We start from the raw sequence: 57,671 nt of genomic DNA on the forward strand, positions 1-57,671 counted from the left end.
TGATGCCGTTTTTCGAGCCGCTGGCATAGCGATTTTAACGGTGGATCCGTGTCCACAGAATACGGGGCCGCTTTGTCGGGAGAATGAAAAATCAGGTGTTCATCGATATCACAAACCACACACCAGCGACCGCTGCCATAACGACGCAATAATGCATTGACCCAATGCATTCCAAAATTGGCCGATTTGTAACTATCTGAGGTATGAAAAATACTCACATCGTTATCGTTCGAGACAAGCTCGACGCTATCATCGGTGGAATGATTATCAATGAAAATAAAGTGGTTAACGCCTAGCTGACGATAGTGACGCAAAAACTGAGGAAGCAATGCCGCTTCGTTATATAAAGTGGCAAACAGCACAATATCGTCGTTAACAATACCATTCAGATTATCCTGGGTAATCGTCAATTGTTTTTGGAAACGAGACGCCGCCCATAAGGCCTTAACGTGTTCTATCAGCACGAACGGGGCATACAGCCAACTCAATAATCGAGAAATAAAGCGACTCATGGTGTCAGCACCATTAGGGAGACTGATTGATTTTTCCATCCAGCAGAGAATCATTTGCTGGATGGCTTTCTGATTGGCTTTCTGGAGGGGTGAGGCCTGCTAATGCTCGATAAAATGGTGCTTGCTGTTGATGCAGAGAAACCGCCGCACATAGTCGCGAAATATCCTGATTGGTAAACTGCGCCACCGTGGTGTTTTTCCAGCCGTATTTCTGTTGTTCCAGAGCCAGTAAATTGAGATCAGTGGCCTGACACATCGACATATCAAAAACTTCAAGCATTTGTATCTGACGAGCACTGCTCAATAGTTTTAGAAACTCATCTTCACCGCTAAACCGATAGAAAAAAACGACGCCTTGCGGATGCAAAAGGCATAATTGCTGAATGAATTCCAATCGATCATAATCCCGTAAACAGGTGTCGCTGGGTCGATACCCAGCTAAGGGTTTACGCTGACCGTAGCCAATAATATCTTCAGCAAAAAGATTGCCATAAACACCGCTATCGGGAAGGTGCGCAGCCAAACATTCAGCAAGCGTATCAAGCTCGCCCTCACCGCCCGGATGCCAAATAACAATTGAGCATGGAACTGGCAGTTGATTTAAATCGTCACTAAACAGGCTGCTGCGTTTATACCAACGCAAATTATCGGGTAATTTCCCTTGGTCGATGATTTTTACCTCCATGGGAAGCTGAGCTTCATTTAAGTATACACTTCTAAGTAAGGATACAAACTTACGATCCTGGGACTGGATTTTGCGGGTAAAACATTTATTGTCGGGCAATGTTTGAAGCTGATGAATATCCCGTAGTGAGAATATTTTAGGAATGCCTTTACAATTAAATTGGTAATTCATCAAAGGGGCTTTTAACTGAGTTTTGTCATCAATGAGATACGCGACTAACGTTTGAAAAAAAAACTCGTCAGGGATCCATGTGTATTTTAGAAACGCGACTAACTGAGGTTGTTGCGCACAAAGTTTGAGTACTCTATTTACCATTGACCAACTCAGAGTCCACCATTGAGATCCCATATGCACTGGGAAATCGAGGGGAAAGTTTCGTTTCACTCCGAGCAGTGATAGCAATTTTATCGACCACGAGAAAAGTTTTGGGTGGCTACGCCAATTGCACCAATGAGGTAATTGCCACCGCTCTTGCTGGATCCCTTCAGTGATCCAACGATGATGTTCAACATTGACCGCTTCAATGTATTCACACCCCGGCGATTGCGCCAAGTATTTTGCAAGATGGGTACTTGATTTGACCGGAAAACAACTACCACTTAGCAAGGTAATGTATTCCACTTTCTCGCCACTGTCAGTTAACGCCTGCAGGCAATTTAATGTCGCCATTACGATCGACGATTCTCCCCATTCAACCGCGACTTGAGGCGCTAATATGACATTGGGAAAATGACGTTTTATCAATTCTATATCGTGTCGGTGCTCCGTTGCCAAATCATAATGCAGGGCAATAATATCGTTATTATCAGTCAGGCATTGCAACAGAGGTTGAATATGTTCGAACGATTCATGGGCAAGAATGGCATAGGCAAGACGCATTAGTTCAGCTCCTCATTGACTAACAGTCCAAGTTGCTGAAGTTGTTTCCACCCTTGGTATTTCACCGACATGCTTGGTTCAAAGTGCATGGAGTTTTGCAAAAAATCCTGGTACTTCTGATACTCTATCGAATCTCCGTAGTGCTCTTTGCGCTCGATTTCTTCGACAATTTTTTCTTCAAAATCGGCGATAAATTTAAAATGTAGTAAGGCGCCAGTTAAGCCCTGCTGATAACCTTTGTTTAATTTGCGCGGAATCGCCATATGCATAGAGGAAACATAAGCATAATACCACCGCCACTTAATTAGCGGCGTTTTGTTTAATGCCGGTGCCTGTGCAGGGTTATCTTTGAATAGGGTTCTCAGGCGTACGCCTCCCTGAGCCCATAACGAGGAGTAGATTTTGTTTTCATGATAGAAATAACCACTCCGATCAAAATATGGATGACTGTCCAGAGGATCGGTACCTGGCTTGTATATGCATTCTCGCAAAGTGCCTTTGCCGTACATATCGATCATATTGGTATAAAAGCTAGGCCGATGAGTTTGCTCAAGGTACTGACATAGTTGCCGTAAATTTAAATCGTCTTGTTTGGGAAATACCAAAAACTCATCGGGATCACAGGTCATGCACCAATGATTCGAGCCATAGCGTCGCAAAAGGTAATTGAGCCAGTGCATGCCGAAATTAGAGGCTTTATAGGATTCTGATGTGTAAAACACCGACACGTCGCGATGTTCTTTAATCCAATAACTAAAGCCATCGTCCGAGCCATTATCCACCAGAATAAAGTGATTGATGCCCATTTTTCGGTAATATTCGAGAAAATATTCCATTCGATGAGCTTCATTACGTAATGTCGCAAACAGCAGTAAATCGTTGTCCTTGATACCGCCGGTGTTATCTTGCGATAACGTTAACTGACGCCCGAAAAGCGTTGCTTTAACGCCATAAAAGGCGAGCTGACTGCCATGTTTTAACATCCGCCAGGGACGAAGTACCTGATTTAGCATAGGATGCATAAGCCCTCCCATTACCCGAGTGCAGATTTATTGAAGCCGTGTAAATAGTCCTTTACCTGATCAAAATTAATGACCTTATCCTCAATACTGCCTTTATTTTGTTTCCTTAACGTTGTCTGCTGTTTTTGCATCGATTGATTTGAGCCTACAAAACGCGCGATTTCTTCCACTTGTGCGTCATCGAGTACATCATTGTAATCAATCACTCTGTAGTCCTGATGGGTATCGTCGAGTCGCTGTTTGATGGCGCCGAAATATTTTTGTGTTTTATTCACATACTGTTCAAATTCATTGATATCGAAATGCACTTGGGTGATTTTGGGCGCTTTTTCATCTCGTTTCACCCATTGCCCTGACTCTCGGGCCAGTTCAAGTGAAATAAACGAATCCACCAGGTTGCGTTGCAACAATACTTTTCTGACTCTGGGGTTATTTAACAGTACTCGGCGCACATCTTTGTTATGGCTATCAAATAAACGAAAGCCTGGCACCTTGCCTTCTTTGTGTGCTTGCTCTTGTACCTGTTGGATTAATAAAAATGGGTCCTGTTGTCTTTTTTTCCGAGAATCCGGGTCGTTTCTGCCATAACCGGCATAGGAAAATTTGTTGATATGAGGCCGGTCAACCCCAACAAAGGATGGGTTATAAAGTTCGCCCAGACAGATTAGATCGTCAAAATAATTGAGCTTCTCCTGCAGTAAATTTGAACCAGAGCGCATCGCCCCAAATATCACGAACAGATCGATATCCTTGCATTGCACAATTTTTTTCGGCCTGAATAAATTTGAAAACATTATTGTTCCACCATGGTTTGAGCGGTAAGCTGAGTGAGCTGTTGGCGAATATAATGACCGTTAGGGTTAAGCTGCAGCGCCAAGGTCAGCAGTTGTATTTTCTGTGCTCTGCAATCCATCGGCAAACCAAGCGCAATATTCCTTAACTGTGCACTTTGGTTGCGCTTCCACTGACTTTCTTCATCACTATCCATAAAACTAAAATCGGCGAACAGATCTGAGTAAATTTCGTTAATCTCTCCTAACGTCAACATACGTCCGTTGCCAACATCAGGGTATTGTGAAAAGTCATCATTGAAAATATGTTCCGAACTGGTCAGTTTATAATCTTGATTTAACCGGGCATTGGCCGCTTTAAATTGCTGATAAAATTCCAAAGCCTGTTCGCGACTGGGCAAAAGTTTATCTTCGCTACTGTGACGTCGATCAAAATCTCGCACCGCACGTATCAGACGATGCCGGGCAATACTGCCATCGGCAAACACCGGTTGACTTTGATGCAAGAATAATTGGCTGATGCGCCCTAAGGACTCGTTCGCTTTCTCTGGAAATTGATAGTATTCCGGTTGCAAGCCCAGCACATGGCAAAAGTCCTTAACGACATCACATTCCACCAGATGTTGAGGCTCAAAGACTCGAAGAATAATATTGTCCTTGGCAAAAACTTTCGCCCACATCGAAACCTTTTGTTCAAAGTCTAAATAGCGTCTGGCAACATCGGAAAGCTGGCTCGGTAATGCGGTCGGTTCGTGGCCATAAGCCACTGAACAATCAAACCACTTGGTGCCCTCTTGTTTTTGTGAAATTGCCAGACTATCCTGACGGCGCAGGTAAAAAATCACTTTCACTTTATGGGCATGTTGATAAAGCACATCGCGCAGCTCCATCAATCGGTTGATGTCATCAACCCAGGAAAAATTTTCTCGGGAAATAATGGCTATGGGCTGGCGAACCCTTGATAGTGCGTGGAATGCCTGAGGAAACAAACCATAATCAACAAGATCTGGCGTGGGCTTCAAAATGCCTTTTAAGCCTGGCATCGCAATGCCATCTTCGCGCAGAGCTTCCTGATTGATTCGTAGAAATCTCTGAATAGAAGTCGATCCCGTCTTATGGGATCCCGCATGAATATATAAGGTATTAATCATCGAGCAGCTATACCAAACCTTGTCACTAGGCCGTAATACCCGATCGGCGCACCATAATAATGAGCTTAGCAAAAATCCTGTTATTCGCTTACTGCAAAACCTTACTCCAGCTCCCTGATTGTAGCGATTAAGATTTTTCCTATACCAAACAACATGATAAGAACAACAGCAGCTAAAGATAAATTGTAAAATTTATCCGGATAGCTATTATCTTCCGGTAGTGTGGGGCTTTCCACAACCACCATATATTGCAATTGACGATATGCTTCAATCCTTGAACGTTCCAGTGAAACCAAAGAAGACGTATATGCCTGCATTGCCAAGTCCACTTTGATTTGGAAGGCAGAATATCGTGCCAATACTTCCCCAAAGGAAATATCCTGCTGTCCCTTTTGTGAAATTAACCGCTGTTTCTCGCTCACCAATTGCTTTTCCAACGCGTTGATCTCTCGTTGCAACGAGCGAATTTTCGGCGATGAATCTTGCATATACTCACGCAACGCCAACAATTGTGTTTTTTTATCGGATAACACTTCTTCGAGTTTAAACGCAATCTGTTGAACAGCCTGAGCCTCTTGCTGAGGGTCAAACAACCGATATTTCTGCTGAAATCTGAGTAAATCGGTTTTTGCTTTACGCAACCTGTCCTCTATTAACCGATGTTCGGCTTCAATGAAGGTCAACCGTTTGCGGGCCAGAGATTGGCCAATGCTGTTTATATAGTCTTCCGATTTGGCTATTATTTGTTGATTTAATTGTTGAGCATAAGCGCCACTGTACGCCTGACTTTTTATACTGACGACTGAGGATGCCTCATCTACGTCAACGACAATATGACGCTGAAAATAGGAGAGAAACTGATCATTGCTGGCAGTGCCACTTAAGCGGGAAATCATGTCCCGCTGATTCGATGTGTAATGTTCAAACAGCGATAACTCACTTTGCAGATGATTGAGCATATCCCGGGACAAAATAAAGGCACTGATCAGCTGAGTGTCTCCTGCGGAATTGGCTGCTCGATTACCGAGTAACGGTGAGGACGCATCCCCAGCTAGCTGAGTATTCGGCTTACGAATGATTACCTGAGCATGACTTTCATACCTTGGGCTCGCCCATAATAAAAAATAAATTGCAATAGCAATCCAAGGTAAAATTACAAAGGCAGCGAAAGGTTGACGAAGCCAATGCCATATTTTTTGATGCCCGGAAATCTTAGGTGCTTCGGTCGTTACCCGCTTTTCCTGTTCCGATGTTTGAATCGGATCTTCAGTAGAGGATAAAATTAGGATAGGAGAGCCCTCTTCCATCAGGCGTTGTCGATACTCCTGTAACTTATTCTTGATCACCGGGCCTGCTGGACGAATATTATGGGCACGCTGCATTAACCGATAGGCGAGCTCTAAATCGCTATCTTCCAGATTTAATGCTTCCTCGCGCAGATAGTCAGCGTCTTGCCACTGTTCCTGGGTCCAGTCGTTTTCCAAGGCGTTAAATCTTTGCTCGAGTTTATCAATATCCGTCTGGCTCATTGTCTAATTAGCCTCATAAATATCAATGGCTTGCTCAAGGTCGTTATAAAAGCTTAGCTGACCTTTCTCAATTAAAATTGCACTATCACAAAATAATCGAACATCATCGAGCTCATGGCTCACCATGATGACATTAGAGGTTTTACTTTTTCGTAATAACGCTTGCTGGGTTTTTCTTCGAAACTTTGGATCCCCAACTGATATGGCTTCGTCTATCAGGTAAATATCAAAATCGATAGCGATACAACAGGCAAACGCTAATCGCGAACGCATACCTGAAGAATACGTACGAACCGGTAAATCGTACTTTTGTTTTAACTCGGCAAATTGCTTGACCATTTCTTCATAGCGCTCGAGATCATCTACGCCATTGACGCGACCAATAAATCGAGTATTTTCCCGGCCGGTCATTTTCGGGTGCACTCCCGTTGCCAATGCAACTGGCCAGGAAATATTATATGAAGTTCGGATCCGTCCTTCGTTCGGGTATTCGCTGCCAGCCAAAAGCCGAAACAATGTCGATTTACCGGCACCATTTTTTCCGAGGAGCGCAATGTTATGCCCTCCTGGGATGGTAAAATTGAGGTTATTAAACACATACTGGCGACCCAGTTTCGACGGATAGTATTTACTGACGCTATGTAATTCAATCATCGACTAATCACCTGCCGCCAACTCAACTGATAAAATATTAATGCGCAAAACATTAGAATAAGTGTTGATAGGTTTACATAGGTTAATGACACACCTTGTGCCTGATATCCGGTGTACGCGGCTTGGCGGGACAACTCGATACTGTGCAGTAACGGGTTCCAGTTTAAAAATGGCCAGTATTGTTCGGAGATATCCTGGAGACTAAAGAATACTCCGGAAATAAAAAACATCGGCCGAGTGATTAAATTACGAATTTTATCCACTTCAACAATAAATTCTTTGGCTAATGCCATAATCAGCCCAAGACTTGTGGCGATCATCCACACATTAAAGAGCATCATTAACACGGTTAAAGGATCGTCGAGGCGCATTTCTATGCCCATAAAATATACCGCAATCCATAAAACAAAAATAACCGCGGCTTTTACCAGAATTTCAAACAGCGCATTTGCCATTACCGCACTTAAAGGCTGAACCTGACGAAATGAAAAGAGCGCTTTATTGCGATGTATCGAATTGGCTGTTGATGATAGTGTCGACAAAAATAGTTGAATCATGAGCATGCCATACATCATAAACATAAATGTAGGCATGGTATGGGTAAGACCGCCATCCATGCGACCGCGTATAAAAGATAGGATAAAAATAAAAGATACCGGTTGAATCACCGCCCAGCTGATACCGACTTTATCGTCAAATTTACTGCGGATCTCACGAATAAAAATGGCAAAGACGACATCCTGCCAAATCCGATATGCCTGTCTGGATTTAACCTGAGCCATGCTGACCACCTTGCGCTGAGCTTTCGCCTAATTTGCGCTGCTCTTGACCATGTATTGACCCCTGATTCACATCGTCAGTAAAAAACACTCTATCACCATCGTTGAGCGTCAGCCCTTTAAACTCTTCAATGGAATAGGTTTGCTCCACTTTTCCGTTTGCATTTTCAGTGATGAGTTTCACTTGAAAGATATATTTCGGGACCGTTAGCAAAGACAAAAGCTCCTGCCCCAAGTAGGGCTGTTGAATCAATTCATAACTCAACGGAATTTTACTGGGCATTATCGCCGTAACACGCACTTTTGACTGAGGCACGAAGATCACATCAAAATCCTGTAACTGCAAATCCGGTAAATTGCCGCTTTGTAAAAATGGGTACAAATCGATATTTGCTACGGTTTTTCCTGCTCGTCGCACTTGTATGCGTCGATAGCTGCCCTGGCGAATATCTATGCCCTGTGCTTTGCTCAGGTAATACAAAATCCCATCGCCACTGGAACCTAGATATTGTCCCGGAGAATTTACCGCACCACTGACCAACAACGGAATTGGCGCAACTTGATGTAAATTGGCATACAGTTCGACCCCCTGATGATAGACCTTGACCAATTTTCGCTGTAGATAATCACTTAAATCCACCACGGAAACCCCAGCCACGTTAACAGGCCCTAACTGTTCTAAGAATATCTGTCCACGGGAATCCACTTTATGCTGTTGCTGATATTCAAAGGCGCCCCAGATCCAGATACTGATCACATCCCCATTGCGCAATAAATATTGGGGCTGAATGGCGTTATTCGATTCGATTTCTCCACGTTGATGGAACAGCGAGTAACCGAACGGTAAAATCATCCCCTTATCCAGATTGCTTAGACTTTCCATTGGTGGTCTAAAACTATTACGACGATAGTTTTCATTAAGGTCTAGTTCCGCAACTAAAGGGGTCGTTGATTGTGCCTGCACGTTGACAGGTAGCGCACAGAAAATTGACAAAAGGATGACAAGAATGGAAGTTTTGACGTGTATATGCCGCCAGGCTAAGGTTGAATACAACCCGTCCGGCCAGATTGTTTGAATCCGCCGTAAATCATGATGAGTACAGTGATAGGTGTAACTACAGCTGTCGTCTGCTTCCATTAACCAACTAGAAATTTTCGTTTTATTATTGAGTTAACTTATTATTTTAGTTCATATAATAAAGAGCATGAGATTGTGACGATTATATTTCTTCGTGATACTGCGGTTCGTTCTGTTTTGAATCCCGTAAAAATTGTTTCAATACGGTAGTATCCGTTAATGCCCAGTGATATACGCCAAATACGGCAATAAATAGGGCAAACATGACACTTTGCGGCACCCCGAAAAACTCACCAACAATACCAACCGCTGACATAGCCACCGCAGCAAGGGTTATCATCAATAACGCTTTCCTTGGACTGTTGCCAAGACGCATAAGAATATGATGAATATGATCACGGTCAGGCTTAAGAGGAGATAAACCTTGACGAAAACGACGAATGACGATGGATAACATATCCATTAACGGTATCGCTGTCAGCCAAAGGGCTGTGGCAGGACTGAAAGCCTGTTCCTCACCCTGCGTGCCGCAAGCGAGCAACCAGACCACACTTAGGCCAATAAACATACTTCCGGAGTCACCCATAAAGATTTTTGACTGCATGTGCTTGCCAACTTTCAAGTTGAACAGTAAATATGGCAGCAGAGCCGTTGCCATAATCAGAGCAACGCTCAGGTAGTTGTTTTGATCAGATAATAAAAACAAAATTGCAATCGCGGTAAACGTATTAATACTCAAGGCACCTATCAGGCCATCAATACCATCGATCATATTAAACGCATTAATGGCAACGATTATCACAAAATAGGTGAAGGGGATGCCCAACCAACCAATATCAATATTGCCCAGATTAAATAGGTCGCCAAGCTCACTAAAATAGGCACCTACCCCATAAATCATCAGGCTGGCGATAATCATTTGGCCAACTAACCGGACTCGAACACTTAAATCGTACTTATCATCAAGAGCACCAATAAAGACGGTCATGGCAGCGGCGATCAGGTACAGCCGCAGCTCTTGAGTATTCGGTAGCCAGATGATGGCAGCAAACAACACCGCCACAAATACGGAAAGGCCACCAATAAGAGGAATGTTACCCTGATGAAGTTTGCGGGCACTGGGACGATCCACGAGCCCAATGTCCTGCGCTAGCGGATTGAGTACTTTAATTGCGGCAAATGCAAATACAAATGACGTTAAGACCTGAAAACTCAAGGTCAACCACTCAGGCATAGTAATCGCTCAATATTGCTCGAAACCTAACACCGAATGTTCCAACTTATCAGTTCAGGTTGCGATTATGGGCAAAGATCTGACAGAGTCTAGTTTTCAGCCAAGCTCCGTCTCACCCTAAATTCTGAACAAATTTTTTGCATAGTTGGTTTTAGTATATTCGACAATTTTGGATTTAGAAAAGAATTGCGCCGCTTTTTTATTGGGCCACTCTAAACAATGAAACTCAACGAGGATGAAAACGCTCACACTCAGTCCAGTAAAAAACACGGATTGTGACGCGGCTCTTTCGAACCCTTAGTGCAAATCGATGAAATTAAATTTTGTCCGTCGCGACAATTAATTCCCGTAATTTTCTTCCTCTACGTCAAACAGGCTCTATACTATTGGCTAAAATTACGGTGAATAAATGTGCAACTAAGTCCGCATAAATCGGAACACCTTGCATTTATTCAGACCGATAGGTATAAACAAATGGCAAAAAAAATAAACTCATACCAATTCCATTAAGTTTTTGCACAGCTCAGAGTTAGGACAGAGGTTCATTTGCAACATAGTTTTCATTGATATAGTCATTCTATATTACTGAATTCTAGGGCCGCAAATGGGCTTCTGATAAACTCCCAAAGGGCGAGTTTAAAAGGCTTTTATACTGCGTTACTGATTTTGACAATGGAGCGACCATTCTCGGCAATCAACGCCTTGCCTAAAAGCCTTTAAATTCTCACTGAGTGAGAAAACACAAAGTGGAATTGGTATTAAAAGCAATTTAAGGAAGTTTAAATGTCTAACGTAAAAACGGATACCTTATTAGGTCATCCGAAAGGCTTGTTCCTGCTGTTCGGTACAGAGATGTGGGAACGAATGAGCTACTACGGCATGCGTGGTATCTTTGTATTATACCTAGTAGCATTTGCCAGTAATTTCGGCTGGGATATGGCTTACTTTGGTATCGACCCCACCGCCGAAGGTGCAGAAAAACTCTTCAATACTGCCATTCAATCAAAAGCACTTGGGATTCTTGGAATCTATGCATTTTTTGTTTACGTAACACCAGTCATTGGTGGCTGGATGGCCGACAATGTATGGGGACAGCGTAAGTCAATTATTGTTGGTGGCTTAAGCATGATGCTTGGCCAATTTGCATTGGGTACACCGCACGCGCTCATTCCAGGTATGGAAACTACCTTCCTTTGGATTGGTTTAGTATTTCTAATCATCGGTAATGGTTTTTTCAAACCAAACATATCGACTATGGTTGGCGATCTGTATGAAGAAGGTGACAAACGTCGTGATGCTGCCTTCACTATCTTCTACATGGGTATTAATTTAGGTTCAATCCTAGGTTACCTCGTTGTCGGTACCATCGGTGAGAAGATTAACTACCAATACGGTTTCCTTACTGCTGGTGTAGGTATGTTGCTTGGTGTTTTATTGCAACTTGCACTTTCTAACAAGTATTTAGGAAACGTTGGTGTTGAGCCGTCAGCCAAACAAAGCAAAGGTTCAGCTGCCGCATCTAAAGAGCCACTAACCCCAGAAGAGCGAGATCGTGTAAAAGTCATTCTAATTATGAGTTTCTTTACCATCATTTTCTGGCTAGGTTTTGAACAAGCTGCCGGTTCGATGAACCTGTTCGCCAAATATAAAACGGATTTAGTGTTCTTTGGTTGGGAAATGCCAGCATCATGGTTACAAACCGTGAACCCTATATTTGTGATAATCCTTGCTCCGATTTTTGCCGCTACCTGGCTTAAAATGGGTGCCGCTGAGCCAAATTCGCCGAAAAAGTTTGGCCTGGGTATGTTCTTCCTGGGACTTGGCTTTATCTCTATGGTTATGGCTGCTTTACAAATAGGTGATTCTGATACCGCTAAGGCACATGTAATATGGCTGGTGTTAGCATATTTATTCCATACTATGGGTGAATTGTGTTTATCTCCTATTGGCTTATCTATGGTGACTAAACTTGCACCACTAAAATACACATCCTTGTTAATGGGTATGTGGTTTTTCTTCTCAGGTGTCGGTAACTACCTTGCTGCCTGGGTTGGTCAAATGGTTGGTGAAACAGGACCGCTGCAAGCATTCTCTGGCGTTGCAATTATGGCGTTTATTGCCGGTATCATGTTATGGCTTCTTAGCGATAAACTTGTTGACTGGATGCATGGTGCAGAAGACAAAGAACCAAAAACAATGACCGAAAAACTCGAAGAAGAGCTAAAAGTTACCGACGATAAAGATTAATTATCTTTTCCAGGTAAACGCTCGATAAAAAAAGGCAGCTTCGGCTGCCTTTTTTGTATTCTGAGTTTGCCAATCATACGATATGTTGCGCACCCGCTGTTATGTTGAGTATGTATAGGAAGATGGTTCTGGTCGCATTACGCGTTGATTATTGGTCATAATTTAGACCTTTGCGATCCAACAATCACCTTTGCAACCAAGCCAGAGGCCAAAATAGAGCGAGAAATACAGTCGAATAAGAAACACCGGCGGAACGCGATAACCAGTCTATTGCGACCGGTTGAACGCAGAGAGAATTATCGCCTGTAAATTTCTCACTTTCTCTTTAGTAGCTAGCCTCATCCCACACTTGACACCGGAGTCTCTGTCACTGGTTTTGATTCTATCTATTTCAACTTATTCGTATCTAAATGAGTACACGAGTCCCAGTAGGATGAAGGGGTGTCTAGGTGTCTAGGCTCCGAGGCCGAGACGACGTGAGGAGAAGCTAAAGTTGTCTGGGCTTTAGAGAGTTACAGAAAATCCGAAACACAAAGAAAAATGGCGTAAAGCACGCGAACGATAAAACGCCAAAGGCGATTAAAACTAAGAAGATTTATGAGCTAAACGCCAAAACCTACGTGCGAAAACTTAAAAAATTACGTGCATTATTGCCAGGGTCATAAACGCCGCAACAACATCATCGAGCATTATCCCAAAGCCACCTCTTACTCTGACGTCGATCCATTTGATAGGCCAAGGTTTAACAATATCGAAAAAACGAAACAGTAAAAAACCCGTCAGCACCGATTCCCAGCTCACTGAAATTCCCACCATACAAATGAAAAAACCGACAATTTCGTCCCAAACAATGGCGCCGTGGTCGTGAACACCGGCATCTGCTGCGGCTTTGTCGCATATGTAGATGCCTACGATCGTCATCACTACCGTTAATACGATAAACAACGAAATTGGTAAATAAGATGCCAATAAAAACAATGGCACCGCCGCTAAGGTACCAAATGTTCCCGGTGCTTTAGGGATCAGTCCAGACCCAAAACCCACAGCAAGAAAGTGGATTGGGTCTGACAGCTTAAATAACTTATGGGCGGGGATATCTTTTTTCATATTCAACTAAAGTGCTCGAATCCAGATTCGGCGAAAGACAATCGCGTTTCCCCTCGGGATATAATGATTTCCTGGGATTTGTTCATTTGTCCGATACAGGAACTTTTGATATTGGCTTGCTTGAGTTCTGTCTCAAGTGCAACCTTGTTTGTATCCGGAACGGTAAATATTAGCTGATAGTCATCGCCGGCAGTAAGCGCAAGACGCGCCGCCCCTTCTTCACCAAGCTTGTTTAACAATACTGGTGCTATCGGAAGATCATTGACATCGAGGCTAATGCCCAGAGTCGATGCCTGACAAAGATGGGTTAGATCCGCCAGTAAACCATCAGAAATATCAATCGCAGCTGACGCGTATTCGCGTACAACTTGTCCTGCTAACACCTGTGGTTTAGGGTAGTTAAGCGCATCCATGGCGTGCTGCATTTCTCGTGGTGACAATGACACTTGCTCGCGAAGTGCCTGCAGTGCCAGTCCCGCTTCACCAATTTCTCCGGTGACATAAACCCAATCGCCATTGCCAGCACCATTTCGACAAAGTGCTTTTCCTTGTGGAACGGTTCCTTGCGCGGTGATGGTGATACTCAATGGGCCACTCGTGGTATCACCACCGATTAATTGCACATTAAAATACTCAGTTAACTCAAAAATACCCGCGGTAAATTCCGCAAGCCATTCTCGATCAACCGTTGGCAATGTAACAGCGACACTAATCCAAGCAGGCTCTGCGCCCATTGCCGCAAGATCGCTTAAGTTGACGGCAACGGCCTTATGACCGATTGCCCGGGCTGGCGTGTCTGTTGGGAAGTGAACACCACAGACCAGGGTGTCGGTGGTGATTGCAATATATTTACTATCGCTTGCTCGGATCAGCGCACAATCGTCGCCAATCCCCATCGCTACGTCTTTACGATTCACAGGTTGAGCCGTAAAGAACTCCTTGATGACTTCAAACTCTTTCATAAATTAAGAGTCGCCTTATGCTCTCAGGGTTTTAACCGCTTTATCTAAAACACCATTGACGAACTTGTGGCTATCATCAGCTGCGAAAGACTTCGCCAGTTCAATGGCTTCGTTGATCACAACCTTGTATGGAACATCATTTTGGCTCAGCTCATAGACAGCGACCCGCAAGATTGCTTTTTCAACGTGGTCAATATCTTCCAGAGGACGATCAACATGAGGGCGGATCGCCTCATCAAGCTCCGATACATTGGTTGCGACGCCGCGCAGCAATGCGGAAAAATAATCAATATCAAGACGACGTTTAGCGTTATCAGCAAGAAAGTTTGCTTCAATTTCACTGATATCGTTATTGGTCAACTGCCAGGAATATACCGCTTGTACGGCAATTTCTCTGGCTTTACGACGAGGGGATGGTTTCACTTAAGGTACCGCCTATAATTGTTCAAGAACATTGACCATCTCGATCGCGCTTAAAGCTGCTTCAGCACCTTTATTACCCGCTTTGGTGCCGGCACGCTCAATGGCTTGTTCAATGGTGTCAGTGGTGATTACACCGAAAGCAACAGGTGTGTCGAATTCCATCGCGACCTGGGCAAGTCCTTTGTTACATTCACCGGCTACGAAATCAAAGTGAGGCGTACCACCGCGAATTACCGCGCCAATGGCAATAATTGCGTCAAAATCACTTTTTTTAGCTAAACGTTTTGCGGCAACTGGCAACTCATAAGCGCCTGGTACACGAACCACGGTAATGTCTTCATCGTTTACCTGACCCTGGCGTTTCAATGCATCGACTGCACCTTCAAGTAAGCTTTCAACGATAAAACTGTTAAAGCGTGAAACTACGATAGCGAACTTTTTACCCTGTGCCGCAAAAGATCCTTCAATAACGTTCATTCTTATCAACCTGTCTATAAAAAATTGTCGGCAATTTTAGCAAAAGCTTTATCAATAAGGTATCGATTTGTTTACCTAACTAAAAATATAAATGATGAAAACGGTGATTTTATTGGCAGATTTAGTAAACAATCGGTTTATTTGCTAGAATAGCCTTCTTTTTCAACCCTGAAACTTCCCAAAGTCTAGTTCAAACCCTATGAAATTCTATTTTTCCAGTAATCAAATCGAGGCTTTACAAGCATTTAACCTGCACCAACGCCAGCAAATTATCGACATTGCCGGCAGTAAAATTAAGCCGACTCAGAAATTCGTGTTAAACCTGATTAAACTGGCGATTTTGATCCCACCTTTTATGATGTTGGCCAAAGTCGATTCATGGCTGTTTATCTTGCCACTGGTGTTTATCATGGTGGGCTATTTTGTTGTACTCAGACCGTTTTCGCTTTATTTTGCAAATCAATACATTGACAAAGCAATCCGCGATTTTAAACGCCAGCAGGAAGATTAGCGTATAACCCACGGTGCTCTCAGGCATTGCTTTAGTTGGCAATCTTGCACTCGAGAGCACTTAGAGGATTAAAACTCTTCTAACAAATCATCGAGATCTGCATCAAGTTCCGCCTCTTCATCTTCATCGATAATAATGGGTGGATTTCCGTCATATAAACGGAAGGTGATATTCTGGAAGTATACCTGCTTCACAAACACGTAAGGATCAACAGAATCTTCCAGTAAAGCCTCCTGCTCTTCCAGTTGCGCACGAGTTTCCAAGCCGATGATCATATACCTTGCAACATTCGGCCAAAAGTCAATTATCGCCATCGGCCAATACAAGCCATCGACGAAATCGCCAGTTTCATCACGAACAGAGCTAGGTCCTAAAAGCGGCAGCATCAGGTAAGGGCCATCCGGAACACCATAGTAGCCAAGGACTTCACCAAACTCTTCTTCCTGCCGATTCAAACCAGCATAAGATGCAACGTCGAAAAAACCGAGTAACCCGACCGTAGAGTTGAGTACAAATCGACCAGACGTTTGCGCGGCGCGATTTACTTTCAATTGCAACAAACTATTGACCGCACTAAACGGCTCATTGATATTCAATACGATGTTGTAAACCCCTTTTCTCAGAGGGCTTGGTACGTAGGTAACATAGGTTTGTGAGGCGGGTTTTAATACATATTTATCCGCATAGTCCCAGTTAAAGGTCCAGATTGCGCGGTTTACCGGCTCCAACGGATCCGAGTATTCATTGTCACCAGAGTTCGTTGTTGAACAAGCACTTAAGCCCAATGTGACAAATGCCAGAGCTATTTTTATTAAAGAAGAGAAGGAAAATTTCATCCTAGTACCTGAAAATCATACAAAAACTTAATGAATCGCGAATTATAACCTGCTTGCTTGCTTGCTAGATAGTCAAATTGGCAAAAAATTAACGAGTTAAGGGAGACAATATGAGATCAGCGTTCAAATTCAATCCCATGTTCACGCATTTTTGCAAGCTTATAGCGCAATGTTCGTGCGCTAACCCCGAGTCGAAGTGCGACGTCTTTACGAGACCCATTACACGCGTCCAGGGCATCAAGAATTATCTGAAACTCCTGTTGCTTGAGACCTGATTCAAGATCTGCCGATTGAGTCGTGACGTTCACATTGATCGGCGCCATACTTTCTTGCATATCGCTGACACAAATCTCTTCAATCATCAAATCGTCAGCATTGATGACATTATCCTGGTTGAGTATCAATGCCCTTTGCACGATATTATCCAGTTCCCTAACGTTACCTGGCCAATCATAGCTGAGCAACTTATGTCTTGCCGAATCGGAAATTTCCACCGGATGATGTGGGCTAAACTTGCGCAACAAATATTCCGTCAGGGGAAGAATATCATCTCGACGTTCACTTAACGGTGGCCAGGTTAAAGGAAAGACGTTTAGCCGATAATACAAATCCTCGCGGAAAATGCCTTCATTTACCGCCTGTTTAAGATCTCGGTTCGAAGTGGCGATAACCCTGACATCAAGACTAATGGTTTTACGCCCTCCAAGTCGTTCGACTTGCCTTTCCTGGATCACCCGAAGAATTTTGGCCTGTAATGCCAAATCCATTTCGGTGATTTCGTCGAGTAAAATTGTTCCTTTTTGAGCTTGCTCAAATTTACCCGGACAAGCATTAATCGCGCCAGTAAAAGCGCCCTTTTCATACCCAAATAATGTGGCTTCCAACATATTTTCAGGAATTGCAGCACAATTTATCGCAATAAAAGGATGCTCTGCTCTGGGCGATTGATTGTGGATGTATTGAGATAGCACTTCTTTACCCGAACCGCTGGGCCCTAGCACCATGACGGAGGCATCAGATAAAGCGACTTTTCTTGCCAGTGACAATAAATGGACACTTTTAGTATCCTTGGCAACGGGTTGATCGGTTAATTGAATAGAATCGGGAATGTACTGATTGATCATATTCACCAGAACTTCCGGTGCAAACGGTTTGGCCATGTAATTGCTGGCACCATCTTTCATCGCCTGTACCGCGTCGTCAATGGTGGCATAGGCTGTCATGATCAAAACCGGGAGTTCGGGGTAATGATGTTTTATATTCCGTAATAAATCTAAACCAGACATGCCTCCCATTTGCACATCAGTCACAACGATATCCACCGCATGTTGCTTCAGCATTAACAGGGCAGACTCGCCACTGTCGGCTTCCACACAGTGGTAATCTGATAACATTAAGGTGTCGACAACCGCCTCTCTCAGGCCCGGATCATCTTCAACCACCAATACCAGACTTTGCTTCATGTCAGTCCCTTAATTATTTTTCTATTTCCTGATGTTCTGTTTTAAATTGTGGGAGTTTTAAACAAAACTCTGCGCCACCAGGCGCTTCAGAACTTAATTCAACATCACCATGGTGCGCTTTGGCAACAGATTTTACTACAGCCAGGCCCAAGCCGGTACCTTGCATTTTCGAGGTATAGAAAGGCTCGAAAATTTTGTCATGATCCTGAGCGGGTATGCCATTGCCATTATCTTTCACCCGAACCAATATCCAGTCCCCTTCTGCATCGATATGAATATCGATATGAGGCTGGTCATCAATCACTTCCAGCGCATTCTGTATCAGGTTTTGAATCGCACCTTCCAATGCGCTCTTATTGGCAAGCAGCTTTAATGGTTCACCATGATAGGGAGCGTAATGTATTTTGCAGGTTGCAGATGCTTCATCGAGCTGCGCTTCAACACCAGCAATGGCGTCATCGATAATGGTTTGTACTTCAACCACTTCAACAACCTGTTTACCGCCACTTTTTGCATATAACAGCATATCGTTAACCTGCTGTTCCAGTTCCTGTAATCTGGCGTGCAATTTTTCCTGAAATAACTGCTGCTTCGCTGGCGTCATATTCTTCGCTTTTAAATTCGCGCAGTAGAGCATAGCAGAGGATAGAGGAGTTCGAATTTGGTGGGCCAATGTCGATACCATGCGTCCCAAAGACGACAGTCGCTGCATTTGACTAATCTTTTCCTGTAAAATCCGGGTTTCGGTAAGGTCGGTAATTTGAATGAGCTGTCCTGTCTGAGAATCAAACGAGGAAATATCCAGCTTTACCCGGCGTCCGTTTTTGAGAGAAACTTCATGACCATCATCGGCACGGGGATGAAATACCGTTTTAATTACATCGATCCAATTTTTTGACATCAATTCACAATCGAGTAATTTACGGGCAGCTTTATTGGCTTTTACCACTTTGCCATCACCGTCAATAATGACCACGCCAGCCGGCATAATATCGAAAAGTTGGTTTAACTGATTCGATTCAAGCATCAGCGCAGATAAATCGAATGATTCACTCTCCGTTCCGACACGAGACTGGGTGCTAATTGACGTTTCTGGGCTGTTGGCTTGCGACAATTCCTGCTTCGCCCCGGGCATAAGGTACCTCTGCTATTTTTATATTTATTATTATCTTGCAAATCAAGAATAAAAGTTCACGTCAGCAGATGCAAATGCCAATCGATTCACTTACTACCAAAAGACCATCATAGGTTAAATAGACAGACAGCAAAAGTAATATCTTATGATAATAGAAGTGCGATAAAGATGTTCGGCTGTAGAAGGATGGTGATCAGCGTTTTGGGGATTGCCATGAACCGCTGCTGGGTATTTGGCTAGCAACGATGGTCACAAACAATCCGTGAACGCTTACAGTGAATCATCCTTTAGCAATAGGTTCACGGAATAGTCAACCTGACTGTTATTCTCGAGAATTAACTGTAACTTATCATTGTTCGGGTCAGTGACAACGCGAATGATTTTATGAAAGGTGCGAACGGTTATGGACTTTAATTCGCGTTCAATAATGGCGGAGACAATAAAACGGTATGCTCCCGGATCCACGGGTTTTCCAAACCTGTCATCGCCTTGCCAACGAAAAAAGGTTTTCCCTTTCGACAAATCACCTAAAGGAATAATTTTAACGATATCTTGGCGGTCATTTTGGACATATACCATTACGTGACGACCGTTTGCAGGTAACTCAATTTGGCCTTGCACTTCACAAGCGAAATCTAGCTCTACCAGATTTTGCTGTGTGAGTAAGTAACGGCCTACTAATGCGCTCGCTTGTAATGCCGAGTTTGAAGACGAAAAACCAGTAAGCACATTTTCACTTCCTTGCATGTGCGAACGATTAAGACTGTTGAGTCGACCACCGGTATCGGCAAGCATTTGCGCAACGCCTGACTTAATATCTAGCGGATCGTCTTCCGCCTCCAGTTTCGGACTTGGTAAAATACGCGCGAGCAAATCACCGATCCGTATAACACCGGTAATTGAAGTAATAAATGACGGTTCAATTCTAGCCATCTAGGGGCATCCTGCCTTGTTTATTCTTTTGAAATTCATTTATGTCGAAATTCATCTATGTTGATATTTATCGCTGACTCGCATCTGCTCTTTTTGCACTTTAAATTTTTACAATGAAACCAATGCGCAGCATTACAATAAAAACATACAATTAACGTGCCAAAAGTAACACTTAGAGAAGAAATAACAGCACACCAGCTTACAAAACAACCAATTCGCTCAAATAACTATCACATTCGTTTTTAAAAGCGAGTTAACGGGCAAAAAACATGGCAATAAAACCAATTGAGCCAGCGTATTCTCCATTGAATCCGACCTGAATTGGTCAAGTGGCAATCAATTGCCGCTACCGTCAAAAGCACGAGATACCTGGATACGGCAATGATTTGCCGCTGACTTTGATGCGAACGTATGTAGAGGATGGCAGATTACATCGTCACTAAATATTCGAAAATTGAATCAGTTTTTGCCTGTCTGGGTTGCAAAAACAATGGCCTGAATTTAGCCGGTGATCACCTTTAACAATATTTTTATCGTTAACAAATGGAAAATTAATCAATAACTTGCTTTAATGGGGAGCGTAAATTCTGGCAATTGTTTTTATTGTTTTCAACTTTCATGTCCCCTTAGTTTAATGGATAAAACAAGGACCTCCTAAGTCTTAGATACAGGTTCGATTCCTGTAGGGGACGCCATCCTGACGCCCAACAAGATTTTACAAACACCAAAAACCCAACTAAGCCCAATAAAATCAACACATCCATATTCCAAACAAAGTCAAACTCGCTTTTTATCGGACAAGTTTTATAGTACATTCATAGGTACACCAAAACAAATCACAAAACTCAGTGTACCTAAATGGCTAAAATTACTGTCCCTCTGACCGACTCAGAGATAAAGAATGCTAAATCCAAGGAAAAAGAATATTGCCTATTCGATGGTGAAGGCCTTTTACTTAGAATTAAACCAACAGGCAGTAAGCTTTGGGTTTTCAACTATTACCGCCCATACACCCGTAAGCGCGCAAACATCAGTTTTGGCAAATACCCTGCCCTTTCATTAGCTGAAGCTAGAAAAAAACGACAAACAGCCAAAGAACTTCTCGCCCAAGATATTGACCCTAAAGAGCATAGGGATAGTGAAAAGGCCTCCAAAAAGGATGCGCTACTGACTACTTTAAGTGCTGTTTCTAAAGAATGGTTCGAAGTTAAAAAAAAGAAAGTATCACCTATTACTGCCACTAGAATCTGGAATTCAATCGAAACTCATATTCTCACAGATTTAGGTGAATACCCTGTTACCAAAATAACCGCACCGAAAACAATAGAAACCATCAAACCTGTTCAAGCGAAATCTAGTGCTGAATTAGCAAGGCGTCTATGTCAACGCCTGAACGAAGTAATGAACTACGCCGTAAACGTGGGATACCTACACGCCAATCCCTTAACAGGAATAAAAGCCGCTTTTGACAGTCCAGTGGTGAAGCACCATCCAACCTTGAAACCCGAAGAACTTCCTGAGCTAATGAAGGCTATCAACTACGCCAGCATAAAAATAGTTACTCGATGCTTAATTGAATGGCAATTACACACCATGAGCCGCCCCAGTGAAGCTGCTGGCGCAAGATGGGAAGAAGTCGATTTCAAAAATAAACTTTGGGTGATTCCAGCCGAGAGAATGAAAATGAAGAAAGAGCATATTGTTCCGTTAACCGATGAAACCTTATTTTTGCTTGAAAGGTTGAAGCCAATCAGTGGCCATAGGGAGCATATCTTTCCTTCTCATGGCAACCCCAGAAAGCCCACAAACTCAGAAACTGCGAATATGGCTTTGAAGCGTATGGGATTTAAAGGAAGGTTAGTGTCTCATGGTCTCAGATCTCTCGCCAGCACCACACTAAATGAACAAGGGTTTGACTCTGACCTAATAGAATCGGCTTTAGCTCACCAAGACAAGAATCAGGTTCGCAAAGCCTACAATCGAGCCGATTACATCGAAAGAAGGCGAGTAATGATGGAATGGTGGTCTAGCCAAATCAATATCTATTGCTCACAAAGGCATGATAATCATGGATAAAAGAAAACTCGACGTAGAAAAGACAGGCAACGCCACAATAACGCGAAATAGGTTTGGAAGCGGATATAAGAACAAATCTATCTTTTTGAATGAACAAAAACAGATGGAAGTTGCTTCAAGTGAAGCTAGGCAAGCTTCAAAGGAGATATCTGATAGTTATAATCCGGACTTATGGCTTAACCAATTCGAATCTAAAATTTTTGAGTTTTGTAATAATAAAAAGATTCCTACAGAGTGGATACAATCTCCCGGAGACAAAGTTACTCTATCTGTCAAATTACAAAACGAGTACCAACAAATACTGGGAGCTAGGCAGGCTGGAATATGTTTATTTGAAATCCATTGTTGTAGAGATTCTAGGCGACAGGGTAAGCACGAAAATGCTACCGCTCAAGCTCTTAGGCTAGCACAGAGTTATTCACATTTTTTGATTTCAATGCTTGAGCCAACGTTGAACAAAGGTGCGCACACATCCAAAAACTTCAAAAAACCACTTAAGCTTTCAGAGCAAGAATTATCAAATTGTTTTCAGTATTTCGAGAAAACCCAAAAAAATCCCGTCACGAAAATCAAATATACAGATAAAGAACGTTGGAAAAAAACATCCAGCTATTGTTTGAGCGCTTTCGGGATAACAATTGCTCCCGCTACTCTAAGAAAAAAATACGCCAAGAAAGTAAAAAAATAAACTTTGGCATGTACGGTCGTTAATGCCAAGACAACTAAGGACAATAACACTCATTGCTAACCAAACAGGAGAAAAAGCAATGAGTAAAACCTTTACAAAAATCATTAGACGAAACGAGGTCATAGAGCTTACCGGTCTATCTAAATCAACAATTTACAACAGAATCAAAGCAGGTCTGATACCAAAACCTATCTCGCTCGGTTTTCGTGCCGTTGGCTTTATCGAACATGAAATCCAAGAAATATTAATAGCTATGGCAAATGGTTTAAGCAATGAAGAAATCCGCTCGCTTGTACGTGAACAAGAATTTAGCCGAACGAAGCTTGGAGGTAGTCACAATGCTTAAGACTATGATTTTCGCTGACAAGTGTACTGAATTAGGCCTACCGCCCCCCAAATCCTTCGAAAAGCAGACAGAGTATGTTGAGAGGATTCTAGTTGATGGTTATAAGTTTAATACGCGAAAAGCTCGCTATATTGGCATAGGAAACCTTCACTCGGTGATATCTCACTTAAATAAAAAAGGCCTCAAGTTTATTGTCGAACATAGAAAAGTTAGATGCCCATTTTCTGGTGAAACTCCGAATTATTTGGTTGACGTTTGCTTTATGCCATTCAAGCACAGGATCGAATACTGGAAAAAGAAAGCCGCTAAGAAATAAACTTAACGGCTAACCTATGACAACTAGGGGTGAAGTTTGGCGACCCGCCCCTAGTCCTTTCATTATAACTTTTAAAGTGTAGTTGTAAACACAACAAACGTTAGTGAGCGCAAACCCCGCAAGCCAATAAAATAAAACCGTTAGCAAAAGTTAACTTTTAATGGACTCTATTTATAGGTTTATGACCCTTTCATTAAAGCGTTTAACATCAATGAGCCTATGTCACAGCTTTTATAGATAGTTAGCAGTTATTCACTCCCAACTAGGTATTTAATAATATCCTTCTCTTTTATGGCATACATAACCAAAGACAAAGCAATAACAATCAACGGAAAGACCTGGTGGGTTAACTCTCAAAAGTCAGGCCTGTATAAACCTATGCTGGTGTCGATGGTCACGCAGCTTGAAGTGATGCTAGCGCACCATAGCAAAGTTCATGTATTGAGATTTGATCTCCGGTTATACGAATACACCGATGACAATAAAATAATTGAAGTCTTTATGCGAAGATTGAAAAAGTGGCTGAAAAGAAAATATGATTTGAAACGCATTGGTTATGCTTGGGCTAGAGAGTTGGAAACGGCAAAAAATCAGCACTATCATTTCGCTCTATTCCTAGATGGCCATAAAATCAATTACCCCCATGAGCTAACTAAGAAAGTACTGGCTATAGCAAGCCAAATAGACACATCAGCATTCATTCCTGATAACTGCTATTACAATATCAAAAGAGACGATTATGAGACTATTCAGAGCGCAATATGGCGTTTATCTTATTTGGCTAAAGGCCGAGGAAAAGGCTACAAAGCTCCTCAGACTAAAAATTACGGAGCAAGTAAACTCAAGCCGTCTCCTCGAGACTTGCTTAGACAGGTTGTCGCAGTGGAGCAACCACGCTAGGCCAGACATTTCGCAATTCCTCTATAGAGTATATCTCCGAATCCCTTTTCGCATATTTATAATCGCTAACCCATCGATAACAATAAGCTACAATAACAAGAAAAAGAAAACCTAGAATAGCACTTAAAATATATAAAGCCCCGCCAATTATATCAGCCTCCCATCCTCGTTGATTTTGTGCCCATTCACTCAATAGGTACACAACACTCCAACTTCCTAATGAAGCTAACAGAGAGAGACAAAGCTTATTCCGTCTGGAAAAAGCCAGCTTTTTAAAAATTTTCAGCTCAGTTTTACACATTAAACAATCATCAACACTCTTTTAATCACAACACTCTCGCGGCATTCAGGCGGAGCGGTTAGATTAACTAATAAGAGCAGTGATTATACTATTTTCATATTAAAACCAGAATAACTCATTTTGTATTGGTCAATTTAACTTGACCAATACAAGCACTGTTTATCTTACACTAAAGGAGTTAATTAACTCGATGATAGTATTTTTGTTGTTTCCCACAGCCCAAACCCGAAGGTGAGGAATGAAAATAAAACCAAGGATACGGAAAACACTCTAAAAACTCCTCCTTGGAAGTATTTATCTGTTTGAAATGAAACTTGAGCCAGATATGACATTCCTCCACCAAATCCAGAGCAAAAAATTCCTATTCCGAATACGAGCAACATCGATGAAATGGCTGACGCCGCAGGTGTTTCCCATATTGAGCTAATAAAGCTTAAAATTGCTATACAAGCCGCTCCATTCATGACAAGAGAAGTCTTCATTGCGGCCATAGCCGTATCCATAACTGCTCTAAACATCTCTAAATTTATTTCATTTACAGCACTAGCATTAGCAATATTTATTTCATTTACAGCACTAGCATTAGCAATATTTATTTCATGAGCTTGCCGCGATTCTTCTAAGTTTCTCTGTTGAGATTCAGCATGTTCCTCTTCTTCGTACGATAACTCTAACCTAAAAGCCTCAAGGTAATCGTCTAAAGCATTAGCGCTAATTGCGTCGTTTTTTTCTGTTTTGATCGGACGGATAATTTTTCTAATTTCGTCAATTAATTCAATCGCTGTCATTTATTGTTCTTATCTTGGTATGATATCTAGGGACTGATAAGCTTAGGCTTTATTAGGCTGTTTTAACCATCGTGAATGATCCAACAATATCTCTCACTTCACTAAGTTTGTAGTTTTCACTAGCTCTTATATAGTTACACAGCCTAACACAAATTTGTTCTTCAAAATCAGTCATCTTCGCTTTCTTTATTATCGAACTTAAAGACGACTTAATACCTTCAATGGTAGAGTTGAACAGTACTCTGTCGGACAAGTGTCTGTATGATAAATCGTAATTAGGGTTACCTTTTTCGGTAATTCTCACTATTTCTCTTTCTTCATCGTCATCAAAGCCACCATATTTCCGTTCAAATTCTGCGTTTCGATCAGCCACCTCATCCGAAAACCTACAGCTTTCAATATCTCGCTGTAACTCCTTACATATCGACCACATAGAATAGACTAAAGCATCTTTAAAACGTTTTTCTTTTTTAAGAAATATTCTTTGCTGGTTGGCGATAGTTGCTTTTGAAATAGCGTCAGTGTGCTTAAACTCTAAGTCATTCATGTACACCCATGCTTCATCGTTTAGCCCTGCCAACTGTTGATACATAGGAAGTCGTAAGTAACACTTCAACGTTAAGTCTTCGGATCCTTTGGTTTCCGGAGCAAAAGCATTATTCAACGTTTCAACCGCTTCTACATACCGTTTCTCTTTCTTTAATTTCGTTGCTTCTTTTAAAAGCGTTTGAGCCGATTTTCTTCTCTTTTTTTTAGTTTGTACTTTTGGTTCAGCATTTTCTATTGTGTTACTGCGTCGCGTCCTAAACAAAGAAATAAACTTAGTAATCATCCCTGCCTCTTTAATCATTTCAATATATAGATGAATAAATTTCATATTAACTTACTGGAAACATTAGCTAATTCCAACCAATCTTAAAATTAAAAATTAACAAGGAATGTTAATCATGGACAAGGACTACAACCAGCTTTTAGCGAAACAGCTTACCAATGAGTTTTCAATGTCAGATTTAAGAGCATTAGAAGAGTTCGAAAGCCTATTATTCAATACACATCTACTTGATGAACATTGGTTACACCACTCGCTTTTATCAATACCCAACAGACGGCTCTTAAACTCGTTTAAGTAGATTAAACTATGAAACGTAGCCCTATGCCCAAGAAAATGAGATAATGGCTTACCTTGGCGTAACGGGTTGATTATGAAACGAATTGAACAAGCAATACATAACAGAAAAGTAATTTATAAAATTTCTGAAACTATGTCTGGCCGCTGGCGTCCTCAATCGTACCAATTCATGATTGAATTTCTGAACTCCAAAGGATATTACTCAAGTACTGGCAACAAATGGACTAGAAAGAGTTTGTTCAGGATGCTTCAAAGAAATGGATTTAGTGGTTTACATGGGCTTTGCCGAGCCACATCAGCAAACCACTAATTATTGTTATTCCGAAAGAGCTACTCGACCTACAGTTATAAAGTCTTGTTGTTCTGAAACAACAACATAACTGCCATCATTTAAGCTAAATGAAGTGAAATATATTGGCTCTAGGGTAGATGGCTGCGGCAAAGTTTTACCATCACACAGGTCGATTCTATCTATTTTAGATCTTGTTATCGAAAAAGGTATAACGGCCTTTTGCTTGTAGCCCAAATCTTCAACTCCTGAAAAATCCTCTAAACGATATGATTCAGCACCTAAACATTCCCCATTGTTCTCCCAATTACGGGTATAAATACCGACATCCAAATAGCTAGGGCTTCTTGGGCTAACAACTATATACCGTGAAGTATCAATATCATTTCTTATCTCGGTGAGAAAATCTCCACCTGAAACGTCAAATAAAGACCCTTCAACTAATCCTGTTAATTCGGATAATTCTTTCTCAATCGTTAACTTTTGATAAGTAACACCTTCGACTTCTATTGACTGGTTCAGTTCGAATGTCACTATAGTGTTTTCTAGCTCGATAACCAGGTCTAGCAACGAGTAGTTTTCTCCAACACAGTTAAAATTTAAAGTCTGTCTAGTCGTTTGCTCAGAGAAGTGCTCTAAAGTTTCTCCCGTTTTACACATCAATTCACTTGGTGAGGGTTCTTGCTTAGCAACATCCCAGATATATGATTCAGTCTCAGACAAAAGCAAATAGCGATTCTGAGACGGATTTTCTGTTACCAGTTGGTAATAACCATAAATTGGCACAGTTTCCGGTTCAGGTGTAGTAATAACTGGAGGCTCAGCAACTGGATCTTCCCCTTTAGTCTCACCGCCCGAACCACATGCGGAAAGAGCTAGTAAGCAACTAGAAGTAAGAGCTAGATTCTTCCATGATTTATTCATTTTTATTCCTTGGACATTAACAACTGATAGCGAGTTCACATATTAAGGTAGCGAGATACTTAATACAATCTGAGAGTTGTTAGTGAAGAGTCGTCGAAAGGGTATTTTCCGAAGCCATAAAAAAGGGTATTATTTCCCACTATAAAAAAGGGTGTTTCCGGACACTATAAAAAGAGTGTTTGGCGACCAATACGCGAGCGTTGTAAAAACACTTAGATACACATTTGGATACACACAACAACCAAACCCCACCAACAAAACCAATCAAATCAACACATTAAGTGAGAATGTAGATTCCTGTAGGGGACGCCATTACCAACCTCTTAGAATCGACGTTAGTTATATAGTCATTGGCTCTTCGAAAGAAATATAGCTAGCGATTTCAACAGAGTCTGCCCTGAGTATTCTTTAGCGAGCAAATGTACTTGCTGAATCGCAACAAATGCGTAGAGCATCGAATGTTTCTCGCTCAATATTCGTAGACAACAAGTAGGTAACTGTCAGTTCAGGTCTGAGCTAATTAAGATAAATTTGTACAATTTATGAATATTAGACAGATAGAATGACGATTGATCGCTCTAAATCGTCATTTCGTTTCGATAACCTTCTAATTATTCCTCATCTTCACCATTGATCATCTGAGATAATCTGGCGAGCTTTGCCAACGCTTGACCATGAATGGTTTTCTTAAGATAACCACCATTGCGACGACGAAGACCCGCTTCTGCACTCAAGAGAATTTCCAATGCCTGATCGATATTATCAACCGCATAGATATGAAACTTACCTTGTTCAACGGCAGCAATCACATCTTCATTGAGCATCAAATTGATGGTATTGGTTTTCGGAATGATCACGCCCTGTTGACCGGTTAAACCTTTATCATGGCATAGGCGATAGAAACCCTCGATTTTTTCATTCACCCCACCGATTGACTGCACTTCACCATGTTGGTTGATCGAACCGGTAACCGCAATATCCTGACGAATCGGCAATTTTGTGATTGCAGAAATTAACGCACACAATTCCGCCATTGAGGCGCTATCACCATCAATATGACCATAAGATTGCTCGATGGCGATATTGGCAGAGATTGATAAAGGAAAGTTTTGTCCATATTTATGGCCCAGATACCCAATCAGTAATAACACCCCTTTCGAATGGATCGATTTACCTAATTCAGCTTCGCGCTCAATATCGGTGACACCCTGGGAACCGGCATATACAGTGGCGGAAATTCTTGCGGGCGTTCCAAACACCGAATCACCAATTTCCAGCACGGTCAGACCATTCACCTTGCCCACTGCGTCACCTTCAGTCGAAATCAACACCTGTTCTTCTTTGATTTCCTGCAACCAGTTTTCGCTTAACTGCCCAGTTCTGCGCGCTTTTGCCTGTAGTGCCCGATGAACATCCTGCTCTTCGATTTCACCGGTTTTTCCATGTTTTTGATACAGGAAGTAGGCTTCGTCAAGCAAGTCATTAATTTGCACTATGTTGGCGGAAAGTTTTAATTGATGTTCGGCACGACGCAATGAATAGCGAACCAGGTAGGCGATAGCTTCATCGCAAATCGAAGGGTACTGCATTTTTTCGGCGTGTTGACGAATCAAGGTGCCATAAGCTTTTAGATTCGCATCATTATTGACGACGTGGCGGTCAAAGTCGGCAAGGACTCGAAACAGTTCGGTAAATTCCTGATCATATTCTTGTAGGGTGTAATACAATTCAGCATTTCCCAATAAGATAACTTTGACTTTCAATGGAATTTTTTCTGGCGCAAGCGTAATGCTGCTGCCCTGGGATAGTTCGGCATAAGGATGCTCAATGGTCAACTCCCCGGTTTTTAATGCCAGCTTTAAATGCGACCAGATCAGCGGCTGGGCTAGCAACTTTTCGACATCCAATAATAAATATCCACCATTGGCGCGATGCAGGGCCCCAGCCCGAAGCAGGCGATAATTGGTATACACGCCGCCCTGTACTGCGGTGTAATCAATATTGCCAAATAGGTTCTGAAACGTGGGATTTTGCTCATAAACTACCGGCGCACCTTCGTCCGGATCTCTCGCCACTAACAGGTTTGGCATAAAGCGCTCAACCATGAGTTTGCGACTGGCTTTATCATCACGACCTTCGCTACCCTCTTCAACCAGAATGTCGAGCACCGCTTCGGTTAAGTGACCCTTGACATCCTTCAGGAATTTCAAGATCCCAAGGTTACTGGCAAATTCGCGCTCCAGTTCTTTCAGCAACGGGCGGATGCTTTGCTCGGCGGTGTCGTGTTTAAGCTTACGCATTTGCCCATTGGATTCACGCTTCCATAAAGGCAATTCAAGCAAGGTTTCACTCAGTAGGGTTTCAAGTTCGGCCAATAATTTATAAAAAGCGGTTCTGTCGGCTTCCGTTAAATTCGCAAACTCTTTATCATTTAGAGGCTTACCATCGACAAGGGCGGCAAAAGTAATTTCGCCTTTTTCCTCATATACCGCGACATTTTTACTCAACGCAAAGGTTTCCACTTCTTCAATCGCATTGTCATATTTTTCATTAAATGCGCGATCGATTGCCGCTTTTTGCCGTTGATAACCGGGGTTGTCGAATATTTCAGGAAAAAGGCTGAGTAAATCGTTGATAAGATCCGACATCTTATCGACAAGTAGCTTCCCTTCTCCTGGATTTAAATAGAGTTTTTTCGGCGCTTGTACGTCATCAAAATTATTAACGTAGCACCATTCTTCTGACGGTCCCTGCTCTGACGCATACCGGTGCAGCATTTGCTGTATCAGAGTTTTTCGACCGGTTCCATGTTCACCCTTGGCATACACATTAAAGCCTGTTGACGGCATAGATAAACCAAATTCAAGGGCTTCTTTGGCTCGCTCATGGCCAATAAATGACTGGGTGAGTTGCTGGTCTACCTGACTTTGAGAGAATAAAGAAGAAGAAAATTGCGCACAAAGTGCTTTGGCGGGAACTTTTAGGGCATCGATATTTATGGTCATAAAATGCTGGGTACCTGAAACAGACAGAAATTGAATACATTCAAATCCAGTGTAAACCCAGCACGGCGTCGAACACAATGACTTTCCAAGTAAATTTGTCGTTGCTTTTCATCGGTCCAGTTAAATCCTGCACTAAGCAGACCCATTAAGGAGATAATGGTAATCGTTCAAACTCTTCGCCATTGCATTGTACACAAGGGATAATCTTCGAAGGGTGGACAATATCAACCTTATGCTCACATTGAATACATCGCAATTGCCCAAACCCAATCAACTCACCGCTATGATAGATTCCCTTGTGTTCAAAGTCTTCTTCGAGTTCACTCCACTCGACCTGGGATTTATCGGTTAGTTGCGCAAGTTGGAACCAGATACCTTCTCGGATATTTTTCAAATACAGGGATTGTTCCGCCTGTTGTTTGTATTCCTGATAAAATTGCTGCAAGTCATTCTTAAACCCCTGCAACGATAACTGGTACTCATTGACCGATAAGTCTTCCGCCGCTTGCAAATACTCCTCGCCTTTTTCAACCAGTGTTTTGAAGCTTTTTTCTTCGTCTTCTCGCAACTCGGTCAACCATTTCGACATTCTTTTGTAAAAACTCTGATATTTAGGATGCTTTTCACTCATTAAACACTCCCTTATTTCCTCGTTTGTTCAGTTTCTAAGGTGCAAATTGCGTGAAATTGGCACCCATGATTATAAAAGTATAGTTAACACTAATGGATGCTTGTTGAACCTTAGTCTAATGAGGTATTCTATGAGGCAAATTTTTATTATTGCATAGTAGTCTGAACTGAAGCGAAATCCGACATCAGAATAATCCTGATGCATCATCTAAACTAAGCTTCAGAGTCGAAATTTACTGTCACACAGATGTTTGAGAATCATTGATGGAATCCACATACAATCCCCAAGCCATTGAGCAAGATATTCAGAAGTATTGGACTGAAAACAACACCTTTGGCGCCAAAGAAAAGCCCGGTCAGGAAAAGTTTTATTGTTTGTCCATGTTCCCCTACCCAAGTGGTCGTTTGCACATGGGACACGTTCGAAATTATACCCTGGGTGATGTCATCAGTCGTTACCAGCGTTTGCAGGGCAAAAATGTCATGCAACCTATGGGGTGGGATGCATTTGGTTTGCCCGCAGAAAATGCCGCGATTAAAAACAAAACCGCGCCGGCAAAGTGGACCTATGAAAATATTGATTACATGCGTGACCAGCTCAGATCATTAGGCTTTGGTTACGATTGGGATCGCGAATTTGCGACCTGCACCAAAGAATACTATCGCTGGGAACAATGGTTTTTTACTAAGCTTCACGAAAAAGGCTTGGTGTATAAGAAAAATGCCACCGTTAACTGGGATCCGATTGATCAGACCGTCTTGGCCAACGAACAGGTAATTGATGGCAGAGGCTGGCGTTCAGGCGCCTTAGTGGAACGCAAAGAAATTCCACAGTGGTTCATCAAAATTACCGATTACGCCGAAGAATTACTGAATGACTTAGACCAGTTAGAAGACTGGCCAGAGCAAGTAAAAACGATGCAACGCAACTGGATTGGTCGCTCTGAAGGTGTCGAAATGACCTTCCAGGTCGCCGACAGCGATGCAAGTTTTGATATCTATACAACACGCCCAGATACCTTAATGGGTGTTACCTACGTTGCGCTTGCAGCGCAGCATCCGCTAGCGTTAGAAGCCGCCAAGACCAACCCTGAGTTACAGGCATTCATTAGTGAATGTAAAAATAACAAGGTTGCCGAAGCGGATATGGCGACGATGGAGAAATCCGGTGTCGATACTGGCTTAAAAGCAATTCACCCGTTAACCGGGGAATTGGTCAGCGTTTGGGCAGCAAATTTCGTATTGATGGATTATGGTTCAGGCGCAGTTATGTCGGTTCCGGGTCATGACCAACGGGACTGGGAATTTGCGAAAAAATATAACCTGCCAATCAAACAGGTCATTGCCAGTGATGACGTCAATATCGAAGACGCAGCAATCACTGAAAAAGGCGCACTCATTAATTCTGGTCAATTTGACACTATGGATTTTGAGCAAGCATTTAAAGCCATTGCCGATACCTTGACCGATGAAGGTAAAGGCAAAGTCACGGTGAATTATCGTCTGCGTGACTGGGGTGTTTCCCGTCAACGTTATTGGGGCACACCCATTCCAATGTTAAATCTGGAAAATGGTGAGTCGGTCCCAGTACCTGCGGATCAACTACCGGTTGAGCTTCCGGAAGATGTGGTGATGGACGGTGTAACTTCACCAATTAAAGCCGATCCTGAGTGGGCGAAGACCACATATCAAGGTCAGCCTGCATTCCGTGAAACCGATACGTTCGACACCTTTATGGAATCCTCCTGGTATTACGCGCGTTATGCCGATCCGAAAAACGAAAATGCCATGCTGGATCCAGCGAAAGCTAATTATTGGTTACCCGTCGATCAATATATCGGTGGTATCGAGCATGCGATCTTGCACTTGTTATATTCCCGATTCTTCCACAAATTATTGCGGGATGTTGGTTTGGTTGAGTCTGATGAACCGTTTAAAAGCTTATTGTGTCAAGGCATGGTACTGGCCGATACATTCTATCGTGAAGAAGACAACGGTGCGAAACACTGGTATTCACCGAGCGATGTCGATGTTGAACGCAATGAAAAAGGGCAAGTCATTAAAGCGCTTTGCAAGACCGATGGTCAGGAAGTGTTATCGGCGGGCATGAGCAAAATGTCCAAATCGAAAAACAATGGTATTGACCCGCAATCGGTTATCGACCTTTATGGTGCAGATACGGTACGTTTGTTTATCATGTTTACCGCACCGCCAGAGCAAACTCTGGAATGGTCTGATGCTGGCGTTGAAGGAGCACATCGTTTCTTGAAACGCGTTTGGAAATTGGTATTTGATTTCCAGCAGGCAAGCGAGCAACATACTGCAAGCGCAGAATTATCATTTACCACTACGCATAAGAACCTACGTCGTGACTTACATAAAGCCATTGCCAAGGTAACAGATGATATTGGGCGTCGTAACACGTTTAATACCGCCATCGCTGCCATTATGGAACTGATGAATACGTTAGCGAAAGCGAAACTGGATACCGCAGAAGACATTGCAGTGATGGAAGAAGCCGTCAAAGCGATCGTCGTGATGTTAACGCCAATTACGCCACATTTAGGTCACCATTTATGGCAATTGGTTGGCGATGGAAACGCCGTTGAAGATGCAAAGTGGCCACAAGTGGATAGCGCAGCACTGGTGGAAGATGAGAAGCTGGTTATCGTTCAAGTGAATGGTAAGTTACGCTGTAAAATTACGGTTGCTGCCGATACTTCGCAAGAAGATGTTGAAAAACTTGCATTTACACAAGAGAATGTAGTTAAGTTCACAGACGGTAAAACGGTACGTAAAATAATTTATATACCGGGCAAACTGTTAAACATCGTTGCTAATTAATGAATAAAAAGAATACGCTTCGCCGCTTCATACTATCGATTATGTTGATCACCACAACGCTACTTAGCGCTTGTGGTTTTCAGTTACGTGGTAATTATCTTCTGCCGCAGGAGTTGCAGACGTTATATCTGAGCTCTAGCGATACCCATGGCGAATTGACTCGCCTGGTAAAGCAAAATCTTCTGGTAAACAACATTGAAGTGCTAAAACAGCAGCGCAATGATATCCCGGAGTTGCGTATTCTCAATGACAGTCTGGATCGCCGCACGCTTTCATTATTTGAGAACGGCCAGGTTGCCGAATATGAATTAACCTATACGGTTCGCTATCAAATCCGTATGCAGGGCAAAGAACGACAAGATTTCAACTTTGAAATCTATCGAAACTATCAAGATAACCCGGATCAAGCCTTGGCGAAAAGCCGAGAGCTCACCTTGCTACGCAAGGAAATGCGCATCGAAGCGGCCGATCGGATCCTACGTAACATGGCGTCTATTACTCTATAAATGCGTATCTATCACAGCCAACTCACCCAACAATTAAGTAAACCTCTGGTGCACTTTTTTCTGGTGTTTGGCGATGAACCATGGCAGAAAAATGATGCCTTAGAGCAGATAAAGTCGAGCGCCGCCAGACAAGGCTTTAGTGAAGTCATTCGTTTTAGTGTGGAAGAGAATTTCGATTGGCACCATGTGATGGAGGAGTATCAATCTCTGTCGCTGTTCGCCAGCCAACGCATCATTGAAGTCGATGTTGGCAACGGTAAGCTCGATGAAAAAGCCAGCAAAGTTTTGCTCGATATTTCCCAAATCGATCATCCGGACGTACTGCTTATTCTCCATGGCAACAAACTCGATGCCGCAACGCCTCGTAAAAAATGGTTCAAAGCGCTGGACAGTAAAGGCTGTTATATTCCCGTCTATGAACTGGAAGGTAGAGGTCTGAACATTTGGTTAAATCAGCAATGCAAAGCCTTGGGCGTGCGCCTTGATGGTCAAGGTATGACGATGATCAGCGACTGTTATGCGGGCAACCTGCCGAGTTTACACCAAGAGTTACAAAAACTCGCCATCCTTTACCCCAGTGGCGCAATTACCCTGGCAGAGCTGGAATTATTGCTGATTGATCAAGCCAAATTCACGCCTTTTCAACTCACCGATACGTTACTCGCGGGCGACTTAAAGCACGCGATGCATATCCTGACGCAGATGAAGCATGAAGGGATCGCTGCCGGTCAACTTATCTGGGTGTTACACAAAGAACTTTCGCAACTTGAAGGCATGTATATCCGTCTTGAGCAAGGCCAGGCCATCAGTGAGGTATTTAAGCATTATAAAGTCTGGGATAAAAAGAAACCTCTCTACCAAAAAGCATTAAATGCGACTTCCCTGTATCAAATACAATTAGCGAAAGGTCGTCTGGCAAAAGTCGATTTGCTCACCAAAACCGATTCCCAGCTTGATGCCTATTTGTTGCTAGCCGATATCTGCATGGCAATGTACCATGGTGAAACTATGGACAAATTCCCCTTGGAAGTCGGGCAGAGCGCCAGTGAGTTATCATGAATCATCCGCCCGCATTAGGCATTTTCGGCGGCACCTTTGATCCTGTTCATTGGGGGCACCTGCGTCCGGTCAGAGAAGCTGGCGAAAAATTAGCGCTGACACAAATATATTTGCTTCCCAATCGCGAGCCGGTGCATAAACCCGATGCAAGCGCGAATACCAAACAACGCATACAAATGCTGCAACTGGTGTGTCAACACGACCCATTGTTCACAATCGATATGCGGGAAGTGAATCGTCAGCAAAAATCCTATTCGTTATTGACCCTGCAAGAGCTTGCGACCACGTATCCTGGGCAGCGAATCTATTTTTTTATCGGTATGGACTCTTTGAATAGTCTTAGCGAATGGTATTGTTATGAACAGTTATTCGACTATTGCCACTTTGTTGTTACCCGCCGCCCTGGATTCGAATTCGATCCAGTAACCACCCAGCCATTTTTGAGCCGCATAATCGAAAACCCTCAATGTGCTCCCCAACAAGAAGCGGGGAATATTCTTATTTTTGATACAAATCAATTAGATATTTCTTCTACTGATATTCGCCAACGGGTAAAAAGCGGTGCAGAAATTAAATCCTTGTTACCTGCGGCCGTTGCTGAGTATATTCACCAACAAAAACTTTACCAATAGCCTGTATCTTAGTTGCGGTTCACGTTAGAATTGAAGCAACGTTTTAAACAGGAATATACTTTTGCAAACTGAACAACTCCTTCCTTTCGTTATTGAACAACTTGAAGACATTAAAGCCCGAGATATCGTAACCTTAGATGTCCGTGGCAAAGCCAGCTTTACGGATTACATGGTCATCTGTTCGGGTAACTCCTCACGTCACGTTAAGTCCATCGCCGAACATGTCGGTTTGGAAGTCAAAAAGAAAGACATTAATATTCTCGGCATTGAGGGCACAGACGTTGGTGAGTGGGCACTGCTTGATTTAAGCGATGTGGTCGTGCATGTGATGACCGACGATATCCGCGATTTGTATCAGCTAGAAAAACTTTGGGCTGGCGAGTAACTCAGTATGCGGATCACCCTGATTGCCGTTGGCAATAAAATGCCAACCTGGATCGCCCAGGGTTTTAGCGAGTACGCCCGTCGATTTCCTCGAGATCTTAGTTTTGAGCTGGTGGAAATCACCCCAGGTAAGCGTGGTAAGAATGCCGACATCGCCCGAATTTTGGAAAAAGAAGGCGAACAAACCATGGCCGCAGTGCCCAAAGGTAGTCGCATCGTAACCTTGGAAGTAGAAGGCAGGCCTTGGACCACTCCAGTTTTAGCTCAACAACTTGAACGTTGGCAAATGGATGGCAGAGATGTGGCATTGCTGGTTGGCGGCCCTGAAGGCCTGGCGCCTCAATGCATTCAGGCCTCAGAACAAAAATGGTCATTGTCGCCGCTTACCCTGCCCCATCCAATGGTGCGCATTATGATTGCCGAAAGCCTGTATCGAGCCTGGAGCATTAACAATAATCATCCATATCACCGGGAGTAAGATGTGGTTAGAAAACGCGTAACGATTCGAAATCACACGGCGGAAGCAAATCTGTTTGCGCGTCGTGCCCTGATCACTTTTTTTGGGGTTATCGCGTTATTGCTGGTTTTACTCAGCAATGTCTACCAGTTGGAAATCAATTCCTACGAACAATACCAGACTCAGTCAAACGGAAATCGCATTAAATTATTGCCCGTCGCGCCAAATCGGGGCCTAATCTACGATAGAAATGGCGTACTTTTAGCTGAAAATGTACCGGTTTATTCCCTCTCTGTCATTCCCGAGCAAGTTGATGATATCGAGTACACGTTAGCGCAGCTCACAAAATTGATTGATATTAGCGACGAGCAACTGGAAAAATTTCGCAATAGTATTCGTTCGAATCGTCGTTTCAAGCCGGTTGAGCTCATCTCTCGCCTCGATGAAGAAGAGGTAGCTAAGCTATCCGTTAATCAGCATTTATTCCCCGGCGTTATCGTCGACGCCCGCCTCAAGCGCTATTATCCTTTTGGCGATCTGACAACCCATAGCCTCGGTTATGTTGCCCGCATCAATCGCAATGACTTAACCAATCTGGAGATGCAGGGAAAAGGCGAAAACTACAAAGCAACACGGGATATCGGTAAGTTAGGCCTTGAAAAATTTTATGAAGAGCAATTGCATGGCACCATAGGCCACCAAGAAGTCGAAGTGAATAACCAAGGTCGCATACTAAGGACGTTAAACTACACGCCACCTGAGCCTGGCAATGACCTGCACTTAACACTCGATATCGAATTGCAAATGATCGCTAAACGAGCGTTAGATGGTAAACGCGGTGCGGTCGTGGCTCTCGATCCCCGCGATGGCGGTGTTCTGGCGTTGTATTCAAACCCCAGTTACGATGGCAATTTATTCGTCCACGGTATTTCCAGCAAAGATTATAAATCCCTGCAAAATCGCAACCGTCCGCTAATCAACCGCGCGACCAAAGGCACTTACCCACCGGCTTCCACCATAAAGCCATTTTTGGGGTTAGCGGGTCTTGATGAAAACCTGATCCACCCTGGCTCAAAAATTTGGGATCCTGGGTTTTATCAATTGAAAAACGGTACCCGGAAATATCGTGATCACCTACGTTGGGGTCACGGATGGGTCAACCTTAATGAAGCCATTATGCGTTCGTGTAATACCTTCTTCTATGATCTGGCCTATAAACTCGGGGTTGATCGTATATCCGATACCATGGCGAAATTTGGATTTGGAGATAGCAGTGGCTTAGATATCCACGAAGAAAGTCCTGCGATTTTACCAAGCCGCGGCTGGAAACGGGCTCGTTATAATCAGCCCTGGTATCACGGCGATACGGTAAATATTGGTATCGGACAAGGTTTCTGGACCGTCACACCATTGCAATTGGCGCAGGCGACTGCAATTTTGGTGAATAAGGGACAAGTTAAAGAGCCACATTTCCTGGCCGCGACTGAATTATCGTCTCCGACCATTACAGCGGCGGCGAAAACCTTACTTGAAGACGAACCCGAGATGGAAGGCAGCACCGAACAGGCGCAATTATTAATTCCATTTGAAGTCAATGAAAAACCACCAATTGAGCTTAATAACCCTGAAAATTGGGACATCATACTCAAATCCATGCACAACACCGTGCAAAAACCGATTGGTACTGGTTACAATGCGTTTTTAAATACCGATTATGATGCGGCAGGTAAATCCGGTACCGGAGAAATCGTCGGCCTTAGTGAAGACGTGAAATACGATGCCAGCAAGATTGCCGAGGACAGGCGCGACAATGCTATGTTTATTGCATTTGCCCCCTATAAAAGCCCGGAAATCGTGGTGGCCGTCGCCATTGAAAATGTCGCCACCGGCGGTGGTGGTTCGAATGCCGGTCCGGTAGCAAGACAGATTATGGATCAGTACTTTTCGAATCGTAAACTGCTGTCCGAAAACAAACAATAACATCTTAAAACAATAAGAGAAAACGACCAGTATTATGCATGCGGTAACCGACGAACCAAAAAAGAAGACGTTATTCGAGCGTATCCATATCGACTTTCCACTATTGGCACTATTACTGGTGCTAATGGCCGTAGGTTTGGCCGTTATCTATAGCGCCGGCGGTCAGGACCTGGGTCTGGTTACCCGTCAGGTCACCCGACTAGGCATTGCGCTGGTGGCGATGTTTGTCATTGCCCAGGTTCCTCCGGTTGTTTTTCAACGATGGGCGGTGGTCGTTTTTGTGTTTGGGTTGGCCATGTTGGTCGCCGTTTTGCTCGTCGGTCATGTCGGCAAAGGAGCGCAGCGCTGGCTTGATTTGGGATTTATTAAATTTCAACCTTCGGAAATTATGAAGCTGGTGGTTCCGATGACGGTTGCCTGGTTTATCAGTCAATATAACCTGCCGGTAAAAATCCGTCATATTCTTATCGCATTTGCTCTGGTGATCGTCCCGACGCTGCTTATCGCCAAGCAACCCGATTTAGGCACGTCCTTACTCATTGCCAGTTCCGGCATTTTCGTCATATTCCTCGCCGGTGCCAGTTGGCGGCTTATCGGCATTTGCCTCGCCGGTGTGCTCGCATTTTTGCCCATTCTCTGGTTTTACCTGATGCGGGACTATCAAAAGCAACGCGTACTGACCTTTCTTGATCCAGAACAAGATCCGCTTGGCGCCGGGTACCACATTATTCAGTCTAAAATTGCTATTGGTTCTGGTGGCCTTACCGGTAAAGGCTGGTTGCAGGGCACCCAATCTCAACTGGAATTTTTGCCGGAGCGCCATACCGATTTTATTTTTGCGGTGTTTAGCGAAGAGTTTGGATTAATCGGTGTCATCGCGTTACTTGCACTTTACTTACTGATTGTAATGCGAGGCTTGTGGATTTCAGTGATGGCTCAGGATGCGTTTACCAAGTTATTAGCCGGAAGTATTACCCTAACCTTTTTTGTTTATGTCTTCGTAAATATCGGCATGGTTTCGGGGATCTTGCCTGTGGTTGGCGTACCGTTGCCGTTAATTAGCTACGGGGGTACATCCATGGTTACTCTGATGATGGCATTTGGCGTTCTTATGGGGATAAGTACTCATCGAAGGCTAATCTCTTAATACGATTGGGCTTGCCAACATCGCGGATAAAAATTACAGTAAATTAACGTGCTAGCTAACCTGCCAAAGCCTTAGCCATTGGCAATTCGGGCGCTATGTGCAAGTAAACGTTGATAATTTAATGGTGCAATGGCATCGATATAACAATAAAGATAAACACTATGAAGCATTCTCATTCTTTTTTTCTGTTAGCCCTGCTCAGTGTATTGGTGGCTTGTTCGTCACCACCAAAAACCACCGGCGGCGATGAATATCAACGCACTCGATACAGCCAGAAGCACGACTCGATCCCAACCCGAGTACCGGCACAAAACGAATTGCAAGAGCCTGAGCCTAAGGTTGTCGCAAAAAGTCGAGGCGGTAACAAAGACTACAAAGTGTTTGGTAAGTCCTATCAGGTTTTACCAAGCGCAGACAATTATGTAAAAACAGGCATGGCCAGCTGGTACGGAAAAAAGTTTCATGGTCATAAAACCTCCAATGGCGAAATCTACAATATGTACGATTTCAGTGCGGCACACAAAACCTTACCGCTGCCAACCTATGCCAAGGTAACAAACCTGGCCAACAATAAATCGGTGATTGTGCGTATCAATGACCGTGGCCCGTTTCACCATAACCGCGTTATTGATTTATCCTACAGTGCGGCGTTTAAGCTCGATATGCTAAAACAAGGAACCGCCCGGGTAAAAGTTGAAGCGATCACCGCCAGCAATATTGCCCAATATCAAGGCAAAAGCAGTGCCGTTACAGCCAAGGCTGCCAGTCGCCCGGCTCCTCTGACACCGGTCAGCAACAAAACTGCGTCTGCAGTGGTTAATCAATACATCCATGTTCTCGTTACCCGAGAAAAAGCCCTCGCTCTGAACACCGCCAAGGGGCTGAAATTTTTATTGCAGGTGCCCGTCAATTTGACCGAGAAAAATGCACTTTATCGAGTCCAAATCGGACCTATCAGTAAAAGTTCAGATGTTGCTAGCCTGTTAACGAATCTACACCAACAAGGTTACCCTGAGGCCTATCCGACTTCGGCCCTTAAATAGCGTGACGATGGGGGGGATTTGATTTCGCCCCAGAGTTTGCATAAACATTGTTTCATTACCGTCATAATTGTTGATAAAACAGCCCCAGAGCCTCTATACCTTTGCCCTGAAACTGATATACTGTAGGGCAAATTTCGCGCTAACAATACCCGTTACGAATGAGATTTGGCCAATCAGTGAGTACTAACAAAGTAATCACCATTGCATAATGGCGGTGCCTTGGTATAACCGCTTCCACTAGCAACTCTGAATTGGGCAAATATTGAATCGTAATCGGTATCACTCGCCGACAGCATATGTACTGTTGGCAATAATTAAAAAAATTACAGGAAAACAATGACTAAGTCTGCTCAAAAATTGATATCTATTATCAGTGGCATTGTCCTGGCAACGTCTTCAATGACATCGACCGCAGCCACTATTATTCCCGATGCACCAAAAATTAATGCCGAAGGTTACATCTTACTGGATTACGACACAGGGAAAATCATCAGCGAAGGAAATGCAGACGTACAACTGGAACCTGCCAGTTTAACGAAAATGATGACCAGTTATATTATCGGTAAGGAAATTGAAGCCGGTAATATTAACAAAACGGATCTTGTGCCTATCAGTGAAAATGCCTGGGCAAAAAACTTCCCGGATTCATCAAAAATGTTTATTGAAGTGGGCACAGAAGTCCCAGTCGATTTGCTGAATCAAGGCATTATTGTCGCTTCAGGTAATGACGCTTGTGTCGCGATGGCAGAATATATTGCCGGTAGCGAAAGTGCATTTGCCGATTTAATGAATGCTCATGCTCAGCAATTAAACATGTTAGGAAGTAACTTCCAAAACAGTCATGGTTTAAGTGGTAGTGAACATTACAGTACGCCAAGAGATATGGCGTCACTTGCTGCAGCGTTGATTCGTGACGTGCCAGAAGAGTATGCTTTGTACAAGCAAAAATCTTTTACCTATAACAACATTAAGCAATATAACCGCAACTCACTGTTGTGGGATAAAAGCATGAATGTTGATGGCCTCAAGACCGGACATCACTCGAAGGCTGGCTATAACCTTGTCACATCTGCAACCAAAGGCAATATGCGTTTGATTTCTGTCGTGATGGGTGCGAAAAGCGAGCAAGCACGTAAAATTGAAAGTAAAAAATTGCTTAACTATGGTTTCCGTTTTTTCGAAACCTATACCGCATTTGAAGCCGGCGAAACCTTTGCAACCAACCGCGTATGGATGGGTGACCAAGAAGAAGTAGACTTAGGTATTATTACCGATGCCAACATCACCATTCCCCGTGGCCAACGCAAAAACCTGGAAGCAAACTTCGTACTTGATCGCCAATTAGAAGCCCCATTAAGTAAAGGTGAAGTGGTTGGTACTGTTACCTTAGAGCTAGACGGCGAAACCGTGGCTGAATATCCTTTGGTAACGTTGCAGGAAATTAATGAAGGTGGCATTTTCAGTCAGGCGATTGATTATATTAAGCTACAATTTCAATAATGATACCAACCCCACTAAGTTTGTGCACAACTCAGAGTTAGAGCCGAGGTTCATTTGTAACATAGGTTTTATTGATATAGTCATTCTATATTAATGAAATATAGGGCCGAAAATGGGCCTCTCACTAACTCCCTATGGGTGAGTTTTAAAGGCGTTTGGACTACGTTACTGATTTTGGCTCATTTTAAGAGCGGAATAACCATTCTCTGCAATCAAAGCCTTGTCTAAAAGCCTTTAAATTCTCACTGAGTGAGCAATAATTTAATGGGATTGGTATAAATGACAGATACCGTATATCTAAATGGTGATTATGTCGCCAAAGAACAAGCAAAAATCTCGGTCCTAGATCGGGGTTTTTTGTTTGCGGACGGCGTTTATGAAGTCATCCCCGTTTATCGCAGTAAGCCGTTTCGCGCAGACCAACACTTAGCGCGATTGTTTGACTCCCTCGCGCAAATTAATTTGCTTTCCCCGTATACCAAAACACAATGGCTACAGATCATCGAACAGGTAATTCAATGCAACCTGTCAGAGCACGGTGAACATCAATCCATTTACCTGCAAGTTACCCGCGGCATCGATAGTAAGCGCCAACACGCGATTACTGTGCCATTGGCGGCGACAGTATTGGTGATGGCATCGAAGTTAGATTCAGCCCAAGGTACCCTTAATGGGATAAAGGCAACGTTACTTGAAGACATTCGTTGGCATCACTGCAATATCAAATCCATTGCCCTGCTTGCGAATACATTGCTGGTAAATCAAGCGCAAGCGAAAGGGTTTGATGAAGCCATATTGCATCGCCAGCAAGAGTTGACCGAAGGTGCCAGTTCCAATGTCTTTCTGGTTAAACAGGGAAAGATTTTCACCCCACCTAAGAGTCAGTATATTCTCGGCGGCATAACTCGCGATCTGATCATTGAACTTTGTTCCGATGCAGGCCTTGAAGTTTATCAGCAAAGTATCCATATAGAGGAATTGTCTGCTGCCGATGAAATTTGGATTTGCAGTTCAACAAGAGAGATTTCACCTATTGTTGCAATTGATGATAAAATAATCGGCTCTGGAGATGTTGGTCCTGTCACCAAACGGATTGCAGCGTCATTACAGGCATTTAAATCCCAATTATTAGCTGACTAAGATGTATTTATTATGATGAAAACCAAATTTAACGAATTATTAGAATTCCCCTGCGTGCTGAATTTTAAAGTTATGGGTGTTGCTGTCGATCATCTACCGGACTTAGTCGTTGCCGTTTTACAAAAAGATTCTCCGGGAGATTACGCCCCGAGCATTAAACCTAGCAGCAAAGGCAATTATCATTCGGTTTCCGTCGCCGTGACGGTAACCAGTCAAGAGCATATCGAAAAGTTGTACGCTGAACTATCCGCAATCGAAGAAGTTCGTTACGTTCTTTAACCTTCTCGGTGTAGATTTTTTAAGGCAAGCGGCTATAATGCCGGCACTTATTTTCTTAGGAAGCAGACTGTGACTCAACCACTTGTAATACGCCAGTTGAACACTTTGGATTACCAAACTGTTTGGCGTGCAATGCAAGACTATACCGATAGTCGCGATGAGCAAAGCCAGGATGAACTTTGGTTAGTTGAGCACCCGCCGGTATTTACTCAGGGTCAGGCAGGTAAGGAAGAGCACTTGTTAATGCCGGGTGACATTCCAGTGGTGAAAGTCGATCGCGGTGGTCAGGTTACGTACCATGGGCCTGGCCAACAGGTCATTTACTTTTTGATCGACCTTAAGCGTCGTAAACTCGGCGTACGAGATTTGGTCACCATGATTGAGAATTCAATCATCAATATGCTGGCTCGATTTAATATCAACGCGAACGCGCGCCCTGATGCACCAGGGGTATACGTCGATGGCAAAAAAGTCGCATCCCTGGGACTTAGAGTGCGCAAAGGCTGCACATTTCATGGGCTTGCGATTAACATCAATATGGATTTATCGCCATTCCTGCGTATCAATCCATGCGGTTATGCTGGTATGGAAATGATCCAGACAGCCGATATCGGTGGTCCGCAACAAGTTAATGAGGCCGGAGAGGCCTTAGTGACAGAAATTCAACAACTATTGGCAACTGACGAAGTTAGCCGAAAAACAGGATTAAACTAAGCGAATGAGCAAACCAACGACTCGTGTAGCCCCTGGCACAAAATTACGTGACGCCGAGAAAATGGCTCATATCCCGGTTCAGGTGATCCCATCTGAGCGTGAGACTATGTTACGTAAACCAGATTGGTTAAAAATAAAACTGCCTCGTACCAGTGAAAAAATTGATCATATTAAGAAGTCTTTGCGCAAGCACAACCTTCATTCCGTATGTGAAGAGGCATCCTGTCCGAACCTGGCGGAATGTTTTAACCACGGTACCGCAACCTTTATGATCTTAGGGGATATTTGTACCCGTCGTTGCCCATTTTGTGATGTCGGACATGGTCGCCCTCTGGCTGCCGATCCTGAAGAACCGAAAAAGCTTGCCCTAACGCTAAAAGACATGGCGTTAAAATATGTGGTGATCACCTCTGTAGACCGAGACGATTTACGTGACGGTGGCGCACAGCAATTTGCCGATTGCATTACCGAAATTCAGGAACATGCTCCCAATACAAAAATCGAAATTTTAGTACCGGATTTTCGTGGCCGTATGGACCGTGCGTTGGAAATACTCAATGCGCATCCGCCCCATGTTTTTAATCACAATCTGGAAACAGCACCACGGCTTTATAAAAAGGCCCGACCTGGTGCCAACTATCAATGGTCTTTGGATCTATTAAAGAAATTTGGCGAAGCAAATCCAAGCGTGCCAACCAAGTCCGGCCTGATGGTTGGTTTAGGTGAAACCAATGATGAAATCCTCGAAGTGATGCGTGATTTACGTGCCCATGGCGTGACCATGCTAACCATAGGCCAATATTTACAGCCATCTAAGCATCACTTACCGGTAGAGCGTTATGTTCACCCGGATGAGTTTGAGATGTTCCGCATTGAAGCGGAAAAAATGGGCTTTGAGCATGCTGCTTGTGGACCATTGGTACGTTCAAGCTATCACGCCGACAAACAGGCTGCAGGTGAAGAAGTAAAATAGTCCGATCAGGTTATTGATAAAAATCAAGGCATCGCTCAGGCGGTGCCTTTTTATTGGTGTTCAATACCAAGTTCGATTGATTCAAGGGTTGCGCGGCTCACCAGGTACCATTTCCCCCTCGCTTTGGGAAATTAGCTTAGGGGTAAAAACAACAAACAATAACCCTATAATGCAAGCCCCAGCGGCAAATAAGAAGCTGCTTTGCCCCGATCCTGAACGTTCCCATAGCCAGCCAGTCAATATCGCGCCAATTGCTCCACCTACCCCGTAAAACAACCCGTTATAGATTGCTTGCGCTCTATTTTGTTGAGTGGGGCTAAAATAGTTTTGAAAAAATGCCATACAGGCACAATGGTATAACGCAAAGCTCACGGCATGCATGCTCATCGCAAGTGCCAATACCCAGGGGTTGCTTGCAAATAAACCCGTTAGTAACCAGCGCAATGCTGTGATTAAAAAGCACAGCGCAAAAATACGATTTAAGGACCAGGCTTTGAAAAACACATGGGCAGCATAAAACATCAATACTTCGACCACGATGGCAACGCCCATAAAAAGACCAACATCGCTGGTGGCAAAACCGGCATCTCGCAAGTACAAGGCAAAGAAGTTATAAAATGGACCAAAGCTAATTTGCATCAATAATCCCGAGATCAAAAAACAAATAAACCCTGGATGCATAAAGCGCGTGAAAACTGAGACCGACACTGTTGCGTCGGCCTTACTGAAATTAATAATGGGATCTTGATTAGTCAGAGAAACCAGAGTAAGAAAAATTATCCAAACCATGGCCAAATGAGGGAAATATAGGGCAGATGTGGCGGACAGTACTTCGCCGCCGACCAATGTCGCAACAATAAAACCAAGGCTACCCCAAAGACGGATCCGCGAATACGCTGGGCTTTGTGAGGTTAAAGAGCGGAGCGTTAACACTTCCAGTTGCGGCAATATACCATTAAAAAACAGCATAAACAGTGACATTGACAATAAAACCGGCCAAAAACCATGGCTGACAAAGACTAGGCTCAATGTCGCAATCGTTAACAGGCAACCAAAAACAATAAAACGCGAAAGTCGCCCGGAGCTGTCGGCTAGATGGGCCCATAGTCCGGGGCCAATAATTTTGGTGGCAGCGACTACCGCAAGTATTTCGCCTATTTGCAACGCATTAAAACCCTTTGCATCCAGATATAACGAAGCAAAAGGCATAAATACGCCGATCAATGCGAAATAACAAAAAAAGCCACCGCTGAGGGTGGCATACGTTTTATTTGATAACGCCATGATCAAATGCCAGAATTTCGCGAACTATTCAATGACTGGCGTTGGGCAGTTAACATCCATATTTTGCGCACGATGCCTTAATAGGTGGTCCATGACGGTAATAGCCATCATGGCTTCGGCGATGGGTACAGCCCGGATCCCAACACAGGGGTCATGTCTGCCACGGGTAATAATTTCTGTCGGGTTCCCATCAATGTCGATGGTTTTTCCCGAAACGCCGATACTCGAGGTAGGCTTTAGGGCAATGTTAGCTACAAGATCCTGACCGGAAGAAATCCCTCCCAGTACGCCACCAGCTTGATTTGATAGAAATCCATCGGGTGTCAGCTCATCACGGTGCTCACTGCCCCGTTGGTTTACGACCTCAAAGCCGGAGCCTATTTCAATCCCCTTTACGGCATTGATGCTCATTAAACTATGGGCTAGATCCGCGTCCAGACGATCAAACACTGGCTCGCCTAAGCCTACTGGCATGCCCGACGCTACCACTTTTACGGCTGCACCGATGGAATCTTTTTCCCGCAAAATGCCTCGAATTAATTCATCCAAAGCATCAAGTTTCGCAACGTCTGGGAAAAAGAATGGATTTTGTTCTACCTGTTGCCAGTCATATTGCTCGGCTTTAATATCGCCGATTTGACTGACACAGGCACGGATTTCCATACCGAATTTCTGCGCCAAATATTTTTTAGCGATACTACCGGCTGCCACTCGCATCGCAGTTTCTCGAGCGGATGAGCGCCCGCCACCGCGGTAATCACGAATGCCATACTTTTGCCAATAGGTGTAATCGGCATGTCCCGGGCGAAAACTTTGTGCGATATCGCCATAATCTTTCGAACGCTGATCGGTATTTTCAATGATCAAGCCAATCGGCGTACCCGTGGTTTTGCCTTCAAATACACCGGAAAGGATCTTGACTTGATCCGCTTCTCGTCTTGCCGTTGTATATCGAGAGGTGCCAGGTTTACGGCGATCGAGATCCCGCTGTAAATCTTCTTCTGTAAGTTCCAGTCCTGGAGGACATCCATCAATAATTGCTCCTAGCGCCAGGCCATGACTTTCACCAAACGTGGTGACTTTGAATAATTGTCCTATCGAATTTCCCGCCATAATTACCCTACTACCTTACTGTCCAAAATATCCTTAAATTGTTCTAATTGTGCTTTCGTTATTGCAAACACCCCAAGACCGCCCTGTTCAAACTCCAGCCATCGCAAAGGAAGTTGTGGATATTCTGCGATCACATGAACCATTGAATTTCCTACTTCGCAAATGAGTACGCCATCGTCATTTAAATAGTTGCCACTTTGCGCCAATATTTTTCTCACCAAATCAAGACCATCATGGCCGCAGCCCAACCCCATTTCCGGTTCATGGTGAAACTCCTCAGGCATATCCGAGATATCTTCGGCGTCCACATAAGGAGGGTTGGTGACAATTAAATCATATCGTTTCCCGGCCACTGACGTAAACAAATCGGACTGGATCAGGTTGACCTGATATTCAAGCTGATGATTTTCAACATTAATTGCAGCAACGTCCAAAGCGTCAGCCGATAAGTCGATAGCATCGACCATCGCTTCTGGAAATTGGTAAGCACAGGCGATGGCGATACAACCACTGCCGGTACACAAATCTAAGATCTGAGTCGGGGGGTTTTCTATTTGCTGGGCAAAGCGTTGTTGAATCAGCTCAGCAATAGGTGAACGTGGCACGAGCACGCGTTCATCAATATAAAAAGGTAAGCCGGAAAAATATGCCTGATTGGTAATATACGCGGCAGGGATCCGCTCGTCGGCACGTCGTAAAATCAGTTCAATGATCGCGAGCTTTTCGCTGCGGGTCAGTCGCGATGTTAGTAGAGAGTCTTCATTGAGTGGCGGCAAGTTCAGAGCAAAACAAATTAACGAAAATGCTTCATCCCAGGGATTATCGGTTCCATGACCGTAAAACAAATCGACTTCATTAAAGCGGCTGACACTCCAGCGCAACATATCCTGAATGGTTTGTAAGTCTTCAACGACTTCATTAACTTTAATTTCTAACACGAATTACTCCAGCATTGGACGACTGCAACTAAGATAATTATCACCCAAAATTCTCGCCAGCTATTTTCTTGATGCCTTGCATCCATTAAACTAGCAAAATGAAATCTAAAACACCCCTAGACCGGCAGGAAAAAGAGCTTTTTGAACAAGCGATGGGTTCGGTAAAACCCATGTCGCAAGACAAGGTTAACTTAAAAAAACCGACACAATCGCAAAAAAAACAACAAAGCCATCGCTTAACATTTGAAAAACAACAATTTCATTTTTCGGATGAATATGAGCCCCAACTACCCAGCACAGGACCGATGAAATATGTTCGGGAAGATGCCGACAGCTTTGAAGCCAAGCTATTGCGTCGCGGAGAATATGCTCCGGAGCTTATTTTAGACCTGCATGGCCTCAAACAACAAGAGTCAAAGCAAGAAATTGCAGCTTTATTAGCAAGTTGTATCAAACAACACGTTAAATGTGCCTGTATTATTCACGGTATCGGTAATCGCGTACTGAAAACCAAAGTACCGCACTGGTTGGTTCAACACCCTGATGTACTCGCCTTTCATCAGGCGCCACTGGAATGGGGTGGTATGGGAGCGTTACTGATATTGCTTGATTTACCCGATGATCCATTTTGTAAATAGCATCAGCAACATTTGCTACAACTCAGCTAAATCAACTCAGCTAAATCAACTCAACAAAAGTCGTCAGGCGTATAGATCCCTTGATAATGCCCGGTCATTTGCTCCATATCATAGTCAATATGTGCGATTGCAGCGGTTACAAATACTGGCGTACTTTTCTCAATACTCAGTTGTGCGGTCAAATAACTCACCAATGGCATATGCGACACAATTAGGATATTTTTCCAGCGCTCTAAATTCAACGTACCATCGAGGTAATCATGACAATCACTGGCGGATCCTGAGGGAGTGAATAATGACAAGGTTTGCACCGCGAGTGTTCCACCAAATCTCTCATTCATTAATGCTGCGGTTTGTTGGGTGCGGGTATATGGACTGACTAAAATCGCATCCAGACTTACTTGCTTTTTCTCAAGCCAGCGTGCCATCACCTGTGTTTCAAGGGCACCTAACTGGGTTAATTGGCGGCTCATGTCGCTGTCAGATTGAAGCTCGGCTTCACCGTGACGCATGATAAAAATATTCATTAACAGTGTGGGTCTGAAATTATTCTTGGTTCAATTTGATACTAGCATCAATATTTCACAAGTAGTACCGATTGCGACGTTTATTCGCAAATATTTACAACGAAAATGGAAGTCGCTGTTCTACCGTTGAAAATCCGAGATTTTAAATAAGTAAATCAAGGCCAAGTCTGATAAACGATAAGGCTGACAGGAGGATACAACTCCTCCTGATTTACATCGAATTTAGTTTCGCTGCCGTTCGAAATTCGTGCACAAGTCGCTTGCTAGGGTTTGGCATCAGGAAGCACGATGGTCTCTCCCGAACTAAGCCCTGAAATCACTTCAACGTGATCGCCAATCGTTCTTCCTATTCGTACGTAGCGACGAGTTAATTGATCATTATTTGCGACCCAAACCATATCCATTTGACCAAATCGGCGCAGGTAGTCTTTTTCAATTAATAATTTATCAATCTTACCGGTATTGACTAATACTCGCGCAAACAAACCCGGCAACAACTGAGGATTGAATTCAATGTCCGTTTTCACTTCAAAACTTCTGGCATTGGCATCCGCCGCGGGAACAATCTCCCCGACAGTCCCGTTGAGCGTTTGCTGTAAACTGTCGATTGTCACTTGAACCTGATTGCCAATAGATAAGCCAAGAGCCACCGATTCGCGAATGTTGGCAACCACCTGCAGACTCGAGGGATTATAGAGACTCAATAATGTCTGCCCTGGCGTCGCCATATCACCTGGCTCAGCGATACGATCGACCACTCGTCCGGAAATGGGCGATTTAATCGTGGCATAAGACAGTGCGGATTGAGCTTCCTGTAATGCCTGTTGCGCGCCTTGCAATTGAGCCGTGGTTTGTCTTGCATTGGCGCTGGCATTATCCAGTTCACTTTTTGATACCAGCCCCTTTTGCTGCAGTTGTTGTACTCGTTTGAGGTTCCGAGAAGCTTCATCCGCCCTCGCTTTAACGGCGCTTATCTGTGATTTGGCCTGTGAAACTCTGGCATCCAAGTCACTGCTATTAAGCGTAATGAGCACATCCCCTTTTTCGATCCGTTGTCCGGCTCGAACATTGATGGTTTCAATTCTCGACAAAATACGACTGGATACCAAGGTAGCATCCCGAGCCTGTAATGCGGCCGGAAATGTTTCAAAGTCGTCCAATTGTTGCAACTTTACTTGATAAGGTGAACGATAGGTCTGGGCCGGTGGCGTTAATTCATCCGGGGCAACCTGATCGTTAAACGTTCCTGCTAACCAGGCTATCGCCAGTAGTAAAGCACCAATCGCCAATAATGGCGCCACAATTTTTTTCATTAGATTACGATTCATTTACGGAACTACCTTTTGCAATAGGGTTTGTGTCAAACACCAGGAAATAGACCATCGGGACTACCAGTAGTGAAAATAAAGTGGATGCGACAATCCCGAAAATAATGGCCAAAGCCAGGCCATTAAAAACCGGGTCTAAAGTAATAATAAGGTTACCTAATAAGGTGGTACCGGCAGTTAAAAGTACTGGTCGCATTCGTACTTCACCGGCTTTAAGTATCGCCTCTTTTATATTCGCGCCTGCACTTCGAGCATGGGAAATAAATTCCACTAGGATTAAAGAATTGCGTACAACGATCCCCGCTAATGCAATCATTCCTATCATTGCCGTTGCGGTAAACAACACAGGTTCTGGTGCGCCCGCTATCTGCCTTTCGCCAATCAGGTTCATGAATAAAAAGCCGGGCATAATTCCGATAATGGTTAATGGTATGGCTGACATAATAATCAATGATAAGGCGGTGCTACTGGTTTGCCATTTAAGGACGATGAAAATTCCGGTTAAAGCGAACGCAAATGCGATCCCCATATCTCGAAATACATCGATGGTGATCCGCCATTCACCTTCGCCAGAAAACGAATAACTGGTTCCTTCGGGTAAACTCCAGCCGATACCAGCGCCCGAATTTAGAAAAGTCCGTTGCTGCCATGGCGCCATCGAAGACGATGGTTGATTATAATCCGCGCTAACGTCGGCGATAACATCCGCCGGAGTGCGCCCAGAGATTTCCGCCGTCACGTAAATAACCGACTGTAAATCTTTGCGCATAATTGGCTGGGAAACCACAGTACTTTGCCAACGCCCTAGTTCCGCAATCGGAACAATGGGTTGTGGTGCGTTCTCTAGCCCGAGTCCTTGATTTTGTTGGGCAATTCCCATTCGACCTTTTAGCTGCAATGCCAAAACATGGGTTAGATCCTGGCGCGATTCGTAGGGGAGTTTAACTGTGATCGGTGTTGGCTCTGCATCATAAGGTCGCTGGTAAACACCCACATTTTCCCCGTCAACGGCGATGGTCAGTGCCCGGTTCACTTCCTGAGTAGAAATTCCAGACAATGCCGCTTTTTGTTTATCAACAATGAATCGCTGCACCGGTTGGTTGGCGGTCATACTTGTATCGACTTCAACCACATGTGCCTCTTGTTGCAGACGATTGCGCAATTGTTCAGCGGCCTGGAAATGCGCGTTGGCATCCACCAGGGGATCGGCATAAATTTCTGCCACCAGCGTGCTCATTACCGGCGGTCCCGGTGGAACTTCCACGACCTTTATCGAGATATCGGCAGTTTGCAATGGTTGCAACAGCTTTCGCAACCGTAGGACAACGCCATGAGATTGATGCTGACGCTGATTTTTATCCACTAACAAAACACGGATATCGCCTAGATGATGCCCCTGACGCTGATAATATCCCCGTACCAGACCGTTAAAATCAATAGGCGACGATTCTCCGATATACACGGCAAGCGCTTCAATTTCTGGCAGTTTGTGGGCAAGTTTTGCGACTTTCCCGGCCATCGACGCGGTTTGCTCAAGTGAAGTGCCTTCTGGCATATCGAGCAATACCTGGATCTCATTTTTATTGTCAAAAGGAAGTAATTTCAGCGGTACTGCCCGGAATACAGGTAAGGCTGCAGACGCTAAAAACAGGATTACAACAAGGATTAACGACAACTTTATACGATTACGACTGGCAAGAATTGGCGTTAAAACCTTCCGATATATGCTAGGGTTTTGTGGCTCTTTGTGGGCAGAGGAAGGGGTTGATGTTCTCAGAAGTTTTGATGCAAGCCAGGGAGTGACCAGAAATGCAACTAAGGTTGAGATCATCACAGACACCGGCACATTAAATGCCATCGGTGCCATATACGGCCCCATCATGCCGGTAATAAATGCTAATGGAATAAACGCCAGGATGATGGTGAGTGTCGACATCAATAACGCCGGGCGAATTTCCTGCATTGCTGCAACAATACTGTCCTGGGCATTACGACCTTTTTGTCGCAGCGTGCGTTCAATGTTATCGATACCGGTAATAGGATCGTCCACGAGCAACCCAAGAGAAAGAATCAATGCGAACAGCGTTACTCGATTAATGGTATAACCGAACATATAATCGAGGATCAGGGTGAGGCCATAGCACACAGGCACCGCTAAGCCGACCACGATTGCAGGTCGCCAACCAAGGAACACGCCGATAAAAATCACCACGGTGAATATTGCAAACGCCAAAGAAGACGTTAGATTATTGACTTTGTCATTGGCAGTTTGACCATAATCACGAAGCAGTTTTAGCTCAACCTCAGATGGTAAGATAGATTCTTTAATCTCTTCCATGGCGGCAAGAACATTGGTGCTTACTGCCACCGCATTACTGCCTTTTTGTTTGGCAACACTGATGGTGACTAAGGGAAACTGTTGTGGATAATTTAAGCCTTTCGACGCAACCTTAGAATTATTGGCCGAGTCTTGCGTTTTGTGACTCGCCGCCAATTCCAGCCACTGATAGTTTTTTAACTCTTGCGGCCCGTCAACAACCGATGCGACATCCTTTAATAGGACAGGCTTGCCGTTTATTACGTTAACTACCATATTTTCAATCTGGATAACGTTACGAAACACATCGCCTGACTCAATCATTACTTGGTTTTGCGCTAGCGTCAAAGACCCGTGACGCGTTAACTGGTTAGATATATCCAGCGCGTTTATGACATCAAGAACACTGGTCTGCCGTGCGGCAAGCGCCTGGATATCCAAATCAATTTGCAGTGCGCGTTGACGGCCACCAACGACCTGAATTTCACTGGTATCATCGATGCGCTGTAAAAATGTAGAGATTTCCTGAGCAAAACGACGCAATTGATAGTCATCATATAATTCAGGTTTGGTACTGTATAGTCCCAGCATAACGATGGGAACATCATCAACTTCCTGAGGTTTTACCTGCCATCGGTGTACGACTGAGGGCAGTTTATCCTGATTCGAATACAACTTATTGTAAGTATTTACTATCGCCTTTTGTCTTTCTTGTCCGACGTGAAAACGTAATGTCACCACTAACTGGCCATCTAAAGAGGTGGAATAGATATGTTCAACACCGGAGATTTGTGACAATAGTTTTTCAAGCGGGATCGTCACCTGACGCTCAACCTGGTTTGCGGTTAAATTAGGTGCAAGTACCTGAACATCTATCATCGGCACGACAATTTGTGGCTCTTCTTCTCTTGGCGTAATCTTTAAAGCAAGCAAACCAAGCAGTAACGAAAGAAAAAAGATTACCAGGGGGATCTTGCCCTGCAATGAGCGGGCAACAAGGCCATCAATGGGATGATTGCTCATCGGCGGTGCTCCCAAAAATCACGAATTAAATTAGTTTTCATTTTTACAAAATACTTCATAAAGGCGTTCAATGATTTTTACCGCTTTATCGTCACTGATTGCATAGTAAATCGTTTGCGCATCACGCCGGGTTTTAACAACGTTTGCCTGTCTTAGTGCAGCTAAGTGCTGAGACAATGCCGATTGCGCCAAGGGAACCTGTTCATTCAGTTCAGTTACTGAACACTCGGAATTCATTAATCGACATAAAATCATTAACCGATTTTTATTCGCTAATAGCTTTAATAACTGCTCAGCTTTTTCCGCGTTGCCGGTCATTGCTTGCATATCCATCTTTCCCTCCAGCTCTATTAATAATCCGTGATAATTAAGTTTAATCAATCATCGCTAATGGAATTTTACAAAAAGTATAAACCATTAAATTAGAAAACACTAATATTAGATCTTGCTAATTTAACAAACTCTAATATACTAACGATAAACCAGTCATCTATTTGGAGTCATTATGAATAACGATACTGTCACAGCGAAGTCAAAATTCAGCATGCATCAGGCACTAAGGTTGATTGCCGGGGTGATGATCCTTGTGAGTCTTGCGCTAACGTATTTTGTTCACCCAAATTGGGTGTTTTTTAGCGTATTTATTGCGCTAAACTTAATTCAGTCGGCATTTACAAAATGGTGCCCTATGATTACGATATTAAAAAAAGCAGGCCTTAAGGAGTAATGAATGCTGAAATCAATACCGGAATTAGTCAAAGAAGCCAGTGCTAACGTAAGAAAAATTAGCGCGGCGCAAGCGCAACAGGAAATGGCGAATAAAGATGCGCTCCTGATTGATGTGCGAGAACCTATTGAACACCAAAAACACGCAGTCCCTGGTAGCGTAAATATCCCCAGAGGCGTGCTGGAAATGCAGTTGGTCGAACGAGAAAAAGACCCTGCAAGGCCTATCTATTTGCACTGTGCCACCTCCGGCAGAGCGACCTTCGCGGCAGAGCAACTGGCCCGGGTTGGCTATAAAGACGTAACGGTAATCAGCTGTAAATTTGCCGATATTGTTGAATCCTTTAGTTAAAATTTATCCAGTTCAGGCTCACCAAAGAGCCTGAACTTTTGTTCAATAGCGTACCGAGAATGTTTAAAACATTCATCCCACCTCCTAGTGAATTCTCTTGTTGTGATCCAAAGCCGTCAAAGTTTTTAACCATCAGAGCGACTCTAAGCCTTATTGACACAAAATCCGAAAAAATATTTTGCATGGTCTAGACTTAAAATATTTCGTGATCCCGCCGTACACATCAACTCAAGAAACAACAAAAGGTATATTCCTATGGCTAACCTGAGAATATTAATCGCTGTCGTCGTGCTAACTTTATCAGCGTGTTCCAGCGTCAATGATGACATAGAGATCATGTCTGATGTCGATCCTAAAGTAGATTTTATCGGCTACGATACGTTCGCCTGGATGGGCTCTGCGGTGGTTGCATTTGATGAACAAGGACAGTGGGAGCCACCGGGGTTTGATGCGGATAAAGAAGTTAAGTTCTATATCGATCGCGAACTACGCGCACGAGAAATGAACGAGGACTCCTATAACCCAGATATGCTGGTGACTTATGTTGCCGGAGTGGATATGGACAACATCGAAGAGATTAACGCCAAAGATAGCACGTTACCTAGTTTGTCTAACGTACCCAAAGCGGCTTTGGTCATTGTATTTTTTGATGCGCAAACCGGCCAACCAATCTGGTATGGTGCCGCAGAAGGCGAGGTTCAGGAAAATCAGAGTGTGATGGATACCAAAGAGCGCCTTGACTATGCCGTGTCGAAAATAATGGATGAGTTTCCGAAATAACGGTTATTGATGCAAGTCTGATCTTTTCCCTGACTTGCTCGTATAATTTTAAATCATGCGTTACGGGTTTTAATGATGGATGGATATCTTTCAGGTTTGGCGTTACTTCCTATCTTGCTGCTGCAAGGGAAACAAGTTCGCAGGCAAACCCCCGTGCTTCCAGAACCTGTCGGGCCTCGTATCGGCG

55 protein-coding genes and 1 tRNA gene (2 of these 56 only partly in view) are annotated in these 57,671 nt (G+C 43.6%); 26 read left to right on the forward strand and 30 right to left on the reverse strand.

Going from position 1 to position 57,671, the window contains the following annotated elements:
- The 10 genes from FE810_RS01660 to wecA all read right to left on the reverse strand — a co-directional run.
- Positions 1–551: the 5' end (the start) of a glycosyltransferase family 2 protein gene (locus tag FE810_RS01660; RefSeq protein WP_171022197.1), read on the reverse strand. 709 nt of this gene lie to the left of the window's left edge; 551 of the gene's 1,260 nt are visible here — the first part of the coding sequence; its start codon is at positions 549–551; its stop codon lies off the left edge, out of view.
- Complete coding sequence (locus FE810_RS01665) at positions 526–2,076, reverse strand: beta-1,6-N-acetylglucosaminyltransferase (protein WP_138318284.1); 1,551 nt, start codon at positions 2,074–2,076, stop codon at positions 526–528. The genes FE810_RS01660 and FE810_RS01665 overlap by 26 nt, the downstream gene beginning before the upstream one ends.
- Entirely contained in the window at positions 2,076–3,098 is a 1,023-nt protein-coding gene (locus FE810_RS01670) for a glycosyltransferase family 2 protein (RefSeq protein WP_171022199.1), read from the reverse strand. The genes FE810_RS01665 and FE810_RS01670 overlap by 1 nt, the downstream gene beginning before the upstream one ends.
- Positions 3,099–3,109: 11 nt before the next feature.
- Complete coding sequence (locus FE810_RS01675; RefSeq protein WP_138318286.1) at positions 3,110–3,892, reverse strand: hypothetical protein; 783 nt, start codon at positions 3,890–3,892, stop codon at positions 3,110–3,112.
- The gene (locus FE810_RS01680; protein WP_138318287.1) at positions 3,892–5,040 is read right to left on the reverse strand and encodes a hypothetical protein; all 1,149 of its coding nucleotides are present in this window, start codon (positions 5,038–5,040) and stop codon (positions 3,892–3,894) included. The genes FE810_RS01675 and FE810_RS01680 overlap by 1 nt, the downstream gene beginning before the upstream one ends.
- A 101-nt stretch (positions 5,041–5,141) precedes the next feature.
- On the reverse strand, positions 5,142–6,569 hold the full coding sequence (locus FE810_RS01685; RefSeq protein WP_138318288.1) for a KpsE/RkpR family capsule polysaccharide export protein: 1,428 nt from the start codon (positions 6,567–6,569) through the stop codon (positions 5,142–5,144).
- Between the two features lie 3 nt (positions 6,570–6,572).
- Positions 6,573–7,223, reverse strand: a complete 651-nt coding sequence (locus FE810_RS01690) for an ABC transporter ATP-binding protein (protein ID WP_138318289.1) — start codon at positions 7,221–7,223, stop codon at positions 6,573–6,575.
- On the reverse strand, positions 7,220–8,005 hold the full coding sequence (locus FE810_RS01695; protein ID WP_138318290.1) for an ABC transporter permease: 786 nt from the start codon (positions 8,003–8,005) through the stop codon (positions 7,220–7,222). The genes FE810_RS01690 and FE810_RS01695 overlap by 4 nt, the downstream gene beginning before the upstream one ends.
- Positions 7,992–9,140, reverse strand: coding sequence for a polysaccharide biosynthesis/export family protein (locus FE810_RS01700; protein ID WP_138318291.1), 1,149 nt, complete (start codon positions 9,138–9,140; stop codon positions 7,992–7,994). The genes FE810_RS01695 and FE810_RS01700 overlap by 14 nt, the downstream gene beginning before the upstream one ends.
- An 82-nt stretch (positions 9,141–9,222) precedes the next feature.
- Positions 9,223–10,314 (reverse strand): UDP-N-acetylglucosamine--undecaprenyl-phosphate N-acetylglucosaminephosphotransferase, encoded by a 1,092-nt coding sequence (gene wecA, locus FE810_RS01705; RefSeq protein ID WP_138318292.1) that lies wholly within the window; start codon positions 10,312–10,314, stop codon positions 9,223–9,225.
- 783 nt (positions 10,315–11,097) lie between these two features.
- On the opposite strand from wecA, the gene FE810_RS01710 reads away from it, so the two are divergent.
- Positions 11,098–12,561: a peptide MFS transporter gene (locus FE810_RS01710; protein ID WP_138318293.1), complete on the forward strand. Its 1,464-nt coding sequence runs from the start codon at positions 11,098–11,100 to the stop codon at positions 12,559–12,561.
- A gap of 630 nt (positions 12,562–13,191) precedes the next feature.
- On the opposite strand, the gene FE810_RS01715 is transcribed toward FE810_RS01710, so the two are convergent.
- From FE810_RS01715 to ribH, 4 genes are read right to left on the reverse strand one after another with little or no spacing between them, the layout of a single operon-like run.
- Positions 13,192–13,668: a phosphatidylglycerophosphatase A family protein gene (locus FE810_RS01715; RefSeq protein WP_138318294.1), complete on the reverse strand. Its 477-nt coding sequence runs from the start codon at positions 13,666–13,668 to the stop codon at positions 13,192–13,194.
- 2 nt (positions 13,669–13,670) lie between these two features.
- Entirely contained in the window at positions 13,671–14,630 is a 960-nt protein-coding gene (thiL, locus tag FE810_RS01720) for a thiamine-phosphate kinase (RefSeq protein ID WP_138318295.1), read from the reverse strand.
- Between the two features lie 15 nt (positions 14,631–14,645).
- Positions 14,646–15,053, reverse strand: coding sequence for a transcription antitermination factor NusB (gene nusB, locus FE810_RS01725; RefSeq protein ID WP_138318296.1), 408 nt, complete (start codon positions 15,051–15,053; stop codon positions 14,646–14,648).
- 12 nt (positions 15,054–15,065) lie between these two features.
- The gene (gene ribH, locus FE810_RS01730; RefSeq protein WP_138318297.1) at positions 15,066–15,530 is read right to left on the reverse strand and encodes a 6,7-dimethyl-8-ribityllumazine synthase; all 465 of its coding nucleotides are present in this window, start codon (positions 15,528–15,530) and stop codon (positions 15,066–15,068) included.
- 199 nt (positions 15,531–15,729) lie between these two features.
- Between ribH and FE810_RS01735 the strand changes: the two genes are divergently transcribed.
- Positions 15,730–16,041 carry a DUF6170 family protein gene (locus tag FE810_RS01735; protein WP_138318298.1) on the forward strand — a complete coding sequence of 104 codons (312 nt, stop codon included), beginning with the start codon at positions 15,730–15,732 and terminating at the stop codon, positions 16,039–16,041.
- A 68-nt stretch (positions 16,042–16,109) separates the two neighbouring features.
- On the opposite strand, the gene FE810_RS01740 is transcribed toward FE810_RS01735, so the two are convergent.
- The 4 genes from FE810_RS01740 to FE810_RS01755 form a co-directional block, all read right to left on the reverse strand.
- Complete coding sequence (locus FE810_RS01740) at positions 16,110–16,877, reverse strand: MlaA family lipoprotein (RefSeq protein ID WP_138318299.1); 768 nt, start codon at positions 16,875–16,877, stop codon at positions 16,110–16,112.
- A gap of 116 nt (positions 16,878–16,993) precedes the next feature.
- A complete protein-coding gene (locus FE810_RS01745; protein ID WP_138318300.1) occupies positions 16,994–18,340 on the reverse strand; it encodes a sigma-54-dependent transcriptional regulator in 1,347 nt (448 codons plus the stop codon).
- Positions 18,341–18,353: 13 nt separating this feature from the next.
- Positions 18,354–19,475 carry a sensor histidine kinase gene (locus FE810_RS01750; protein ID WP_138318301.1) on the reverse strand — a complete coding sequence of 374 codons (1,122 nt, stop codon included), beginning with the start codon at positions 19,473–19,475 and terminating at the stop codon, positions 18,354–18,356.
- A 270-nt stretch (positions 19,476–19,745) separates the two neighbouring features.
- Positions 19,746–20,408, reverse strand: a complete 663-nt coding sequence (locus tag FE810_RS01755) for a flagellar hook assembly protein FlgD (protein ID WP_138318302.1) — start codon at positions 20,406–20,408, stop codon at positions 19,746–19,748.
- A gap of 620 nt (positions 20,409–21,028) precedes the next feature.
- Here FE810_RS01755 and FE810_RS01760 point away from each other — a divergent pair.
- The 5 genes from FE810_RS01760 (at position 21,029) to FE810_RS01780 (ending at position 24,734) form a co-directional block, all read left to right on the forward strand.
- Positions 21,029–21,103 (forward strand) — tRNA-Arg (locus tag FE810_RS01760).
- A gap of 163 nt (positions 21,104–21,266) precedes the next feature.
- Positions 21,267–22,484, forward strand: coding sequence for an integrase domain-containing protein (locus FE810_RS01765; protein ID WP_138318303.1), 1,218 nt, complete (start codon positions 21,267–21,269; stop codon positions 22,482–22,484).
- Positions 22,477–23,172 carry a hypothetical protein gene (locus tag FE810_RS01770; protein WP_138318304.1) on the forward strand — a complete coding sequence of 232 codons (696 nt, stop codon included), beginning with the start codon at positions 22,477–22,479 and terminating at the stop codon, positions 23,170–23,172. Before FE810_RS01765 ends, FE810_RS01770 begins: the two co-directional genes overlap by 8 nt.
- Before the next feature lie 79 nt (positions 23,173–23,251).
- Positions 23,252–23,518, forward strand: coding sequence for a helix-turn-helix transcriptional regulator (locus FE810_RS01775; protein ID WP_138318305.1), 267 nt, complete (start codon positions 23,252–23,254; stop codon positions 23,516–23,518).
- A 607-nt stretch (positions 23,519–24,125) separates the two neighbouring features.
- A complete protein-coding gene (locus FE810_RS01780; protein ID WP_138318306.1) occupies positions 24,126–24,734 on the forward strand; it encodes a YagK/YfjJ domain-containing protein in 609 nt (202 codons plus the stop codon).
- A 483-nt stretch (positions 24,735–25,217) separates the two neighbouring features.
- On the opposite strand, the gene FE810_RS01785 is transcribed toward FE810_RS01780, so the two are convergent.
- The 5 genes from FE810_RS01785 to FE810_RS01805 all read right to left on the reverse strand — a co-directional run bounded on the left by FE810_RS01785 (position 25,218) and on the right by FE810_RS01805 (position 31,801).
- The gene (locus FE810_RS01785) at positions 25,218–25,823 is read right to left on the reverse strand and encodes a hypothetical protein (RefSeq protein WP_138318307.1); all 606 of its coding nucleotides are present in this window, start codon (positions 25,821–25,823) and stop codon (positions 25,218–25,220) included.
- A 52-nt stretch (positions 25,824–25,875) separates the two neighbouring features.
- The gene (locus FE810_RS01790; protein ID WP_138318308.1) at positions 25,876–26,700 is read right to left on the reverse strand and encodes a hypothetical protein; all 825 of its coding nucleotides are present in this window, start codon (positions 26,698–26,700) and stop codon (positions 25,876–25,878) included.
- A gap of 568 nt (positions 26,701–27,268) precedes the next feature.
- Positions 27,269–28,165: a hypothetical protein gene (locus FE810_RS01795; protein ID WP_138318309.1), complete on the reverse strand. Its 897-nt coding sequence runs from the start codon at positions 28,163–28,165 to the stop codon at positions 27,269–27,271.
- 611 nt (positions 28,166–28,776) lie between these two features.
- Positions 28,777–31,170, reverse strand: coding sequence for a Lon protease family protein (locus tag FE810_RS01800; RefSeq protein WP_138318310.1), 2,394 nt, complete (start codon positions 31,168–31,170; stop codon positions 28,777–28,779).
- 145 nt (positions 31,171–31,315) lie between these two features.
- Complete coding sequence (locus tag FE810_RS01805) at positions 31,316–31,801, reverse strand: zinc ribbon-containing protein (protein WP_138318311.1); 486 nt, start codon at positions 31,799–31,801, stop codon at positions 31,316–31,318.
- A gap of 263 nt (positions 31,802–32,064) precedes the next feature.
- Between FE810_RS01805 and leuS the strand changes: the two genes are divergently transcribed.
- The 14 genes from leuS (at position 32,065) to lipA (ending at position 46,458) form a co-directional block, all read left to right on the forward strand.
- Positions 32,065–34,644, forward strand: coding sequence for a leucine--tRNA ligase (leuS, locus tag FE810_RS01810; RefSeq protein ID WP_138318312.1), 2,580 nt, complete (start codon positions 32,065–32,067; stop codon positions 34,642–34,644).
- Positions 34,644–35,150 carry an LPS-assembly lipoprotein LptE gene (locus FE810_RS01815; RefSeq protein WP_138318313.1) on the forward strand — a complete coding sequence of 169 codons (507 nt, stop codon included), beginning with the start codon at positions 34,644–34,646 and terminating at the stop codon, positions 35,148–35,150. The genes leuS and FE810_RS01815 overlap by 1 nt, the downstream gene beginning before the upstream one ends.
- Positions 35,151–36,209 carry a DNA polymerase III subunit delta gene (gene holA, locus FE810_RS01820; protein WP_138318314.1) on the forward strand — a complete coding sequence of 353 codons (1,059 nt, stop codon included), beginning with the start codon at positions 35,151–35,153 and terminating at the stop codon, positions 36,207–36,209.
- Positions 36,206–36,841 carry a nicotinate-nucleotide adenylyltransferase gene (gene nadD, locus FE810_RS01825; protein ID WP_138318315.1) on the forward strand — a complete coding sequence of 212 codons (636 nt, stop codon included), beginning with the start codon at positions 36,206–36,208 and terminating at the stop codon, positions 36,839–36,841. The genes holA and nadD overlap by 4 nt, the downstream gene beginning before the upstream one ends.
- A gap of 61 nt (positions 36,842–36,902) precedes the next feature.
- The gene (gene rsfS, locus FE810_RS01830) at positions 36,903–37,226 is read left to right on the forward strand and encodes a ribosome silencing factor (protein ID WP_138318316.1); all 324 of its coding nucleotides are present in this window, start codon (positions 36,903–36,905) and stop codon (positions 37,224–37,226) included.
- Between the two features lie 6 nt (positions 37,227–37,232).
- Entirely contained in the window at positions 37,233–37,703 is a 471-nt protein-coding gene (gene rlmH / locus FE810_RS01835) for a 23S rRNA (pseudouridine(1915)-N(3))-methyltransferase RlmH (protein WP_138318317.1), read from the forward strand.
- Positions 37,704–37,706: 3 nt separating this feature from the next.
- Positions 37,707–39,662: a penicillin-binding protein 2 gene (gene mrdA / locus FE810_RS01840; RefSeq protein ID WP_138318318.1), complete on the forward strand. Its 1,956-nt coding sequence runs from the start codon at positions 37,707–37,709 to the stop codon at positions 39,660–39,662.
- 34 nt (positions 39,663–39,696) lie between these two features.
- Positions 39,697–40,809: a rod shape-determining protein RodA gene (gene rodA / locus FE810_RS01845; protein WP_138318319.1), complete on the forward strand. Its 1,113-nt coding sequence runs from the start codon at positions 39,697–39,699 to the stop codon at positions 40,807–40,809.
- A gap of 161 nt (positions 40,810–40,970) precedes the next feature.
- The gene (locus tag FE810_RS01850; protein WP_138318320.1) at positions 40,971–41,852 is read left to right on the forward strand and encodes a septal ring lytic transglycosylase RlpA family protein; all 882 of its coding nucleotides are present in this window, start codon (positions 40,971–40,973) and stop codon (positions 41,850–41,852) included.
- A gap of 336 nt (positions 41,853–42,188) precedes the next feature.
- The gene (locus FE810_RS01855) at positions 42,189–43,352 is read left to right on the forward strand and encodes a serine hydrolase (protein ID WP_138318321.1); all 1,164 of its coding nucleotides are present in this window, start codon (positions 42,189–42,191) and stop codon (positions 43,350–43,352) included.
- Positions 43,353–43,631: 279 nt separating this feature from the next.
- Positions 43,632–44,492 (forward strand): D-amino acid aminotransferase, encoded by an 861-nt coding sequence (locus tag FE810_RS01860; protein WP_138318322.1) that lies wholly within the window; start codon positions 43,632–43,634, stop codon positions 44,490–44,492.
- A 12-nt stretch (positions 44,493–44,504) separates the two neighbouring features.
- Positions 44,505–44,771: a DUF493 family protein YbeD gene (gene ybeD / locus FE810_RS01865; protein ID WP_171022201.1), complete on the forward strand. Its 267-nt coding sequence runs from the start codon at positions 44,505–44,507 to the stop codon at positions 44,769–44,771.
- A gap of 69 nt (positions 44,772–44,840) precedes the next feature.
- Positions 44,841–45,485, forward strand: a complete 645-nt coding sequence (gene lipB / locus FE810_RS01870) for a lipoyl(octanoyl) transferase LipB (RefSeq protein WP_138318323.1) — start codon at positions 44,841–44,843, stop codon at positions 45,483–45,485.
- A 4-nt stretch (positions 45,486–45,489) separates the two neighbouring features.
- Positions 45,490–46,458 carry a lipoyl synthase gene (gene lipA / locus FE810_RS01875; protein WP_138318324.1) on the forward strand — a complete coding sequence of 323 codons (969 nt, stop codon included), beginning with the start codon at positions 45,490–45,492 and terminating at the stop codon, positions 46,456–46,458.
- A gap of 81 nt (positions 46,459–46,539) precedes the next feature.
- On the opposite strand, the gene FE810_RS01880 is transcribed toward lipA, so the two are convergent.
- From FE810_RS01880 to prmB, 3 genes are read right to left on the reverse strand one after another with little or no spacing between them, the layout of a single operon-like run.
- A complete protein-coding gene (locus FE810_RS01880; protein ID WP_138318325.1) occupies positions 46,540–47,742 on the reverse strand; it encodes an MFS transporter in 1,203 nt (400 codons plus the stop codon).
- A 24-nt stretch (positions 47,743–47,766) separates the two neighbouring features.
- Positions 47,767–48,855 (reverse strand): chorismate synthase, encoded by a 1,089-nt coding sequence (gene aroC, locus FE810_RS01885; protein ID WP_138318326.1) that lies wholly within the window; start codon positions 48,853–48,855, stop codon positions 47,767–47,769.
- A gap of 2 nt (positions 48,856–48,857) precedes the next feature.
- On the reverse strand, positions 48,858–49,793 hold the full coding sequence (gene prmB, locus FE810_RS01890; protein WP_138318327.1) for a 50S ribosomal protein L3 N(5)-glutamine methyltransferase: 936 nt from the start codon (positions 49,791–49,793) through the stop codon (positions 48,858–48,860).
- A gap of 98 nt (positions 49,794–49,891) precedes the next feature.
- Here prmB and smrB point away from each other — a divergent pair, with 98 nt between their 5' ends.
- On the forward strand, positions 49,892–50,431 hold the full coding sequence (gene smrB, locus FE810_RS01895) for an endonuclease SmrB (RefSeq protein WP_138318328.1): 540 nt from the start codon (positions 49,892–49,894) through the stop codon (positions 50,429–50,431).
- Positions 50,432–50,481: 50 nt separating this feature from the next.
- On the opposite strand, the gene sixA is transcribed toward smrB, so the two are convergent.
- The 4 genes from sixA to FE810_RS01915 form a co-directional block, all read right to left on the reverse strand.
- Positions 50,482–50,958, reverse strand: coding sequence for a phosphohistidine phosphatase SixA (sixA, locus tag FE810_RS01900; RefSeq protein WP_138318329.1), 477 nt, complete (start codon positions 50,956–50,958; stop codon positions 50,482–50,484).
- Positions 50,959–51,221: 263 nt separating this feature from the next.
- Positions 51,222–52,286, reverse strand: a complete 1,065-nt coding sequence (locus FE810_RS01905; RefSeq protein ID WP_138318330.1) for an efflux RND transporter periplasmic adaptor subunit — start codon at positions 52,284–52,286, stop codon at positions 51,222–51,224.
- Complete coding sequence (locus FE810_RS01910) at positions 52,276–55,626, reverse strand: efflux RND transporter permease subunit (protein WP_138318331.1); 3,351 nt, start codon at positions 55,624–55,626, stop codon at positions 52,276–52,278. The genes FE810_RS01905 and FE810_RS01910 overlap by 11 nt, the downstream gene beginning before the upstream one ends.
- A gap of 30 nt (positions 55,627–55,656) precedes the next feature.
- A complete protein-coding gene (locus tag FE810_RS01915; RefSeq protein ID WP_138318332.1) occupies positions 55,657–55,959 on the reverse strand; it encodes an ArsR/SmtB family transcription factor in 303 nt (100 codons plus the stop codon).
- A 172-nt stretch (positions 55,960–56,131) separates the two neighbouring features.
- Here FE810_RS01915 and FE810_RS01920 point away from each other — a divergent pair, with 172 nt between their 5' ends.
- The 4 genes from FE810_RS01920 to FE810_RS01935 form a co-directional block, all read left to right on the forward strand.
- Entirely contained in the window at positions 56,132–56,353 is a 222-nt protein-coding gene (locus tag FE810_RS01920) for a YgaP family membrane protein (RefSeq protein ID WP_246036840.1), read from the forward strand.
- 3 nt (positions 56,354–56,356) lie between these two features.
- Positions 56,357–56,704 carry a rhodanese-like domain-containing protein gene (locus FE810_RS01925; RefSeq protein ID WP_138318333.1) on the forward strand — a complete coding sequence of 116 codons (348 nt, stop codon included), beginning with the start codon at positions 56,357–56,359 and terminating at the stop codon, positions 56,702–56,704.
- A gap of 255 nt (positions 56,705–56,959) precedes the next feature.
- Complete coding sequence (locus FE810_RS01930) at positions 56,960–57,484, forward strand: DUF4136 domain-containing protein (RefSeq protein ID WP_138318334.1); 525 nt, start codon at positions 56,960–56,962, stop codon at positions 57,482–57,484.
- A gap of 72 nt (positions 57,485–57,556) precedes the next feature.
- On the forward strand, positions 57,557–57,671 hold the 5' portion of the coding sequence (locus FE810_RS01935; protein WP_212744442.1) for an SGNH/GDSL hydrolase family protein. 605 nt of this gene lie beyond the right edge of the window; 115 of the gene's 720 nt are visible here — the first part of the coding sequence; its start codon is at positions 57,557–57,559; its stop codon lies beyond the right edge, outside the window.

The organism is Thalassotalea litorea (assembly GCF_005843925.1).
Lineage (GTDB): Bacteria > Pseudomonadota > Gammaproteobacteria > Enterobacterales > Alteromonadaceae > Thalassotalea_A > Thalassotalea_A litorea_A.

Coding starts and splice junctions, on each gene's coding strand:
- smrB (WP_138318328.1), top strand. CDS start 49,892: ATGAAATCTAAAACACCCCTAGACCGGCAGGAAAAAGAGCTTTTTGAA.
- FE810_RS01740 (WP_138318299.1), bottom strand. CDS start 16,877: ATGAAATTTTCCTTCTCTTCTTTAATAAAAATAGCTCTGGCATTTGTC.
- FE810_RS01745 (WP_138318300.1), bottom strand. CDS start 18,340: ATGAAGCAAAGTCTGGTATTGGTGGTTGAAGATGATCCGGGCCTGAGA.
- FE810_RS01805 (WP_138318311.1), bottom strand. CDS start 31,801: ATGAGTGAAAAGCATCCTAAATATCAGAGTTTTTACAAAAGAATGTCG.
- leuS (WP_138318312.1), top strand. CDS start 32,065: ATGGAATCCACATACAATCCCCAAGCCATTGAGCAAGATATTCAGAAG.
- FE810_RS01700 (WP_138318291.1), bottom strand. CDS start 9,140: ATGGAAGCAGACGACAGCTGTAGTTACACCTATCACTGTACTCATCAT.
- sixA (WP_138318329.1), bottom strand. CDS start 50,958: ATGAATATTTTTATCATGCGTCACGGTGAAGCCGAGCTTCAATCTGAC.
- rodA (WP_138318319.1), top strand. CDS start 39,697: ATGCATGCGGTAACCGACGAACCAAAAAAGAAGACGTTATTCGAGCGT.
- lipA (WP_138318324.1), top strand. CDS start 45,490: ATGAGCAAACCAACGACTCGTGTAGCCCCTGGCACAAAATTACGTGAC.
- FE810_RS01690 (WP_138318289.1), bottom strand. CDS start 7,223: ATGATTGAATTACATAGCGTCAGTAAATACTATCCGTCGAAACTGGGT.
- FE810_RS01800 (WP_138318310.1), bottom strand. CDS start 31,170: ATGACCATAAATATCGATGCCCTAAAAGTTCCCGCCAAAGCACTTTGT.
- FE810_RS01850 (WP_138318320.1), top strand. CDS start 40,971: ATGAAGCATTCTCATTCTTTTTTTCTGTTAGCCCTGCTCAGTGTATTG.
- aroC (WP_138318326.1), bottom strand. CDS start 48,855: ATGGCGGGAAATTCGATAGGACAATTATTCAAAGTCACCACGTTTGGT.
- FE810_RS01815 (WP_138318313.1), top strand. CDS start 34,644: ATGAATAAAAAGAATACGCTTCGCCGCTTCATACTATCGATTATGTTG.
- FE810_RS01770 (WP_138318304.1), top strand. CDS start 22,477: ATGGATAAAAGAAAACTCGACGTAGAAAAGACAGGCAACGCCACAATA.
- FE810_RS01775 (WP_138318305.1), top strand. CDS start 23,252: ATGAGTAAAACCTTTACAAAAATCATTAGACGAAACGAGGTCATAGAG.
- FE810_RS01860 (WP_138318322.1), top strand. CDS start 43,632: ATGACAGATACCGTATATCTAAATGGTGATTATGTCGCCAAAGAACAA.
- FE810_RS01910 (WP_138318331.1), bottom strand. CDS start 55,626: ATGAGCAATCATCCCATTGATGGCCTTGTTGCCCGCTCATTGCAGGGC.
- FE810_RS01790 (WP_138318308.1), bottom strand. CDS start 26,700: ATGAAATTTATTCATCTATATATTGAAATGATTAAAGAGGCAGGGATG.
- FE810_RS01785 (WP_138318307.1), bottom strand. CDS start 25,823: ATGACAGCGATTGAATTAATTGACGAAATTAGAAAAATTATCCGTCCG.
- thiL (WP_138318295.1), bottom strand. CDS start 14,630: ATGAAAGAGTTTGAAGTCATCAAGGAGTTCTTTACGGCTCAACCTGTG.
- FE810_RS01710 (WP_138318293.1), top strand. CDS start 11,098: ATGTCTAACGTAAAAACGGATACCTTATTAGGTCATCCGAAAGGCTTG.
- FE810_RS01880 (WP_138318325.1), bottom strand. CDS start 47,742: ATGGCGTTATCAAATAAAACGTATGCCACCCTCAGCGGTGGCTTTTTT.
- FE810_RS01925 (WP_138318333.1), top strand. CDS start 56,357: ATGCTGAAATCAATACCGGAATTAGTCAAAGAAGCCAGTGCTAACGTA.
- FE810_RS01920 (WP_246036840.1), top strand. CDS start 56,132: ATGAATAACGATACTGTCACAGCGAAGTCAAAATTCAGCATGCATCAG.
- FE810_RS01765 (WP_138318303.1), top strand. CDS start 21,267: ATGGCTAAAATTACTGTCCCTCTGACCGACTCAGAGATAAAGAATGCT.
- FE810_RS01670 (WP_171022199.1), bottom strand. CDS start 3,098: ATGCATCCTATGCTAAATCAGGTACTTCGTCCCTGGCGGATGTTAAAA.
- ybeD (WP_171022201.1), top strand. CDS start 44,505: ATGATGAAAACCAAATTTAACGAATTATTAGAATTCCCCTGCGTGCTG.
- FE810_RS01755 (WP_138318302.1), bottom strand. CDS start 20,408: ATGGCTAGAATTGAACCGTCATTTATTACTTCAATTACCGGTGTTATA.
- FE810_RS01930 (WP_138318334.1), top strand. CDS start 56,960: ATGGCTAACCTGAGAATATTAATCGCTGTCGTCGTGCTAACTTTATCA.
- FE810_RS01715 (WP_138318294.1), bottom strand. CDS start 13,668: ATGAAAAAAGATATCCCCGCCCATAAGTTATTTAAGCTGTCAGACCCA.
- FE810_RS01905 (WP_138318330.1), bottom strand. CDS start 52,286: ATGAATCGTAATCTAATGAAAAAAATTGTGGCGCCATTATTGGCGATT.
- holA (WP_138318314.1), top strand. CDS start 35,151: ATGCGTATCTATCACAGCCAACTCACCCAACAATTAAGTAAACCTCTG.
- FE810_RS01735 (WP_138318298.1), top strand. CDS start 15,730: ATGAAATTCTATTTTTCCAGTAATCAAATCGAGGCTTTACAAGCATTT.
- FE810_RS01675 (WP_138318286.1), bottom strand. CDS start 3,892: ATGTTTTCAAATTTATTCAGGCCGAAAAAAATTGTGCAATGCAAGGAT.
- FE810_RS01855 (WP_138318321.1), top strand. CDS start 42,189: ATGACTAAGTCTGCTCAAAAATTGATATCTATTATCAGTGGCATTGTC.
- nadD (WP_138318315.1), top strand. CDS start 36,206: ATGAATCATCCGCCCGCATTAGGCATTTTCGGCGGCACCTTTGATCCT.
- FE810_RS01665 (WP_138318284.1), bottom strand. CDS start 2,076: ATGCGTCTTGCCTATGCCATTCTTGCCCATGAATCGTTCGAACATATT.
- FE810_RS01795 (WP_138318309.1), bottom strand. CDS start 28,165: ATGAATAAATCATGGAAGAATCTAGCTCTTACTTCTAGTTGCTTACTA.
- FE810_RS01680 (WP_138318287.1), bottom strand. CDS start 5,040: ATGATTAATACCTTATATATTCATGCGGGATCCCATAAGACGGGATCG.
- FE810_RS01750 (WP_138318301.1), bottom strand. CDS start 19,475: ATGCCCGGGGCGAAGCAGGAATTGTCGCAAGCCAACAGCCCAGAAACG.
- FE810_RS01685 (WP_138318288.1), bottom strand. CDS start 6,569: ATGAGCCAGACGGATATTGATAAACTCGAGCAAAGATTTAACGCCTTG.
- FE810_RS01915 (WP_138318332.1), bottom strand. CDS start 55,959: ATGGATATGCAAGCAATGACCGGCAACGCGGAAAAAGCTGAGCAGTTA.
- rlmH (WP_138318317.1), top strand. CDS start 37,233: ATGCGGATCACCCTGATTGCCGTTGGCAATAAAATGCCAACCTGGATC.
- ribH (WP_138318297.1), bottom strand. CDS start 15,530: ATGAACGTTATTGAAGGATCTTTTGCGGCACAGGGTAAAAAGTTCGCT.
- FE810_RS01780 (WP_138318306.1), top strand. CDS start 24,126: ATGGCATACATAACCAAAGACAAAGCAATAACAATCAACGGAAAGACC.
- FE810_RS01695 (WP_138318290.1), bottom strand. CDS start 8,005: ATGGCTCAGGTTAAATCCAGACAGGCATATCGGATTTGGCAGGATGTC.
- wecA (WP_138318292.1), bottom strand. CDS start 10,314: ATGCCTGAGTGGTTGACCTTGAGTTTTCAGGTCTTAACGTCATTTGTA.